At 53.3% G+C, this 57,671-nt stretch carries 52 protein-coding genes, 2 pseudogenes and 1 other annotated feature (1 of these 55 running past the window's edge); of the genes and pseudogenes, 31 read left to right on the top strand and 23 right to left on the bottom strand.

All coding sequences use genetic code 11. From position 1 onward, the window contains the following. The 4 genes and pseudogenes from BG55_RS22100 to BG55_RS17840 form a co-directional block, all read left to right on the top strand. A pseudogene (locus tag BG55_RS22100) lies at nt 1–907 on the top strand (hemagglutinin repeat-containing protein); the annotation flags it as partial. Between the two features lie 476 nt (nt 908–1,383). After that, a complete protein-coding gene (locus BG55_RS17830) occupies nt 1,384–1,578 on the top strand; it encodes a YjfB family protein (RefSeq protein WP_034940379.1) in 195 nt (64 codons plus the stop codon). Between the two features lie 288 nt (nt 1,579–1,866). Then, complete coding sequence (locus BG55_RS21535; protein WP_052018939.1) at nt 1,867–2,625, top strand: hypothetical protein; 759 nt, start codon at nt 1,867–1,869, stop codon at nt 2,623–2,625. Next, nucleotides 2,618–3,292, top strand: coding sequence for an RES family NAD+ phosphorylase (locus BG55_RS17840; protein ID WP_034940381.1), 675 nt, complete (start codon nt 2,618–2,620; stop codon nt 3,290–3,292). The genes BG55_RS21535 and BG55_RS17840 overlap by 8 nt, the downstream gene beginning before the upstream one ends. Before the next feature lie 249 nt (nt 3,293–3,541). Here the strand turns inward: BG55_RS17840 and ychF are convergent, their stop codons facing one another. After that, entirely contained in the window at nt 3,542–4,633 is a 1,092-nt protein-coding gene (ychF, locus tag BG55_RS17845; RefSeq protein ID WP_034940385.1) for a redox-regulated ATPase YchF, read from the bottom strand. 342 nt (nt 4,634–4,975) lie between these two features. On the opposite strand from ychF, the gene BG55_RS17850 reads away from it, so the two are divergent. Both BG55_RS17850 and BG55_RS17855 read left to right on the top strand, forming a co-directional pair. Continuing rightward, the gene (locus BG55_RS17850) at nt 4,976–6,457 is read left to right on the top strand and encodes a SulP family inorganic anion transporter (RefSeq protein ID WP_034940388.1); all 1,482 of its coding nucleotides are present in this window, start codon (nt 4,976–4,978) and stop codon (nt 6,455–6,457) included. Between the two features lie 143 nt (nt 6,458–6,600). Then, a complete protein-coding gene (locus BG55_RS17855; protein WP_235192795.1) occupies nt 6,601–7,251 on the top strand; it encodes an EAL domain-containing protein in 651 nt (216 codons plus the stop codon). Nucleotides 7,252–7,322: 71 nt separating this feature from the next. On the opposite strand, the gene pth is transcribed toward BG55_RS17855, so the two are convergent. Further along, the gene (gene pth / locus BG55_RS17860) at nt 7,323–7,907 is read right to left on the bottom strand and encodes an aminoacyl-tRNA hydrolase (RefSeq protein ID WP_034940390.1); all 585 of its coding nucleotides are present in this window, start codon (nt 7,905–7,907) and stop codon (nt 7,323–7,325) included. A gap of 254 nt (nt 7,908–8,161) precedes the next feature. On the opposite strand from pth, the gene ychH reads away from it, so the two are divergent. After that, nucleotides 8,162–8,434 carry a stress-induced protein YchH gene (gene ychH, locus BG55_RS17865; protein WP_034940393.1) on the top strand — a complete coding sequence of 91 codons (273 nt, stop codon included), beginning with the start codon at nt 8,162–8,164 and terminating at the stop codon, nt 8,432–8,434. A 106-nt stretch (nt 8,435–8,540) separates the two neighbouring features. Here the strand turns inward: ychH and prs are convergent, their stop codons facing one another. The 3 genes from prs to lolB form a co-directional block, all read right to left on the bottom strand. Next, nucleotides 8,541–9,488: a ribose-phosphate diphosphokinase gene (prs, locus tag BG55_RS17870; protein ID WP_124232585.1), complete on the bottom strand. Its 948-nt coding sequence runs from the start codon at nt 9,486–9,488 to the stop codon at nt 8,541–8,543. A 129-nt stretch (nt 9,489–9,617) separates the two neighbouring features. Then, entirely contained in the window at nt 9,618–10,523 is a 906-nt protein-coding gene (ispE, locus tag BG55_RS17875; protein WP_052018940.1) for a 4-(cytidine 5'-diphospho)-2-C-methyl-D-erythritol kinase, read from the bottom strand. Further along, on the bottom strand, nt 10,520–11,143 hold the full coding sequence (gene lolB, locus BG55_RS17880; RefSeq protein ID WP_034940396.1) for a lipoprotein insertase outer membrane protein LolB: 624 nt from the start codon (nt 11,141–11,143) through the stop codon (nt 10,520–10,522). Before lolB ends, ispE begins: the two co-directional genes overlap by 4 nt. A gap of 225 nt (nt 11,144–11,368) precedes the next feature. On the opposite strand from lolB, the gene hemA reads away from it, so the two are divergent. The 6 genes from hemA to BG55_RS17910 all read left to right on the top strand — a co-directional run bounded on the left by hemA (nt 11,369) and on the right by BG55_RS17910 (nt 16,963). Further along, nucleotides 11,369–12,625 carry a glutamyl-tRNA reductase gene (gene hemA / locus BG55_RS17885; protein ID WP_034940484.1) on the top strand — a complete coding sequence of 419 codons (1,257 nt, stop codon included), beginning with the start codon at nt 11,369–11,371 and terminating at the stop codon, nt 12,623–12,625. 35 nt (nt 12,626–12,660) lie between these two features. After that, nucleotides 12,661–13,743: a peptide chain release factor 1 gene (prfA, locus tag BG55_RS17890; RefSeq protein ID WP_034940397.1), complete on the top strand. Its 1,083-nt coding sequence runs from the start codon at nt 12,661–12,663 to the stop codon at nt 13,741–13,743. After that, nucleotides 13,743–14,570: a peptide chain release factor N(5)-glutamine methyltransferase gene (gene prmC / locus BG55_RS17895; RefSeq protein WP_034940400.1), complete on the top strand. Its 828-nt coding sequence runs from the start codon at nt 13,743–13,745 to the stop codon at nt 14,568–14,570. The genes prfA and prmC overlap by 1 nt, the downstream gene beginning before the upstream one ends. Nucleotides 14,571–14,817: 247 nt before the next feature. Then, the gene (gene sirB1, locus BG55_RS17900; RefSeq protein ID WP_034940401.1) at nt 14,818–15,627 is read left to right on the top strand and encodes an invasion regulator SirB1; all 810 of its coding nucleotides are present in this window, start codon (nt 14,818–14,820) and stop codon (nt 15,625–15,627) included. A 15-nt stretch (nt 15,628–15,642) separates the two neighbouring features. Then, the gene (gene kdsA, locus BG55_RS17905; RefSeq protein ID WP_034940404.1) at nt 15,643–16,497 is read left to right on the top strand and encodes a 3-deoxy-8-phosphooctulonate synthase; all 855 of its coding nucleotides are present in this window, start codon (nt 15,643–15,645) and stop codon (nt 16,495–16,497) included. A 52-nt stretch (nt 16,498–16,549) separates the two neighbouring features. Then, entirely contained in the window at nt 16,550–16,963 is a 414-nt protein-coding gene (locus BG55_RS17910) for an META domain-containing protein (protein WP_034940406.1), read from the top strand. Nucleotides 16,964–17,019: 56 nt separating this feature from the next. On the opposite strand, the gene chaA is transcribed toward BG55_RS17910, so the two are convergent. After that, nucleotides 17,020–18,117 (bottom strand): sodium-potassium/proton antiporter ChaA, encoded by a 1,098-nt coding sequence (chaA, locus tag BG55_RS17915; protein WP_034940409.1) that lies wholly within the window; start codon nt 18,115–18,117, stop codon nt 17,020–17,022. Nucleotides 18,118–18,686: 569 nt separating this feature from the next. Here chaA and BG55_RS17920 point away from each other — a divergent pair. Further along, complete coding sequence (locus tag BG55_RS17920) at nt 18,687–19,367, top strand: gamma-glutamylcyclotransferase (protein ID WP_034940412.1); 681 nt, start codon at nt 18,687–18,689, stop codon at nt 19,365–19,367. 7 nt (nt 19,368–19,374) lie between these two features. Here BG55_RS17920 and BG55_RS17925 read toward each other — a convergent pair whose 3' ends face one another. From BG55_RS17925 to BG55_RS17965, 9 genes are all read right to left on the bottom strand, one after another. Beyond that, entirely contained in the window at nt 19,375–20,799 is a 1,425-nt protein-coding gene (locus tag BG55_RS17925) for a serine/threonine protein kinase (RefSeq protein ID WP_034940413.1), read from the bottom strand. A 50-nt stretch (nt 20,800–20,849) separates the two neighbouring features. Beyond that, nucleotides 20,850–21,800: a hypothetical protein gene (locus tag BG55_RS17930; protein WP_034940417.1), complete on the bottom strand. Its 951-nt coding sequence runs from the start codon at nt 21,798–21,800 to the stop codon at nt 20,850–20,852. 14 nt (nt 21,801–21,814) lie between these two features. Continuing rightward, entirely contained in the window at nt 21,815–22,594 is a 780-nt protein-coding gene (locus BG55_RS17935; protein WP_034940418.1) for a PP2C family protein-serine/threonine phosphatase, read from the bottom strand. Next, on the bottom strand, nt 22,591–23,757 hold the full coding sequence (gene tagH / locus BG55_RS17940; protein ID WP_034940420.1) for a type VI secretion system-associated FHA domain protein TagH: 1,167 nt from the start codon (nt 23,755–23,757) through the stop codon (nt 22,591–22,593). The genes BG55_RS17935 and tagH overlap by 4 nt, the downstream gene beginning before the upstream one ends. A 39-nt stretch (nt 23,758–23,796) precedes the next feature. Then, complete coding sequence (tagF, locus tag BG55_RS17945) at nt 23,797–24,495, bottom strand: type VI secretion system-associated protein TagF (protein WP_034940423.1); 699 nt, start codon at nt 24,493–24,495, stop codon at nt 23,797–23,799. Nucleotides 24,496–24,497: 2 nt separating this feature from the next. After that, complete coding sequence (gene tssM, locus BG55_RS17950; protein WP_034940426.1) at nt 24,498–26,615, bottom strand: type VI secretion system membrane subunit TssM; 2,118 nt, start codon at nt 26,613–26,615, stop codon at nt 24,498–24,500. Continuing rightward, entirely contained in the window at nt 26,615–27,838 is a 1,224-nt protein-coding gene (gene icmH / locus BG55_RS17955) for a type IVB secretion system protein IcmH/DotU (RefSeq protein WP_268745070.1), read from the bottom strand. Before icmH ends, tssM begins: the two co-directional genes overlap by 1 nt. A gap of 86 nt (nt 27,839–27,924) precedes the next feature. Beyond that, on the bottom strand, nt 27,925–28,434 hold the full coding sequence (locus BG55_RS17960) for an SH3 domain-containing protein (protein ID WP_034940428.1): 510 nt from the start codon (nt 28,432–28,434) through the stop codon (nt 27,925–27,927). A gap of 359 nt (nt 28,435–28,793) precedes the next feature. Then, nucleotides 28,794–29,342 (bottom strand): YbhB/YbcL family Raf kinase inhibitor-like protein, encoded by a 549-nt coding sequence (locus BG55_RS17965; RefSeq protein WP_034940432.1) that lies wholly within the window; start codon nt 29,340–29,342, stop codon nt 28,794–28,796. A gap of 211 nt (nt 29,343–29,553) precedes the next feature. Between BG55_RS17965 and BG55_RS17970 the strand changes: the two genes are divergently transcribed. From BG55_RS17970 to spy, 7 genes are all read left to right on the top strand, one after another. Beyond that, entirely contained in the window at nt 29,554–30,987 is a 1,434-nt protein-coding gene (locus BG55_RS17970) for a YchO/YchP family invasin (RefSeq protein WP_034940435.1), read from the top strand. A 468-nt stretch (nt 30,988–31,455) separates the two neighbouring features. Further along, nucleotides 31,456–32,676, top strand: a complete 1,221-nt coding sequence (locus BG55_RS17975; RefSeq protein WP_034940436.1) for a bifunctional succinylornithine transaminase/acetylornithine transaminase — start codon at nt 31,456–31,458, stop codon at nt 32,674–32,676. Then, nucleotides 32,673–33,710 (top strand): arginine N-succinyltransferase, encoded by a 1,038-nt coding sequence (gene astA, locus BG55_RS17980; RefSeq protein ID WP_034940439.1) that lies wholly within the window; start codon nt 32,673–32,675, stop codon nt 33,708–33,710. The genes BG55_RS17975 and astA overlap by 4 nt, the downstream gene beginning before the upstream one ends. Next, nucleotides 33,707–35,176 carry a succinylglutamate-semialdehyde dehydrogenase gene (astD, locus tag BG55_RS17985; protein ID WP_034940441.1) on the top strand — a complete coding sequence of 490 codons (1,470 nt, stop codon included), beginning with the start codon at nt 33,707–33,709 and terminating at the stop codon, nt 35,174–35,176. Before astA ends, astD begins: the two co-directional genes overlap by 4 nt. Continuing rightward, entirely contained in the window at nt 35,173–36,501 is a 1,329-nt protein-coding gene (astB, locus tag BG55_RS17990; RefSeq protein WP_034940444.1) for an N-succinylarginine dihydrolase, read from the top strand. The genes astD and astB overlap by 4 nt, the downstream gene beginning before the upstream one ends. Before the next feature lie 80 nt (nt 36,502–36,581). Then, nucleotides 36,582–37,580 (top strand): succinylglutamate desuccinylase, encoded by a 999-nt coding sequence (gene astE / locus BG55_RS17995; protein ID WP_034940445.1) that lies wholly within the window; start codon nt 36,582–36,584, stop codon nt 37,578–37,580. Nucleotides 37,581–37,946: 366 nt separating this feature from the next. Continuing rightward, on the top strand, nt 37,947–38,441 hold the full coding sequence (gene spy, locus BG55_RS18000) for an ATP-independent periplasmic protein-refolding chaperone Spy (RefSeq protein ID WP_034940449.1): 495 nt from the start codon (nt 37,947–37,949) through the stop codon (nt 38,439–38,441). 88 nt (nt 38,442–38,529) lie between these two features. Here spy and cho read toward each other — a convergent pair whose 3' ends face one another. Both cho and nadE read right to left on the bottom strand, forming a co-directional pair. Next, complete coding sequence (gene cho / locus BG55_RS18005) at nt 38,530–39,393, bottom strand: excinuclease Cho (RefSeq protein ID WP_034940452.1); 864 nt, start codon at nt 39,391–39,393, stop codon at nt 38,530–38,532. 222 nt (nt 39,394–39,615) lie between these two features. Further along, nucleotides 39,616–40,446 (bottom strand): NAD(+) synthase, encoded by an 831-nt coding sequence (nadE, locus tag BG55_RS18010; RefSeq protein ID WP_034940454.1) that lies wholly within the window; start codon nt 40,444–40,446, stop codon nt 39,616–39,618. A 550-nt stretch (nt 40,447–40,996) separates the two neighbouring features. Here nadE and osmE point away from each other — a divergent pair. Continuing rightward, on the top strand, nt 40,997–41,332 hold the full coding sequence (gene osmE, locus BG55_RS18020; protein WP_034940459.1) for an osmotically-inducible lipoprotein OsmE: 336 nt from the start codon (nt 40,997–40,999) through the stop codon (nt 41,330–41,332). A 51-nt stretch (nt 41,333–41,383) separates the two neighbouring features. Here osmE and BG55_RS18025 read toward each other — a convergent pair whose 3' ends face one another. From BG55_RS18025 to hxpB, 5 genes are all read right to left on the bottom strand, one after another. Then, the gene (locus BG55_RS18025; RefSeq protein ID WP_034940461.1) at nt 41,384–41,773 is read right to left on the bottom strand and encodes a DUF6515 family protein; all 390 of its coding nucleotides are present in this window, start codon (nt 41,771–41,773) and stop codon (nt 41,384–41,386) included. A gap of 230 nt (nt 41,774–42,003) precedes the next feature. Beyond that, nucleotides 42,004–44,268: a catalase HPII gene (katE, locus tag BG55_RS18030; protein ID WP_034940462.1), complete on the bottom strand. Its 2,265-nt coding sequence runs from the start codon at nt 44,266–44,268 to the stop codon at nt 42,004–42,006. Between the two features lie 277 nt (nt 44,269–44,545). Next, complete coding sequence (locus BG55_RS18035; RefSeq protein ID WP_034940464.1) at nt 44,546–45,943, bottom strand: L-cystine transporter; 1,398 nt, start codon at nt 45,941–45,943, stop codon at nt 44,546–44,548. 159 nt (nt 45,944–46,102) lie between these two features. Beyond that, entirely contained in the window at nt 46,103–46,693 is a 591-nt protein-coding gene (locus BG55_RS18040; protein ID WP_034940465.1) for a metal-dependent hydrolase, read from the bottom strand. 146 nt (nt 46,694–46,839) lie between these two features. After that, the gene (gene hxpB, locus BG55_RS18045; protein WP_034940467.1) at nt 46,840–47,511 is read right to left on the bottom strand and encodes a hexitol phosphatase HxpB; all 672 of its coding nucleotides are present in this window, start codon (nt 47,509–47,511) and stop codon (nt 46,840–46,842) included. Between the two features lie 171 nt (nt 47,512–47,682). On the opposite strand from hxpB, the gene BG55_RS18050 reads away from it, so the two are divergent. Further along, entirely contained in the window at nt 47,683–48,222 is a 540-nt protein-coding gene (locus BG55_RS18050) for a YniB family protein (protein ID WP_034940469.1), read from the top strand. A gap of 19 nt (nt 48,223–48,241) precedes the next feature. On the opposite strand, the gene BG55_RS18055 is transcribed toward BG55_RS18050, so the two are convergent. Beyond that, nucleotides 48,242–49,135, bottom strand: coding sequence for a fructosamine kinase family protein (locus BG55_RS18055; RefSeq protein WP_034940470.1), 894 nt, complete (start codon nt 49,133–49,135; stop codon nt 48,242–48,244). A 342-nt stretch (nt 49,136–49,477) separates the two neighbouring features. On the opposite strand from BG55_RS18055, the gene BG55_RS18060 reads away from it, so the two are divergent. The 8 genes and pseudogenes from BG55_RS18060 to pheT form a co-directional block, all read left to right on the top strand. Continuing rightward, a complete protein-coding gene (locus BG55_RS18060) occupies nt 49,478–50,233 on the top strand; it encodes a DUF481 domain-containing protein (RefSeq protein ID WP_034940472.1) in 756 nt (251 codons plus the stop codon). Between the two features lie 925 nt (nt 50,234–51,158). After that, nucleotides 51,159–53,087 (top strand): threonine--tRNA ligase, encoded by a 1,929-nt coding sequence (gene thrS / locus BG55_RS18065; protein ID WP_034940473.1) that lies wholly within the window; start codon nt 51,159–51,161, stop codon nt 53,085–53,087. Nucleotides 53,088–53,090: 3 nt separating this feature from the next. Continuing rightward, on the top strand, nt 53,091–53,642 hold the full coding sequence (gene infC / locus BG55_RS22105) for a translation initiation factor IF-3 (protein WP_071995056.1): 552 nt from the start codon (nt 53,091–53,093) through the stop codon (nt 53,640–53,642). A 98-nt stretch (nt 53,643–53,740) separates the two neighbouring features. Further along, the gene (rpmI, locus tag BG55_RS18075) at nt 53,741–53,938 is read left to right on the top strand and encodes a 50S ribosomal protein L35 (protein WP_004157374.1); all 198 of its coding nucleotides are present in this window, start codon (nt 53,741–53,743) and stop codon (nt 53,936–53,938) included. A 39-nt stretch (nt 53,939–53,977) separates the two neighbouring features. Continuing rightward, nucleotides 53,978–54,334 (top strand): 50S ribosomal protein L20, encoded by a 357-nt coding sequence (gene rplT / locus BG55_RS18080; protein ID WP_034940476.1) that lies wholly within the window; start codon nt 53,978–53,980, stop codon nt 54,332–54,334. A gap of 120 nt (nt 54,335–54,454) precedes the next feature. Beyond that, nucleotides 54,455–54,578: a sequence feature (Phe leader region), on the top strand. Beyond that, a pseudogene (locus BG55_RS23070) lies at nt 54,464–54,505 on the top strand (hypothetical protein). (Overlaps the previous feature by 42 nt.) A gap of 77 nt (nt 54,579–54,655) precedes the next feature. Then, nucleotides 54,656–55,639, top strand: coding sequence for a phenylalanine--tRNA ligase subunit alpha (gene pheS / locus BG55_RS18085; protein ID WP_034940487.1), 984 nt, complete (start codon nt 54,656–54,658; stop codon nt 55,637–55,639). Nucleotides 55,640–55,654: 15 nt separating this feature from the next. Next, nucleotides 55,655–57,671: the 5' portion of a phenylalanine--tRNA ligase subunit beta gene (gene pheT, locus BG55_RS18090; protein ID WP_034940477.1), read on the top strand. It continues 371 nt past the right edge of the window; only the first 2,017 of its 2,388 coding nucleotides appear in the window; its start codon is at nt 55,655–55,657; the stop codon falls past the right edge of the window.

The following is a 57,671-nucleotide window of genomic DNA, read 5'->3' on the forward strand; positions in this document are numbered from 1 at the left end:
TCAATGCCGGACTGCTTAATGCCGGTGGCGACCTGCAACTGAGTGCGCTGAATAACATCAACAACGTCAGCGCCGCCATCAGCGGGGCAAAACCGGTAACGCGCAGAACAGTGCGCAGGGCAACAAAGAGAGCCATGCAGGTGGGCTGGACCGGACCTCGGTCAGCAGCGGCGGCAACCTGACGCTGGCCGCCGGACAGGATATCAGCAGCCAGGCGGCGGCCCTGGCCGCAGGCGGCGACGTCGGACTGAGCGCGGGGCGGGATATCAGGCTGGAGGCCGCCGCCACCGGCTCCGGCTACAGCGAAAAGGGCAGTAAAAAAACCGTCATCAGCGAAACCGTGCGTCAGCAGGGCACGGAGATGGCCAGCGGCGGCAACACCACCCTCGTTGCGGGACGCGATATCACCGCACATGCCGCCGACGTCACGGCGAAGCAGGATATTGCGTTGCAGGCCGGACGCGACGTCAACCTGAACACGGCGACGGAAAGCGATTACCTTTACCGGGAAGAAACGAAAACTAAAAAAGGGCTGCTGAGCAAAAAGACCACCCACACCATTCAGGAAGACAGCGCCACGCAGGAGAAAGGCACGCTGCTGAGCGGCGATAACGTGTCGGTCAGGGCGGGCAGTGACCTGCTGGTCAGCGGCTCACAGGTGGTGGGCGACGGGCAGGTGGCGCTTGCCGCCGGGAATAACCTGGCGATTGCGGCGGCAACCAGCACCGATTCCAGCTGGCGTTTTTCGGAAACGCGGAAGAGCGGGCTGATGGGCACCGGCGGTATCGGCATCAGCATCGGCAGCAGTAAATCGCTGTCGGAAATGCGCGACAAAGGCAGCACGCAGAGCCAGAGCGCCAGCACGGTGGGCAGCACCGGCGGCAACCTGTCGATCAGCGCCGGCCGCCTGCACAGCTCTCCTTCGCCGTGTCCTGCGGCTTGTATCGCATAAAATACGCATTATGTTCTTGCGCCCCCGCGTTTAGCGCCGGGAGTGGCCGCCATCCCTGCGGCAACCTGTCGATCAGCGCCAGCAAGCAGCTACAGGTGAGCGCAGCCGACCCGGTGGCGGGGGCTGACAAGAATAAACCCGACAAAAAGTTTTCTGATAATGCACCGGTCCTGAACGTGAACTAGACTGGCGTATTCAGTCTGTGAATTTCAGGATGCAGTGATAACTGATAGTGTGATTATCCTGCATGCTCTGTTAACTCAGACATCCGGTCATTAAGGGACGGGTATATCAGTCCCGAATCTTTACTCTGTCCGGTGTCAAAAGAGTTAACCTGAACTTTGCAGCAATGACGTCGATTCGTTCGACGAAATCCATCACCGGTATCATGTCACGGCCTTGTGAGGCCTGAACAAAGAGAGGGTTTATCTATGGATACACAGCAGATAACGGCACTGTCATCAGCGATGAGTCAGTGGCAGGTACGTAATGAGGTTAACAATACTATGTTGCGTAAGACGCTTGATCAGCAGGCTGACAATGTCAGCTCACTGATGCAATCAGTCTCTGCCACATCGCTGCCAGCTAATCCGGCAATTGGTCGTAATATTAATACCACTGCGTAACAGTCAGGGTGGTATCCGGGCAGTATGGAAGTGCTGCCCGTCTTTCCCTTCCCAGGTCGATATTCCTGAAATCACAAAATAAAAGATAAGCCTTCTGAAGCGTCTTTCGACATGACGAGCATTTTAGTCTGGTGACGATTATCTGTAGCTGATTGATTGTGCAAAGATTCTGAGCACCCATGCGAACGCATGACCTGAAATTCATCCCTGATAATGGTTTTTTAATGCTTATTTGGTTAAAGTGTGAACATCACCGTTATCACCAATATCACCAGGTCTGGAGGGGCTGTGTCAAAAGATAAAACCACTGACTTACTCGCGAAAAAAAAGCCTCAGCCACGAGCAAGGCGGCAACTCGCTGCTGCGGCCTCCACGCGGGGAGAGCGAACATCAGCCAAAGAACCGGTGAGAGAATTTCAGTCGGTTAATCACATTCTGGCAAGGCGGGGCGGCCAGAATGGGCTGCGCTGGCAGACATTACCTGCTCTCAACAGAGGAAAGCATTATCTTACGATTGAAGTTGAAGAGGAATTCAGTGAGCAGGATCTGTTATTAGCCGTTGAAACCGCGCTTAATACTTTGTCTGCGAGGCGTGGTGGCAGCGATATTGACGCAGCAGGGGAAAAATCTGTTATCCCACGTAATCGCAGTCGGGAAGCAGGCAACCAACAGATTAAATCCTCAGTACTGGAAAACAGTCACTGGTTGAAGTCCGAACAATTGGCCGACATTGTTGGATCAACGGCGAAGAACCGGAATGCGCTACCTAACCGCTGGAAAAAAGCCGGTAAAATCTTTGCGGTGAGTCACGAGGGCCATGATCTCTATCCTGAATATGCTGTCGATCATACAGGGACCTTACTGCCGGTGATCCAGCAGGTTCTGGACATTTTCGGTAGCAAAAAAACCGCCTGGGCAACAGCGGTATGGTTCGATGAGCGTAACAGCTGGCTGGATAATCATGCTCCACGAGAACTGGTAGCCACTAAACCTGAAAATATCATTCTGGCGGCAAGGAAGGAGTCGGAAGGAGCGACACATGGCTGACCGGGATGGGAATCCCTTTTTTAACAATCCTGATAATGAGCCGTTGACGTTCAGTGACGCTACTGTCAGAACATGGCCGAGGGGGAAGGCTGTCTACCGTGTTCATCAGAGCAGGTTTGGTTCTAATCAGTTCAATCCACTGGGAGGCGATTCCCGTTTCAGTCCCTGCCATGATAAAAATGGTGATGTCGTCCCTGCATTGTATGGCGCAATTAATACTGCTGTAGCGATGATGGAAACTATTTTTCATGATATTCCCAGCCCATCAAAAGGTATCCGTTTTGACCTGAGTAAAATTGATACGCAGGTGCACAGTATTCTCAACCCAGCTCGCGATCTGAAATTACTGTTTCTTTCTGAACCGATGCTTAAAGCAAAAGGGATTAAACGTGAAGATCTGCTGTTATGCACAGCGGCGCATTATTGTTTTACTCAGCAACTTTCTGGCTGGTTTTATCAGGATAACCCGAATATTGATGGACTGATGTGGTCTTCAAAACAGCATTCGGAGCAGGCCATAATGCTTTTTGGCACCAGAGTTTCAGAGGCTGATATTCCTTCTGTGCATGCCGCGCAATCATTACTCGCTACGGACAGCCTTTTCAGACAGGTGGAAAACCTTGCCGATGAAATGGGGCTGCGGTTATTTGATGGACGGACTTTATAATCGTCTGCCATTAAAGAGCTGACAGGCTTATCATTATTGAAAAAAGTGCAATGGATGAATAATTAAGATAAGAAAGTGATGTGTGTGCTCTTATTGTGGATATGCAGAGCTGATATTTAAGCTAATGTGCCATTTTAATGAATATCGATTGCAGTAAAACTCTGTTTTAAAATCAGAGATAATAAAAAACCCACGCAATTGCGTAGGTTTTTTGCGGGTTGCTCTGGTCTGTTTAAGAAAGCAAAATTATCAGACGTTAAAAAGAAAGTTCATCACATCGCCATCTTTCACGACATAATCTTTCCCTTCAGAACGCATCTTACCGGCTTCTTTTGCCCCCTGTTCACCTTTGAAGGTGATGTAATCCTCATAACCGATGGTCTGGGCGCGAATGAAGCCTTTTTCAAAATCAGTATGAATCTTACCGGCAGCCTGAGGTGCGGTTGCCCCTACCGGAATCGTCCAGGCGCGGACTTCCTTCACCCCGGCGGTAAAATAGGTTTGCAGATTCAGCAGGGCATAACCTGCACGGATAACCCGGTTCAGGCCCGGCTCTTCCAGACCCAGTTCAGCCATAAATTCTTCGCGATCTTCATCTTCCAGCTCGGCGATGTCAGACTCTACCGCAGCACAGACCGGCACGACCACTGAGCCTTCTTTCTCGGCAATCGCGCGTACCTGATCAAGATAAGGGTTATTTTCAAAACCGTCTTCATTGACGTTGGCGATATACATGGTGGGTTTTAAGGTCAGAAAGCTGAGATAGCGAATCGCGGCTTTGTCTTCATCGCTTAAATTCAGTGAACGCAACATGCCGGCATTTTCCAGATGCGGCAGGCATTTTTCCAGCGCAGCCTGTTCAGCTTTTGCATCTTTATCACCGCCCTTGGCACGCTTTTGTACACGTTGCAGCGCACGTTCACAGGTCTCCAGATCCGCCAGTGCCAGCTCGGTGTTAATCACCTCAATGTCGTCAGCCGGGTCCACTTTATTGTTAACGTGGATAATATTGTCATTTTCAAAACAGCGAACCACATGGCCGATAGCGTCGGTTTCCCGGATGTTGGTCAGAAACTGATTGCCCAGACCTTCCCCTTTCGACGCGCCTTTTACCAGGCCCGCAATATCGACGAACTCCATCGTGGTAGGCAGAATACGCTGTGGCTTGACGATTTCCGCCAGCTTATCCAGACGAGGATCGGGCATGGGAACCACGCCGGTATTCGGCTCAATGGTGCAGAACGGGAAGTTAGCTGCTTCAATGCCTGCTTTAGTCAACGCATTGAACAGGGTTGATTTACCCACGTTAGGCAGGCCCACAATACCGCATTTGAATCCCATGTTTGAATCACCTTAATCGCTTGATAATCAGCCGGATACTTAGTGTGGCTGATATGATCTGAATGTTATCACTGCTCGTTTTCGGCGCATTATACACGTTATTGCTTTCTGTATGGCGCGGAATTCTGTTCGGCTCGCCGGATTGAGGTTGAGATCTGGTTCACATTCCCGGATACTGTCGCTCCCTGACAACTGACGGAGTTCCCGCAGATGCATCGCCTGTTGCTTACGCCACCCTGAGTTTTTCCTCTCTGCTTATCCTGTCTTTCTGTCCGGTCTGACTACGCCCATTTACTGGCGCAGCAGAAGCCCTCTGTATGATGATAAATAGTGGAATTAAGTATGTTCAATCTGAGCAACCTCAGTGCTGCCCGCGTCAAAAATGACGTGCTGGCCGGCGCGGTCGTCTCCGTGGCGCTGATCCCTGAAGCCACCGCCTTTTCTTTGCTGGCCGGTTTGTCACCGACCATTGGTCTGCACACCGCCTTTATTCTGGGTGTGGTGACGGCACTGTTTGGCGGCAAGCCGGGCATGATTTCTGGTGCGGCCGGTTCCATTGTGGTGGTGCTGGTCAGCCTGATTCAGACCCACGGTTATCAGTATGTGCTACTGGCGACTATCTTTGCCGGATTGATCCAGCTGGCAATTGGCCTGTTTCGATTGGGTAAGTTTATTCGTCTGGTGCCTCAACCAGCCATTTATGGTTTTGTTAACGGGCTGGCTATCGTCATTGCGCTGGCACAGATTCCGATGATCAAGCATCAGGGACCGGTGATGTATGCCCTGGTCGCGTTGGCGATGTTGATTGTCTGGCTGTTTCCAAAATTTACCAAAGTGATTCCCGGCTCGCTCGCCGCTCTGATAGCCATCAGCGCCATCGCCATTGGCTTTGGCCTGGATACCAAACGGGTAGGGGATCTTGCCGATATCTCTGGCTCGCTTCCCGTTTTTCACCTGCCGGATGCGCCACTAAGCTGGCAGACGCTGAAAATCGTACTGCCGTATTCACTGATTATTGCACTGGTGGGATTAATCGAGTCTTTGCTGACGCTGGCGGTGCTGGATGAAATGGGCAGCGCGAAAGGCAACGGTAATAAAGAGTGTGTGGCGCAGGGGATCGGCAATACGCTGTGCGGTTTTTTTGGCAGCTTTGCCGGCTGCGCGATGATTGGTCAGTCGATTATCAATTTTACGTCGGGCGGACGGGGGCGTATATCCAACCTGGTGGGCGCGATTTTGCTGATCCTTTTTGTGGTCAGCCTGTCAAAATATATCGCCCTGCTACCGGTCGCGGCGCTGGCCGGGATCATGTTTGTGGTCTGTATTAACACCTTCGAGTGGAGCTCTCTGCGCCGTCTGAAACGTATGCCAAAACCCGATGCCGTGATCATGATTGCCGTCACTGTGGTGACCATCTACACCGATCTGGCAATGGCGGTGATTTTCGGGGTGATTATCTCGGCGCTGGTCTTCGCCTGGCAACATGCGCGTATCACCATTATTGCTGAAGAAGAGAGCGCAGGGGAGAAGACATGTCGACTCGAAGGACCGCTGTTTTTTGGTTCTGTTGCCAGTTTTCACGAGCTGTTTCATCCGGAAAATGATCCGCAAAACATGGTAATTGATTTTGCCCGTACCCGAGTCATGGACTCCAGCGGCGTGGAAGCGATTGATAAACTGACTGCACGCTATGTGGCGGCCGGAAAAAACGTACGTTTGCGCCATCTCAGCCGGGACTGCGTCAGCCTTTTAAAACAGGCGGGGCCGTTCTGTAGCTTTGACCTGGACGATCCCGATTATAAAGTTGCCGCTGATAAGGGTTAATGCTTAAAGCCGTGCACCGCTCTGCCGATATATAAAATAAAAAATCGTCGTACTGATGGGTATGTTACAGAATGAACGGCTGAAGTTTATCTGTACGACGATTTTTAACACTGGCAGGAAGCTATGAACACTGGCTCTGTAGCATGATGAAAAATACGATTTGCGTACCAATCCATAACCTGACGGGCGAGTTGATTGCTCTCGATTTTAGTCAGATGATTTTTCCTCCCGGGCAAAGCCTGTCGGGGAGCAGGCAGATTGCCGAAAGCCAGCTACTGCATCAGTTGCTGACCATTGAGCACTATGCGGACTATTTCCGGCTGCATAATCTGTTGTGCTGTGTGACGATTAATTTTCAGCTGGCGAAGGCAGTGATTGAGTCGGTTTTCATTCAGCGGATTCTTCGCCATCTGCCGTTTGTGCGACTCAAATTGTCAGAGGATTTTCCCAATCTGCACGACGGGCCCAAAAACCCCATCCTGCGTACGCTGGTGGAGCAGTTAAATATTCTGTGGCTGGACGATCTTGGGGCCGGTGCGGCGAATCTGAATGCGCTTCAGTCAAACATGTTTGAAGCCGTGAAGCTGGACCGGCAGTTTTACCTGAACAACGTCGGAAAGCCTTTTTTTAATGTGCTGATTGCCCATATTCGTCAGTATACCAACCGGGTGATTGTCGAAGGCGTTGATAACCCCCCGGTGCTGAATAAGCTGGCTGACAGCAAAATCTGGGGCGTACAGGGCTATTATTTGCCGGTGATGCCGCTTTCCGATTTGCATGACAATCCGCAATAACCCCTGTCGGCAGGCTGTCACTGACGGAGACTTTCCGTTGATGTCAGCCTGTGAGAGGGCAAAACCGCCCGCTACGCCTTAAAACTGTGCAGGCGGTTCATCGCCTTAAGACGGTCTTCCTTCAGCCACAGCTCTGTGCAGCGCACGGCTTCGTCGATGGCTTCGTCAATCAGCTTTTGTTCGCTGGCCGGAGGTTTTCCCAGCACAAAGCCGACAACTTTATTTCTGTCGCCGGGATGACCGATACCGATGCGCATACGGTGAAAATTCTGGTTATTGCCCAGCTTGCTGATGATGTCCTTCAGGCCGTTGTGGCCCCCGTGGCCGCCGCCCTGCTTGAGTTTCGCCACCCCCGGCGGCAGATCCAGTTCATCGTGGGCCACCAGAATCTCTTCCGGCGTTATGCGATAGAAGGTAGCCATTGCCGCCACCGCTTTGCCACTCAGATTCATAAAGGTGGTGGGTACCAGCAGCCGGACATCTTCACCGCCGATATTCAGCCGGGCAGTGTAGCCATAAAATTTGCTTTCTTCTTTCAAGGACTGATTGTGACGTTCAGCCAGTAAATCAATGTACCAGGCACCCGCATTGTGACGGGTGGCTGCATATTCGGCGCCAGGATTGGCAAGGCCGACAATCAGTTTGATGCTGCTCACTTATCTCTGTTCCTGAGGAGTGCGGAAATGGTCGCACAGTTTACTAAGAGTAAGGCGAGAACTCAAAACTGCGCGTCAGCAGGTAATAGTTAACGCCGGTGATAATGCAGTTTCTATAAATAAACCTGCGCAGTTTATGTAAATTTTTGTCAAATTTAACGCAGTAAATGTGATCTGTCGCGCAACGAATTTGCTAACTGTTGCATACACTTATTTCCAGTAAGCCGTTTTTACACGCAGTATGGAGGTAAGCGATGAAACGTAAACATATCTGTTTAACCGGTAACTCTCTGATGGTACTGGGACTGGCGGTGATGGTGGTTGGCGTGGGATATGCGGTACTGAACCAGTTGCCGCAGTTACAGTTACCCGAATTTATGGTTCACGGCGCAATATTCAGCATTTTTGTTGGCGCGCTGATGTGGCTGGTTGGGGCGCGTATCAGCGGGCGGGAAAAAATTACCGATCGCTATTACTGGGTACGCCATTACGGCGATAAACGCTGCCGCAGAACGCCACACCATTAGCAACCCGTGAGATAACAGACCGGGTTGCCGGGACGCAAAAATGAATGCAATAAAAAAGGGACAGTTGAAACCGTCCCTTTCTCATTCAATCCGGCAACGTCACTGATTAATGCTCGAACATGGCCGAAATGGATTCTTCATTGCTGATACGGCGGATGGCTTCAGCCAGCATCCCGGAAAGCGTTAACGTACGGACGTTAGGCAGGGCTTTAATCTCTTCCGGCAGTGGGATAGTGTCGCACACCACCACTTCATCAATCACCGAATGACGCAGGTTTTCTACGGCGTTGCCAGAGAAAATCGGGTGTGTGGCGTAGGCAAATACCCGCTTGGCACCGCGCTCTTTCAATGCTTCTGCTGCTTTGCACAGCGTACCGCCAGTATCGATCATGTCATCAACCAGCACACAGTCACGACCGGCAACATCACCAATAATGTGCATCACCTGTGAAACGTTGGCACGGGGACGACGCTTGTCGATAATCGCCATATCGGTATCATTCAGCAGCTTGGCGATGGCTCTGGCGCGAACCACGCCACCAATGTCCGGGGACACCACGATTGGGTTTTCCAGACCAATCTGCAACATATCTTCCAGCAGAATAGGACTGCCGAAAACGTTATCAACCGGGACGTCGAAGAATCCCTGGATCTGCTCAGCATGCAGGTCAACGGTCAGGACGCGGTCAACGCCGACGCTGGAGAGGAAATCTGCAACCACTTTAGCGGTAATCGGAACGCGGGCAGAACGCACACGACGGTCCTGACGGGCGTAACCAAAGTAAGGAATAACCGCAGTGATACGGCCTGCCGAGGCGCGGCGCAGGGCATCCACCATGACCACCAGTTCCATCAGGTTGTCATTGGTCGGCGCACAGGTTGACTGGATGATGAAAATATCACCACCACGAACATTTTCGTTGATTTGTACGCTTACTTCACCATCGCTGAAACGGCCAACGGCGGCATCGCCCAGGCTGGTATAGAGGCGGTTGGCAATACGTTGTGCTAGTTCCGGGGTGGCGTTACCAGCAAAAAGCTTCATATCAGGCACGAGAAGAACCTCAGGCTTTGCGTCCAGAGAATGAACATCATGGTCAGCAGCACTGGGCGGTATACCGCTGACTGGTTCATACGGATGTGTCTGTGAGTGCTGTGCAACCTCAGGATCAGGTTGAGAATGTCACAGCAGCTCTTTATTGCATTGGACCGAAAGGCACTGGTGGAGCGGCGAAACGTTAACGCCTCGCGCAACAAATCCCTGCCACTTTTTCGGTACAAGCTCAGACACCTGACGGGCAGCAGACTCGGTGTCAAATTCGGCAAACACACAAGCGCCAGTTCCTGTCAGGCGTGACGGCGCGTATTCTAGCAGCCAGGAAACAAGCTGTTCAACCTCGCGAAAACGTTTTCTTACCACTGACTGGCAATCGTTGCGGTAATCCGCCAGTAACAGTTCATTAATTCCGCGTGGCGGGGTATCGCGCGTCAGGTCCGGATCGCTGAAGATCAACGGCGTAGGGATCTGCACGCCAGGATGTACCACCAGAAACCATTTCTCCGCCGGTTGTACCGGCGTCAGCTTTTCACCCACGCCTTCCGCTACCGCAGCAAAGCCATGGACAAATACCGGCACATCGGCACCCAGTTTGAGGCCCAGCGCGGCCAGTTCGTCAAGGGTAAAACCGGCTTGCCAGTAATGATTCAGTGCCAGCAGCACCGTGGCGGCATCGGATGAACCGCCGCCCAGCCCGCCACCCATCGGCAGCTTCTTGCTGATGGCAAGGGTGGCTCCCGCCTGTGCGGGCAGGGTGCCTTGCAGCGCCGCCTGCTGTCGCAGCAACTTCGCTGCACGCACCATCAGATTGTGCTCATCGGCAACGCCCTCGACAGGGGTAGTGAGCTTTATTTCGCCGCTCTGGTCCGGAATAATGGTCAGTTCATCACCAAAATCCAGAAACTGAAACAGGGTTTGCAGGTTATGGTATCCGTCGGGCCGCCTGCCTGTGACATAAAGAAACAGATTCAGCTTGGCCGGAGCCGGCCAGCGAACGACCGGCGTTTCCTCGCGCAACACGTCCTTTCTCATTTAACGGTCCAGCCGTCCATTTTCAGTTTGATGCGCTGATTGCCTTCGCGCAGCTCCAGGCTGGCTGGCAGAGTGGGATCCTGTTTGCTGTCATAGCCCAGATAGTTCACCGTCCACTGTTGACCGTCGCGGCTGTAACGTGCTTCACGCAGGCGATACTGGTCATCCAGAGCGTAATCGGTGGCATCACCCGGCAGGCCCATCATCCACTGGCGCAGGTTGTTAAGGGGAATAGCCATCCCGGTCAGTTGGGTAATCATTTTTTCTGCGTCATTGCTGACGTAACGTTTACCTTTGTTGTCGACAATCTGCACCACGCTGCCCTGAGCATCCAGTTGCAGTTCGGTGCTGCCCAGCGGGTTGGTCAGCAGTAAACGGTAGCGATCCGGCGCGGTTTGCTGCCAGTTAAATCGCGCATAAACTTTCTGGCTATCAGAAAGATAGGCAAAAGCTCCACGGGTCTGATATGCGGTGATTTTTTGCACGGCCTGCTGATGTTGCTGCCACTGGGGCGCATTAATACTTTGCCCCGGCCCCTGGGGTTTATTGATGCTACAGGCGGCAAGTAACAGGCTGGCAAGGGGTAGAAGCCGCATCAGACGGCGTTTCTGCATTAACATAGGGGGTCAGCTCCTCAGACTCCGGGCGGGCAACAATACCCAAATCAACCGTTCACGCTAGCGACCCGGCAACCCGACGTCAATGCTCAATTTGTCCTGTTTGATGTCGAAGGTAGATATCTTGTTAACAGCAACGGCAAGGACGACTTTTATTGATCCTGCTCATCTTGTAGAATGCGGCTCACAAAACCCTATCAACAGTGGGATAACCCTAATCAATTCCTTATGACGTTGCTGGCTCTCGGAATTAATCACAAAACGGCGCCTGTTGCTCTGCGTGAACGTGTGGCGTTCTCGCCGGAGTCTCTGGACCAGGCGCTTGACAGCCTCCTCTCCCAGCCGCTGGTGCAGGGCGGGGTGGTGCTGTCTACGTGTAACCGCACCGAATTGTACCTGAGCGTCGGGCAGCAGGAAAATTTGCAGCAGCAGCTGGTGCAATGGTTGTGTGATTATCACCAGTTGAACGTTGATGAGGTGAAAAACAGTCTCTACTGGCATCACGGTAATGAAGCGGTAAGCCATCTTATGCGCGTCGCCAGCGGACTGGACTCGCTGGTTCTGGGAGAACCACAAATTCTGGGGCAGGTTAAAAAAGCCTATGCCGATTCGCATCGTGGTCTTCCGCTGGCCAGCGAACTGGAGAGAATGTTTCAGAAGTCATTTTCGGTGGCGAAACGCGTACGTACGGAAACCGAGATCGGTGCCAGTGCGGTATCAGTGGCGTTTGCAGCCTGTTCACTGGCCAGAAAAATCTTTGAATCTCTTTCTGCCGTCAACGTGTTGCTGGTGGGTGCCGGTGAAACCATTGAGCTGGTTGCCCGTCATCTGCGCGAACACCATGTTCAGAAGTTGTTGATCGCCAACCGTACCCGTAGCCGTGCTCAACTGCTGGCCGATGAGGTGGGCGCGGAAGTGATTGAATTTGCAGATATTGACCAGCGTCTGGCGGAAGCGGACATCATCATCAGTTCAACCGCCAGTCCGCTACCCATTATCGGCAAAGGTATGGTTGAGCGGGCGTTAAAAAAGCGTCGCAATCAGCCAATGTTGTTGGTGGATATTGCCGTGCCGCGTGATGTGGAACCGGAAGTGAGTAAATTGCCCAACGCGTATCTCTACAGCGTGGATGATTTGCAGGCGATTATTGAAAGTAACATGGCGCAGCGGCAGGCCGCTGCCGTGCAGGCAGAAAGCATCGTTGAGCAGGAAAGCGGCGAGTTTATGTCATGGCTGCGCGCTCAGAGCGCGGTTGAAACTATTCGCGATTACCGCTCGCAGGCCGATCAGGTACGTGCGGAGCTTGAAGCCCGTGCGCTTACCGCGCTGCAACAGGGGGAGGATCCCCAGGCGGTGCTGCGTGACATGGCCCACCGCCTGACTAACCGCTTAATACACGCCCCAACAAAATCTCTTCAGCAGGCTGCCCGCGACGGCGATACTGAACGCCTGCAAATTTTACGCAACGGTCTTGGACTGGATTAGCGTTTTCTCTTAAGAATAAAGGTAAAAAACCACTAATGAAGCCTTCTATTGTTGCCAAACTGGAAGCCTTGCAGGAACGCCATGAAGAAGTCGAGGCGATGCTGGGCGATGCCGGTGTGATTGCCGATCAGGAGCGTTTTCGCGCGCTGTCGCGTGAATATGCGCAACTGACCGATGTCAGCCAGTGTTTCCAGCGATGGCAGCAGACTCAGGATGATATTGCCACGGCGGAAGAGATGCTGGCTGACAGTGAAATGCGTGACATGGCGCAGGAAGAACTGAAAGATGCCCGTGAAGCCAGTGAGAAGCTGGAGCAGGAGCTTCAGATCCTGCTGCTGCCGAAAGATCCCGACGATGAGCGCAACTGCTTTCTCGAAGTCCGTGCCGGGACCGGCGGCGATGAGGCAGCCATTTTCGCTGGCGATCTGTTTCGCATGTACAGCCGCTATGCAGAATCACGTCGCTGGAAAGTTGAGGTGATGAGCGCTAACGAGGGCGAACACGGTGGCTACAAAGAGGTGATCGCCAAAGTGGTGGGAGAGGGAGCCTATGGTCGCCTCAAGTTTGAATCGGGTGGGCATCGCGTTCAGCGCGTGCCGGAAACCGAATCACAGGGACGTATTCACACCTCTGCCTGCACGGTGGCGGTGATGCCTGAAGTGCCGGAAGCTGAGCTGCCGGACATCAATCCGGGCGACCTTAAAATTGATACCTTCCGCTCGTCCGGCGCAGGTGGACAGCACGTTAACACCACCGACTCGGCAATTCGTATTACCCATCTGCCCACCGGCATCGTGGTGGAGTGTCAGGACGAGCGTTCACAGCATAAAAACAAAGCGAAAGCCCTCTCCGTGCTGGGTTCGCGCATCCGCGCCGTCGAGATGTCGCCTCGTCAGCAGGAAGAGGCCTCCACGCGTCGTAATCTGTTGGGCAGTGGCGATCGTTCTGACCGCAATCGCACCTACAACTATCCTCAGGGGCGTATTACCGATCACCGCATTAATCTGACGGTCTATCGTCTGGAAGAGGTGATGCAGGGCAAGCTGGATATGTTGATTGAGCCGGTGGTTCAGGAACACCAGGCGGATCAACTGGCAGCGCTGTCTGGTCAGGAGTAATGCAGATACGTCAGTGGCTGCGGGCCGCGATCCTGCAACTGGCCGACAGTGACAGCCCGAAGCGCGATGCTGAAATTTTGTTGGGTTTTGTCACCGGCAAATCCCGCAGTTGGTTAATGGCCTTTGACGACAGTCTCGTCGGTGACGAACATCTGGCAAGGCTGGCAACACTGCTGGCACGTCGTGCCGGGGGCGAACCCATTGCTTATCTCACCGGGGAGCGCGAGTTCTGGTCACTCTCTCTGGCCGTTTCGCCTGATACTTTGATCCCCCGTCCTGATACGGAACTGCTGGTGGAGCAGGCGCTGCAACACCTGCCTGTTGCCGCCAGGGTGCTTGATCTCGGCACCGGCACCGGGGCCGTCGCCCTGGCGCTGGCCAGTGAGCGTCCGGACTGTCAGGTTACGGGTGTGGACCGTATTGCCGGTGCCGTGGCCCTCGCCCGGCAAAATGCTCACCGTCTCGCGATAACCAATGCAGACTTTCGTCTGAGCAACTGGTTCAGCGCACTGGCGGGTGAGCAGTACCATATCATCGTCAGCAATCCCCCTTACATCGATGCTGCTGATGGGCATCTTTGTCAGGGCGATGTACGTTTTGAACCCAAAAGTGCGTTAATTTCAGCTGACAATGGCCTGGCGGATATCCGGCAGATTGCCGCAACGGCCGGTGAATTTTTGCTGCCGGGCGGATGGCTGTTGCTGGAGCATGGCTGGCAGCAGGCGCGAGAAGTGCGCACAATTTTGAGCGAGAACAGGTTTTCTGCTGTCGCAACCTGCCAGGATTATGGCGGTAATGAGCGGGTAACGTATGCTCAAAAACCTTAACCAGGATGACGCAATACGTTGACTGGTACAGCCTGGCTGAGCGATTTACTCTTGCTTTATCCCTTCCCGCCGAAAGACCTGGCTGACTGAAAAACCGTTTGGCGTTATTATCTGTGTCGCTCTGAGGTCTGGTGCCTCAGCGTGCTGGTCAGTGAACTGAAAAGCGGGATGCTTTTCCACCAGTGCCTGTCGGAAGGGCGCTTTATTTTCATCTGGCCATCACGAAATTGCCATTGTTGGGGAATGTATGACGTCGAGAATAACTACAGATTTCACAGAGACATCGCTGTGCGAGGCCGTGATGGCAGCCACGCAGGCTATCCGCACGGATTTTTCTGCTGAAGAAGTAAGTGGGCAACTGGCCGCACTGGTCTCTGAAGCCCGTGCCGTCATCCCGCCGCAGCTGGATCAGGATTTGCAGCTGGAAAAGCTTATTGAGCTGTTCTGGAAGAAGTGGGGGTTTGGCGGTGCCAGCGGCGTATACCGTCTTTCTGACACACTCTGGCTGGACAAAGTCCTTGACTCACGGCAGGGTACTGCCGTCTCCCTCGGGGTGATTTTCCTGCACATTGCTGAACAGCTTTCACTGCCGCTGATGCCGGTTATTTTTCCGACACAGCTGATCTTACGTGCCGACTGGTTGGATGAGGAGATGTGGCTTATTAATCCTTTCAACGGCGACACGCTGGATGAGCACACGCTGGAAGTGTGGCTGAAAGGCAATATAGGTCCGGTGGCGGAGCTGTATGAGGATGATTTGCAGGAGGCTGCGCCAGGCAAGGTCCTGAACAAAATGCTCGATACGTTGAAAGCGGCGCTGATGGATGAAAATCAGATGGAGCTGGCGCTTCAGGTCAGCCAGCTGCTGGTCACCATGGACCCGGAAGATCCCTATGAAATTCGTGACCGTGGGCTGATTTTTGCCCAGCTCGATTGTGAGCATGTGGCGCTCAGCGATTTGACCTATTTCGTTGAGCACTGCCCGGAAGATCCAATCAGTGAAATGATTAAAATCCAGATCCATTCTATTGAACAAAAGCTGATTACGCTGCACTGAATATAAGGCGATGACATGAAACAAAAAGTGGTAAACATTGGTGAGATCAGAGTGGCAAACGATCTGCCGTTCGTGCTGTTCGGTGGGATGAACGTGCTGGAATCACGCGATTTGGCGATGCGTATCTGTGAACACTATGTCACCGTTACCGGCAAACTCGGCATTCCTTACGTGTTTAAGGCCTCATTTGATAAGGCTAATCGCTCCTCGATTCATTCTTATCGCGGTCCAGGCCTGGAAGAAGGAATGAAAATTTTTCAGGAGCTGAAGCAAACCTTCGGCGTGAAAGTGATCACCGATGTGCATGAGGCCAGCCAGGCGCAGCCCGTTTCTGAGGTGGTGGATGTTATTCAGCTACCGGCGTTTCTGGCCCGACAAACCGATTTGGTTGATGCGATGGCGAAAACCGGCGCGGTGATCAATGTAAAAAAACCGCAGTTTGTCAGCCCCGGTCAGATGGGTAACATCGTTGATAAATTTGCTGAAGGTGGCAATGACAAAGTGATCCTCTGCGATCGTGGCGCTAACTTTGGTTACGACAACCTGGTCGTTGATATGCTTGGCTTTAATGTGATGAAGCAGGTTTCCAACGGCAGTCCGGTCATTTTTGACGTGACGCATGCCTTGCAGTGTCGCGATCCCTTTGGCGCTGCGTCCGGTGGCCGCCGTGCCCAAGTGACTGAACTGGCCCGTGCCGGTATGGCCGTTGGTCTGGCCGGTCTGTTTATCGAAGCGCATCCGGACCCGGCCCACGCCATGTGTGACGGCCCGTCAGCGTTGCCGCTGGATAAACTTGAGCCTTTCCTTGCCCAGATGAAAGCCATTGATGAACTGGTGAAAAACTTCCCGGAGCTCGACACCAGTAACTGATAACGCTTAAGGCTGGCCCGTGATGCCAGCCTTTTTTTTACAAGGAGGCGACATGAAAATAAAAATTGCCCTGCTGGTGGCAACCCTGCTGCTGTCAGGTTGTGGTGCCGGGCCGGATAAAACAGCGCATTCCTCCCTGAGCGGTCATAATTTTATTCTGACCCGTGTTGATGGTCAGCCAGTGACACCCCCTGCGGGGATGAAACCGGGCATCAGTTTTGCGCAGGATATGCACATCAGCGGCGTAATGTGTAATCGTTTCTTTGGTCAGGGTAAGCTGGAGCACGGTGTGCTCACCGTGGCACAACTGGCCTCGACGAGGATGATGTGTAGCGATACCGTGCTGAATCAGTGGGAAGCCACCATCAGCAAAATGCTGACTGAGGGGGCCAGATTGCAGCTCAACCAGCAGACCCTGACGTTGCAGGGTTCAGGCCACACCCTGGTGTATGTCAGCGAGAATTAAGTCTGGCGTAACGGTATCAATAACCCGCTGCAATAAAGTCAGCGGGTTTTTTTTGACTACAGCATGATGGTGATCAGATAGCCGGCAAACAGCGCCAGATGCGCCGCGCCGTTAAGAACGTTGGTGCGGCCGGTAGAAAAAGAAACCTGGCACAGCAGCAGGGCGGCAAGCATCAGCACCATATGGGGTGGTTCCAGTCCAAAAATTAACTGTTGTCCGGTGAGGGTGGCGATCAGCGTTACCGCCGGTACCGTCAGTGAGATGGTGGCAAGCACTGAGCCAAAAAACAGATTCATGGCGCGCTGTACCTGATTAGCCAGCACGGCTTTAATCGCGCCAAGCCCCTCAGGCGAAAGAATCAGTAGCGCCACCAGGAAACCGACAAATCCCTCCGGCGCATTCAGTCGGTCAAGCAGCGCTTCCAGTGGGGTGGCGTCGGTTTTTGTTACCGCAATTACCGCGATCAGATGCACCACCAGCCACAGACTGTGCCAGAGGCTGGAATGCGCAGAGGGCTTGCCGTGATGCGGATCACCATCGTCCCCCTCATCTTCATGCTCATAGACAAACAGGCTCTGGTGTGTTCTGGTCTGGATCAGCAGAAATACGCCATACATTGCGGCAGAAATGGCGGAAATGAGTAACGCCTGAGTGACGGTAAAATTGCCGCCTGGCAGCGCATTCGGAAACACCAGTACCAGAATACCCAGTGGAAACAGTGCAATAAGGTACTGTTTTACGCCCGCGAGATTGACAAACTGCGTGGCGAATTTACGGCCACCCAGCAACAGGGCAAATCCCACCAGACCACAGGTTACTATCATCACGATGGAATAGAGCGTATCGCGCATCAGCGCCGGGGCCGCGTCACCGGTGGCCATCAGTGCCGAAATCAGGCTGACCTCCAGGATCACCACCGATAAGCTGAGGATAAGTGAGCCATAGGGTTCACCGAGACGATGTGCCAGCACGTCGGCATGACGCACCACACTGAACGCGCTGCTGAGGATAGCTACCAGCGCCAGCAGATTGATGGTGACGATCACCGGCATGGACGGGCTGTGTCCCCAGAAACCTAAAATGATCAGTGCGGCAATCGGCAGCAGCAGCGACGTCTCTTTATGGCGGGTTTTAATACTCTCTTGTGCAGTCACGGATAAATTCCTCCTTACTTCGTTCGGTTGCCGCCTGATGCCGCCTGTAAAGGGTTCAGCCAGCAGAGAGGGTTAAAGCGGTACAAACAGGCACGATTACAGGCGGCTGTAGTGTAATAACTGATTAATCAGACAACCGGATGTTTTACGTTTATTTACCTCGGGGTGAGGTTTTTATTTTTTCTGGTCTTTAAAACCAATATTTACATTTATTGTTATGATTTATAAAAATAAATTATAGTTATTTTCTATGCATATCAGATAAATTAAAGCATATATCCGGCAACAGGTTGGGTAAAAATATGCATTTTGCCGCCACAGGTTGTTCAGCAGCACAAAAGCGCGATGACGATGGCGGCGATGTTTTTTTCTCCCCCCGTTAAGTTTCATGCCCCGGTGCCGATAATCAACATATAAGAGATTTTTTTCTTTTGTGACGTGCTTCAAACTTGATTGCCCGGCCAGAAATGACTTATCGTCTGACAGGAAAAATAAGTTTCTTAATCATCACGATCCAGGGACTATCGGGCAGGTTGTGGCAGGAAGCGTGCAGTGGCAGAGGAGGTTTTATGTTAACCAGAGATTTCCTGAAAAAAGCTGATTGCAGCACCGCGTTTGGTGCTGTTGAGGAATCCCTGTTATGGACCTGTGAGCAGCGAGCGGCTTCCCTGGCCGCCACGCTGGCCTGTCGACCTGACCGCAGCCCGGTATGGATATTCGGTTACGGCTCACTGATGTGGAACCCGGTTTTTGAATCTGACGATGTGGCCGAAGGAACCCTGGAGGGATGGCACCGGGCTTTTTGCCTGCGGCTCACTTCCGGCAGAGGTAGCGCAACGCAACCGGGCAGAATGCTGGCGCTGAAAGAAGGAGGCTGCACCACCGGCCTGGCGTTCAGACTGCCTGAAGCACATTTGCAGGAAGAGCTGGAACTGCTGTGGAAGCGTGAGATGCTTACCGGGTGCTATCTTCCCAGCTGGTGTGAGCTGGCTCTGGCCGACGGGCGTCGTGTTACCGCCATCGCCTTCATTATGGACCCGCGCCACGCGCTCTATGAAACCGACTCCTGCCCTCAGACCATTGCGCCGCTGATTGCTCAGGCCAGCGGGCCACTGGGGACCAACGCGCAGTACCTCTTTTCGCTGGAGCAGGAACTGCAAAAACGCGGCCTGTACGATGACTGCCTGACCGATCTTGTTGAGCGCGTCCGGGCGCTACAGCAGTGTGACAATCAGAGCATTGCGGGTTGAGCACTGCTTAGTGCGGATCGATCAACCAGGTTCCAACGTGGTTGATCTCCAGCTGCTGATTACGCAACGTCGTGCCATTCTGCACCGAAATTTTATAGCGCCCGGCGGGGAGATTCAGTGAGGCATATCCGCTGGTATCTGGCTTCACGTCGACAGGTTTATCATCCAGCATCAGCCGATCGGTGTTACTCAGTTTCAGATAGACTTTAGCCATTGGTGCCGTAGCGGTGGATGCGGATGGGTTTGTCCCGGAAGAGGGCGTCAGTGGCTGAGAAGTGTCTGTCGTCGCAGTGGTGGTTGCGGTGTCATCATAATTCAGCACCACCACCAGTGCCACTAATGCCACCAGCACAGCGCCAGACAGTATCGCCAGCGGTGTTGAGATCCTGCGCCCTGCCTTTATCGCCACGGGTTCCGCCGCGCCCGCCGCAGCATTGACCGCTATCACTACCGGTTCCGGCACGCTCTCCGGGTCAGGTATTGCACGACTTTCCCTGATGACGGTAACGGCGGCGACCAGTTCCTCAACGGTGCTGACCGGCAGCTCGATCAGCGCCGCCAGTTCATCGATTGACTGTGGACGGTCCTGAGGTTTCATCGCCAGTGAACAGTCAATGGCGTTCAGCAGCGGTAATGAATAGCCTGGGGGCCGCAAGGCGGTCAGCGGCTTATAGTGATCTTCAATGCAGCGCACCACGCTGACAGGCGGTGGGGAACCGGTCACCAGCGTGTGGAGTACCGCGCCAAGCGCATAGATGTCCGTCCACGGTCCCTGGTCGGCGTCACTCTCTTCACTGTACTGCTCAATGGGAGCATAGCCCGGTTTGAGCATGATCTCAGTTTCATCGGACAGGTTGCCTATTTCTCGGCGCGCAGAGCCAAAATCAAGCAGCACCGGCAGGTGATTGTCCTGGATCTGGATATTGTCGAGCGAGATATCACGGTGCAGATAACCTGCCTGGTGAATGGTATCGATTGCCCCGAACAGCGGCGGCAGCAGCTGGCGGATCCAGGCATCGTTCAGCATGTCTGCTTTGCTCTGTTGCCACTCTTTCAGAGTGATACCGCTGTAATAGAGGGTTCCCATGTAGGCGGTGCCGTTCTCTTCCCAGAAACGCAGCACATGCAGCAGGCCGGGATGATTAAAACGCGCCAGCAGTCGCGCTTCCTGAATAAAGCTGTGCAGTCCGGCATTAAACAGTCGCTGGTAGCGTTCTCCGCGCAGGACAATATTCAGATGCTCATCGCGCGTTGCCAGCGAGACAGGCAGATATTCTTTGATGGCGATGTGACGTTCGAGAAGGTGGTCCCAGGCGCGATAAACAATGCCAAAGCCGCCCCCGCCAATCACTTCTTTTATCTCAAATTCATTAAAGCGGTGGCCTGCCGGAAGGGCGTTGGCGACATCTTTTGTTTTATCGTTTGCCGACATAATTAACACTCTCTAAGAGCTGAATCCTGGATTACCCGGTGATTACCGGATTAGTTAACGGTGCGCCAGGCACCAATAGCCGGATCGGCCAGATCGGCATGCAGTTCATCAACCAACAGCACATTAATTTTGATTTGATTTCCGATTACGGTCGCCCAGCTCTGACGTAACGATGCGATCCGCTCTTTCAGTAAGGCAGAATCGGCCGCCTGTGCCTTGTTCATTTTCACCAGTAACGATCCCTCAAATGACCAGACATGCAGCGACGGATCGAACATCAGTAATAACCAGCTGTCCGGTGCCGACTTTTTGCTGACCACCAGACGCTGATTATTGGCCGAGACAATGTTCAGCTCTCCGCTGGCAGGATGGACATGGCGCAAGGGGAATCCCTGATAGAACTGCACCGCCACCGGCTGATTGTTGCCGCTGTCGGAGAGCGTCAGCACGCTTTGTCCTTCCAGCCAGCCTCCGGAAGGACAGGAGAGGTTTTTGTCATCGGGGATAAACAGCGCATGTTGGGTCTCTCCCCACCAGGTACGAAAATGGCAGCCGCCGGGCAGAGCGAAGCGAGGTAACGGAATGGTGTTAGCAGGCTGCGACAAATCAAGAGGTTCGGCATTGCTGTTGGTCGCCGCCTCTGTGGCATCGGCAATCACTATGGGGCGCCAGTTTTGCTCTTTAGCCGCCGTGCCGGTGGCAAGCACAGAACCGTTATCACTGGTCATCTGCCAGGGCAATTCTTCGAGCTTACCGCACTGATTTTGCAGTAACGTACCCACGCGCGGCAGAAAACTGTTCAGCACGCTGGATTCCTTACTTTTGCCCGAAACAATGCGTAAATGAATATCTTCCTGGCACCAGTCGCGAGGAGTATTACTCTGAACGTTATCAATAAAGACCTCCAGCGCCAGGCTGGGGGAGTAAACCACGCGATAATCCTCCGCTTGTGCGGCAGTCGCTATCAACAGTACGGCAGTGACAGGCAACCAAAATTTCATAGTGTTCCTTGGTGTTATTTCCGCGTCGGCAGAAAGCGGGCAGAATCTGACATCTGCTGTAAAAGCGTGGTTTCCTGAGGCGAGCCAATCCAGACTGCCACCGCGCTTAAGTTGTCTTCTTTTTTTTCACTACGGTTGATTGCGGTATGCATCAGCGCCAGCCACTCATCCGGAGAGTTGACCATGCGCAACGCCTGCTCCATTTCCTGTGGGGCAAGGCTGGACCAGAAGCCATCGGTACAAACCAGAAACGCATCGCCATCTTCCAGCGGCATCACGTCGCTACAGGTGGCTGACAGCGGGCCATCCGCACCGAGCGCATTATAAAGTAAATTACTGTTTATGCCGGTATTATCAACACCCGCATCTTTCAGCTGCTGAGCCAGGCTGTGATCGCGGGTAACAGCATCAATAAAGCCCCGGCGGAAATGATAAATTCGGCTGTCGCCTGCATGTGCCCACCAGCACTGTTGTGCATCGCGATCGATGAACAGGGCGGCCAGCGTGGTGCTCATCTGACTGAAATTGAGCATCTGGCGTTGTGCCTGCCTTATTGCCCGATCAACGTTTTCCAGCCAACGCGCTGTATCAGCGGAATCGATTGATGCGTCGTTTGCCAGTTGAGAGAGTAAAACGTCTCTGGCGATGCGAGCGGCAATCTGCCCGCCTGCGGTGCCAGCCACGCCGTCACAGACCAGAAAACAGGCGCAGTGCTCGCCAACGACTGCGCCTGTTTCGTCCTGATTACTTTCGCGCACGCCCTGTTGTGACGTTGCAGCATAATTAATGTTCATTCTTCTTCCGGTCGTATCTGAGAGTCTTTGTACTGATTGACTTCCATATCGTAGGCTTGCAAAAACGCGTTACCAAAAAGAGTGTGAAAGTCGTCTTCGATTTCACCTGACATGTTTTGATAATGGCGCAGAAAATAGTCCCAGAGTGCGGCTTTTTTAACCATGCCCGGAGCAATACGCGGCAGATTGCCATCGCGGCGGGCATTGTCATCCAGGCGCTGGGGATTAAACGACTGCAACATGGCTGCAATGATGGCGCGGATCCCGGCAATCATGCCCAACTGATGCGCCTGTAAATCCACCAGAGCATCGCGAACCGCCTGCTCTGGCGGCATAAAACCAGGCATCTCACTCTGATAAATCTGCATCAGTACCGTTTTACCGGAAGGCAGAATCTTAAAGGGATTATTAGCCTCGTTAAGGATCATGGTCATCTCAGCCTTAACGCCACGTTTAAGGATTGAACGCGAAGAGAGCAGGGCGACGGTTCCCTGGGAAAACAGGCTCAGCATCCGGCCAGTGGTGTACATCTGTTCTTCAGTGAGTTGCGGTTTTTCGGCATGATAATCCAGCCCCATCCCTTCCATCAGCGCGGCCAGAAGGCGTTGTTCATTTCCTGAACTGGCTGGCCGTTCCGGGGCGCTCGCCGCGTGATTAACCGGGTCGATACCCAGCCGGGCACCCGTCTGGCGGGCATTTCTGGCTGAGAGCGGTTCTGAACTGTGCAGCGCCGCGCCCGGCACCAGTACAGGCTCCTGCTGGTGCAAAATGCCCAGCGGGTCTGGCGTTGCGGGGTCATAATTTTCAAAAAACGTCAGCGGATCCATCTCCCCGGAAGCCTGTCCTTCCTGGCGCGCCGGGTCACTGACTTTAATCTGATAATGACCAATTCCCAATACGTCGGCATGTTGCAGCAGAACCTGAGCGCCACGCGCCAGCGGTTGGTGATTATGCACCACGGCGGTAACGCTGCCGTGAGTGGTCAGACGACAGTCACCATTGGCGGCCACATGCACCACCGCCTGTAAACGTGAAATGGCGCGATCTTCATCCGGCAGCACCAGATCGTTATCAATGCTGCGCCCGATGGTTCCGCCGGGCGGCAGAAATTCACAGCTGGTGACGGGTGTAGCGGTGTTGCTTTCAACAATGGTAAATCGCATGCGTTTTTCCTGAGGCCAGGGCCAGAAGGCAAAAAAACTCTATTCAAACATGGGGGGATAGAGTCCATGTCGGCCCGGCTGTGCCACAGCGGCCGGATTGAATAATTGTGAAAACAGCTGAGCAGTAAGGTTACCGCTATGTTTGTGACTGGCAAGCGGATAGCCATCGCTCTGGTTGGTCCACCAGTAACTGGTATACCGCATTGGATCAAAATGCATGGCGACTTCCCGCCAGGCAAGGGTACAAGGCATATCCTGATAGCCCAGAACATCCATGATAGCCGAACGGCCGGTGTCGGGTGGTGACAGCGGCGGCAGGTCATTCAGCAAGGCTTCAAGCTGAACAACAGCAAAAGGAACCGTAACGGCCTGGTGGAGGGTGGTTCCTAACTGCCGGAACCAGTCACCACATACGCTAAGTTGGGCCGGATGCCAGTGGGTAAGTGGCACGGTCTGAAGGGCCAGTAAGGGCCATGCCCGCCCCACGCGATCGCGGGAGGGGACCAGACAGCCGATTTGAACCTGCTGTGAGCCCAGGGTGGCAGGCAGGGCAAAATTCCACACCGGAGCACGGCAGAACTCTGCGCTGACGCCATTGCTGTGCTGGTGCCAGTGTGACAGCCCCTGTTGAAACCAGTTAGTCCAGTTAGCAACGATGGTTTCAGGCAAATGACGCTGTAAAAAGTCGCCTGCGCCGGGTAGTTTGCCGTACCATCCCAACGGTTTTTTTGCTGCCATGGTTATTCCTCTCCGGACGGGTAATCGTCAGATGCGGCCGGAACCGGGGCAGGCGTGTCCAGCGGTTGTGGCACAGCATTATCCAGATTATTCACCATTTTGCGCATCAGCACGTTGTCCCGGGCATAAGGCGAGGTCTGGATCTGCCGGTCAAGTAATTGACTGAGGTGCCAGTCCAGCTGCTGAAGCTGCCGGGTCGTGACGCTGCCTGGCAGTGTGCGTTGCAGATTCTGCATCACCCAGCCCCGCAAAAATTCCCCGTCATAGCTGCGCGGCTGATACAACATTTGATAAGCCCGCAGAGCATTTCGGCTGAACTCACTGTCATCCCCTTTATCATTGCGCAGGATTAGGGTGATTGCCTGAGCGACACGGGGCAACAGCAGGCTTTTCAGCGCGTTCTGATACAATCCCCAGCTGGCGTTACTTACCTGTACACCCCGATACAACCCTCCCCGCATACTCAGGGGCGGGGAAGTGAGTGAAAAATGCTGACTTTGCGGCAGTGCCACCAGACTGTTTAAGAAAGGTAGCAGATCCAGAATCTCTCCGCGATTGCTGGCCTGTAATCGAGTGGCCTGTTGCTGGATGGGAGCCAGACGTGCTGCTACCTGATGCAGATAGCGCTGGTTGTTGGCATAACTGGTGGCCCATAAAAATGTTGTCATGCTCAGTGCCAGCAGCAAAAAAGCATACCCGGCCCGGTGTAACTGATGGTTGCGACGTTCCCAAAGGCGATCGCTACCGGCGAGGTTGCTTTCTCTGAAGACCAGATCGCTGAGCAGAGAGCGAATAAAATAGCTCTGGCCTTTACTGGCCGGAATAGGCGCGTTGCGATTGACGCTGTCCCAGTTGGCAATGGAGTGGTCAGATGCCTCAGGTAGCTGAAGCTTGCGCGTCAGTTCCCCCATGATACGGTCAAAGGGCAAACCTTCCTGCGTTCCGCTGGTGAAAAACAACCCACGCGGTGCCCAGGGCATCCTGCCATTTTCTGCCGCGAAAACGATGTCAAGATAGTCCGCCAGCAGTGGACGCAGTGAAGCAAACTCCTGTGGAAAAAGAAAGCAGTCCGAGCGGTGAAGCAGATCTTTTTCCCTTGCCATGTTGCGGGCAAGATCGTTTTCCAGTCGGCGGGTGAGCAGACGGAACTGGCGGTCAAACATCTCCAGGTGAGTGGAATCATCTGACTGGTCGGTTTTCCATGGAAAGGTAAAGCCCCAGATGGCATCACGCTGCGTCTTATCCAGCCCGCCATAATAGCTCATGAACCCTTTCAGCAGGTCTGTTTTGGTTACCATCACATAGACCGGGAAGTGAATACCCGTTTGTTGATGCAGTTCTGCCATGCGTTGCCGTAGGGCGCTGGCCTGACGGGTACGGGCTTCTGCCGTATCACTCAGCAGATCTGCCACGCTGATGGTCATAATCACACCGTTGACAGGTTGCCGGGTGCGGTAACGTTTCAACAGGGTGATAAACGTCTGCCATTCACTGGCATCTCTTACGCGCTGGCTCTCCTGCAAGGTATACCGTCCTGCGGTATCCAGTAAAACGGCCTGCTGGGTAAACCACCAGTCGCAGTGCCGCGTGCCACCCACGCCGCGTAAAGCCGTTTTACCCAGGCTGTCACTGAGTGGGAATTCCAGCCCGGAATTAATCAACGCGGTAGTCTTACCTGCGCCCGGCGCGCCGACGATCATGTACCAGGGCAACTGGTAAAGATACTGGGCGTTAAAACGTTGCAGCCAGCCGTACGTTTTTTTTTGCTGATGAGCAGAGAACTGGATTTTTTTTAACAACATAGCCGCTTCACTGAAGCGGGTGTTAAGCAGCTCACCGGTTGCCGCCTGTTCGGCATGGTCTGTGTTCTGCTCCTGCAAGTTGCGCAGCAGTTTGCTGTTGAACCACGCGCGATAAAGTTGCGGAATCAACTGCAATAAAATCCACAGGAAATAGCACAGACCGATGGCAATTTGTCTGTTGAGGCTGGTTTCCAGCCAGTGGTTGTCACCAAAAGGAATCTGTGGACCGGTTATCCAGATTAAAGCAGACAGCGCGGTGATGCCGAGAAAACTCCACAGCAGGCGATTGAAAATCAGAGAAGTCAACATTGACGACATCAGGATTTCTCCTTCTGACTGTCAGGTGTATCAGGGGCAGGGAAGAGAATAATTTCCACCCGACGGTTTTGCGCGCGATTTTCGTCACTGTCATTAGGTAACAGCGGGTTGCTGTCGCCACGGCCCTCACTGCGAATGACGTGACCGGGTTTTTGTATCTGCAACATCAGTTTGCTGATGCTGCGGGCCTGAGCCAGCGAATAATCATAATTCGAGGAAAAATGCGAACCGTGCACAGGCCGGTCGTCAGTAAACACCCTCACCATTATCATGCCCTGAATGGTGTCCATGGCCGCTGATACGCGGGTGATGATTGCCCGGCCATGTGGCGTCAGGTCAGTGCCTGATTCGTTGAACAGCTTATCGGCGGCAATAATAATTTTACTGCCACTGTTGCCATCGGTAACGTCCAGCTGACGCGAGGTAATCAAATCGTCAAGTCTCTGACGAATATCCAGCAGCGTCTGAGAAGAATGGCTGAGTTTACCAGGCTCCGTTTTGGGAAGGGGAGTTTGCCAGATGGCGCGAAGTAAAGGCGCCGTGGTGCTACTCAGCCGCCAGTTCAGTCCGGAGTAAATCAGACTGGCGATAAAGGCGGTCAGGGTGATGCAAACCCAGAGCGGGACGGGGGGACGCCACAGTTTGTCCTGACTGACGATAACCAGCGGCTGCGGGGCTGGCTCGCCTTCCGGAATGGCACGGGTATCGCTGATTAACTGTGCCAGTCGACCGCGCATCGCATCAAGCTGAGCACGACCCTGTTCCATCGCCCGATAACGCCCTTCATAACCCAGCAGCAGGCAGTAATGGATAACCTCCAGCAGCCAGAGATGTTGCGTCGGGGTTTGCGAGATACGCGACAGCAGCTGGAAGACTTTTTCTCCTCCCCAGCTTTCATTGTGGAAAGTGAACAGCAGGCCATTGCCTGACCATACGCCGCGGTTTCCCCAGGGGGTTTGCGCTGCGGCCTCATCCAGAGTACTGCACAGGCAGTAACGTGCACCGATAATCATATCGAAAGGTAAACCCGCCTGCTTACTGTGAATTTCAAACTGGCGGATCTCATCCACCAGCTGCTGACGCAACGTGGCAGGATCGTCATGGGTAGCCGCCATGCGGATCTGCACGATGGCATTCAGTAACGGGGAAGCCGCGGTCAGTAGCAGATTTTCCTGACTGACGGCAGCCGTAATGTCAGCGGTGTTTTCCTGGCTCATCAACATGACTGTCTCTGCGGTGAGGCACCTGCCTGGCAGGTGCTTTTAGTCTGTTCAGACGGTGAATCCTGGCCTTCCGTGGCACAGTGAGCCTACTCCAGAATCCAGGTTGCGTTGTCGCTGTCGCGGCAGGCTTTGCTTTTACCGCCAACATCCACGCAGACTTTCTTGTTGTTTTTACGCACACGCGGACGATCGTTCTTTAGCGTAGCGTCATAAAGATCGCTTTTCACTCCAGCTTTAAATGGCACATAGCCGATAAGCTGTTGCTGATCCTCGTCCGCAATAGCCAGCCAGTGGTTTTCCACCTCACCCAGCACGCGGAAGGGTTTGCCATTTTCCAGATAGCGAATAATTTTGCCGCCGTAGTCCGGGCGGTTCATCACCGTCGCGTTGTACAGTGCCCGATACGTTTCATCGATCGGTGTGAAAGATTGCGGTGCCTCTTCGGCACGGCGGTGGGTCAGTTGCACGCCATCAACGACCGTGTTAACAAGCGTGTCATCAGTAATCTGAGGCGCTGTTTTACAGCCCGTCAGGGTGATGACGGCCAGCAAGGTGAGTACGATGCTAATTTTCACATTATTCCTGGTGAATACCATCAGTGAGCCTTATATTCCATAAGCTAAACCCCACACGCGTGTAGCCGGTACGGAAGATGCTAAGTACGGCTGCACATTAAAAACATGCTGATTTACAGAAAGATAAATTTCCTGCCAGTTTACCTTACGCTTTTAGGAATGGGAACCATTGAGGCATACCACCCTACATGTTAATGGCAGCTCAACGTACGGCAGAAATTTGCGGCCATTTAAATTAAGAGTGAATGGTTAAAGTTTCTGATGAAATTCCGGGATCGGACTGTTGCTGTGGCCGGGTAATCAATCAGGTTGAGGGAGATTGTCGGCACAGCCGGTGATGTGATCTCACAACACCGGACTGATGCATCCGAAGCAGCCTGTCAGTCATTACCAAAACGACCAATCAAACCGCTGGCACCCAGCGCATGTCCTTTCAACTGGCCCAGTAGCTGCTCACGACTCAGTCCCGGCTGCAAGGTATCCACTGCCAGGTCAGTAGCGATAAGCGTAAAGTTGTAATGATGCAGACCGCTGCCAGCCGGAGGACAGGGACCGTGATAGCGGCCCGTACCGGACGCATTTTTGCCACCGGTATAATCTTTCCCATCAGTCAGCTCGCCCGCGGCGAAGTGGTTACGTTGAGGCGGTATGTTATAAGCCACCAGATGATCCACGCCAAGCCCCTTTGCCCCAACCGGATCGGTAATAAGCAGCGCAAAGCTCTGTGTTCCGGCTGGCGGATTTTGCCAGCTCAACGCGGGAGACAGATTTTGTCCCGTGCAGGCAGGATTGCCTTTTGTTGCGCCAGCAAATTTTTTTGCCAGCATGCCATTGTCGTTAAAGTCAGGTGAACTGAGGGTAAACACCGGGGCAGCGAAAGCACTGGCTGCGCTCAACAGCAGTGCAGAGCACAACAGGTTTTTTTTCATCAGATTATTCCTCTTTCAGAAAGGGGCAGCGGGCAGTCTGGCGGATAATCAGGCGATTTACCAGTGGGTTATCTTTGCGGCATGGCTCTGAAAAAGCCCAGGCCTGTGCCAGTCTTCGCACAAAAGTGTTAAGCTGATCATGTTTTAAGGCCATGAGGCAGCGATGTGTTCAGCGCTGCCCGGGCCTGTCAGCTGGCAATAAATTGAGGTTATGAAAAGAGTAAACGACCTGCCATCCTTACATCTCAGTCAGCTTTTGCTGGCTTTTGCGGCATCGGTCCCGCCTGTCGCGCATGCCATTAATGTGGACACCCGCGTTGCCGCCGCTCCCTTCTCCGATCCCAGGCGCTTCAGCCAGCAGCTTCCCGATCTTGGCAGTCAATCTTCCTCCGATGCTGCGCTGGAAAAACGGCTGGCCCAGGCGATGAAAAGCATCGGGGAAGCCAGCATGAACAGCGATGATGATCAATCCCTGGGTAGCTCTGCGGGGCAGTGGGCTTTTGATCATTTTCGTGATGAAGCCGCCCGTCGGGCAGAGAATGAGGGTAAAGCGCTGCTCTCACCCTATGGGCGGGCCACTCTTTCGCTGGAAGTTGACAGCCACGGCAATTTTGATGGCACCTCAGCACAACTGGTTACCCCGTGGCAGGATAATTATCAGTATCTGACGTTCAGTCAGATAGGCGTACAGCAAACCCGCTATGGTCTGGTGGGCAATGCCGGTCTGGGACAGCGATGGCTGGCAGGAAGCTGGCGGCTGGGTTATAACGCCTTTGTTGACAGTCTGCTGGAGTCAGATCAGCAGCGTGGCTCGCTGGGTGCCGAGGCATGGAGTCATTTTCTGCGCTTCTCGGCCAACTATTATCAGCCCCTTTCCGGCTGGCGTGACAGCACCGATACCAGCGCGATGCGCATGGCACGCGGTTATGACATCAGTACTCAAGGTTACCTGCCGTTTTATCAGCAGCTTGGCGTTTCACTCAGCTATGAGCAGTATCTCGGTGACAAGGTTGATCTGTTCAACAGCGGCACCTGTGGCAGTAATCCCGCCGCTATCGAATTAGGCGTCAGCTACACGCCTGTGCCGTTATTCACGCTGACCGCTTCACGTAAAACGGCAGATACTGGCGAAACACAGGACCAGTTTGGCCTGAAGATGAATTATCAGATTGGTGTGGCGCTCAGTAAGCAGTTGTCTGCCGATAACGTTGCGGCCTCACGCTCCCTCAGCGGCAGTCGTTATGATGCTGTCAGTCGTAACAATACGCCGGTGATGGCGTTCCGCCAGCGCAAAACGCTGTCGGTATTCCTTGCCACGCCACCCTGGCAGGTGCAGCCGGGTGAGGTGTTGCCACTGAAATTGCAGATTCGCCACACCGCCGCGATAAAAGCGATTAGCTGGCAGGGGGATACCCAGGCACTGAGTCTGACATCGCCTGCTGACAGTACCAGTCCACAGGGCTGGAGCATCATTATTCCGCAGTGGGATAATTCAGCGGATGCCACTAATGAGTATCATCTTTCCGTGACGCTGGAAGACAGCCGACAGCAGCGTGTCACGTCCAACTGGATCACCCTGAAGCTGGCACAACCGGTGACGTTGCAAAACAGCACTGATAATGCCTTTGATCTGATGGTTCCCTGACGGAGCCAGTTGCCATCCGGCAGGGAACAGCAAGCCCCTGCCAGCACAAAGTCCCCGGGACATTTCCATGCCGTTGCCCGTTTGTCGCCAGTATCGTGGTCAGGCGACGTGACCAACGCGCTGCGCCGTATTGGTGCGTGTTGCACTCTCATGAAGCGTGAAACGGCCACTTCTGAAAGCAAATCTCCCCGACGATCACAAAAGCGATATTTTATTTTTTCATTGCATAACTCTTCTGTTTTTTATGCCGCGAGTCAGCCCGCAGCATCACAGTATGCACTTTTTATGCATTTAAAGTGAATAGGGTCCTGCCTTAACCTATTGATATTCTTTTGTCTGACCTGATTTATGCATTTTTTTACTGGCTGGCATGAACCATGCAAATTACAGTACAGCCGTTATGAATCTTTTAATTAACATTACTTAAACTAATTATTTACCTGCCCTGTGCAGGACAATGAGGCTGAGATGCAATCAGAAGTGACTCGCGACGATTTTGATCGGTGGATCGTGCCGACCTATGCCACCGCCAGCTTTGTACCTGTGCGGGCAGAAGGATCGACACTGTGGGATCAACAGGGCAACAGCTATATCGATTTTGCGGGTGGTATTGCGGTTAATGCCCTCGGGCATGCCCATCCTGCGCTTTGCCAGGCATTGCAGCAACAGGCGGCGAAGCTCTGGCACACGGGTAACGGTTATACCAATGAGCCAATCCTCCGGCTCGCCAGACAGCTGATTGATGCCACTTTCGCTGAACGGGTATTTTTCTGTAACTCCGGAGCGGAAGCGAATGAAGCCGCGCTGAAACTGGCCCGTAAAGTGGCACATGACAGCGGCGGTGAACAGAAAAGCGGGATTGTGGCGTTTAAAAATGCTTTTCACGGTCGCACGCTTTTTACCGTTTCGGCGGGTGGGCAACCCGCCTATGCAAAAGACTTCGCCCCTCTGCCGGCTGGCATCAGCCACGCCATCTTTAATGATTTAACCTCGGCGGCGGCGCTGATTAATGACCAGACCTGTGCGGTCATTGTTGAACCCATACAGGGCGAGGGCGGCGTGATCCCGGCCGATCCTGATTTTCTGCGCGGCCTGCGGCAGCTGTGCGACCAGCACCAGGCGCTGCTGATTTTTGATGAGGTGCAGAGCGGCGTCGGGCGCACCGGCTCACTGTATGCTTACATGCACTATGGCGTCACGCCGGATGTGCTTACTACGGCCAAGGCGCTGGGTGGCGGTTTCCCCATTGGCGCGATGCTGACCACGGAAAAAAATGCTCGCGCGTTGGGGGTTGGTACGCATGGCACCACCTATGGCGGCAATCCACTGGCGGGTGCGGTCGGTGGCGAGGTGATGGCATTAGTCAATCGGCCGGAGGTGCTGGACGGGGTGAAATTACGCCATCAATGGTTTGTTGAGGGGCTGACGGCTGTCAATCAACGTTTGCACCTGTTCAGCGACATTCGCGGGCTGGGCCTGCTGTTAGGTTGTGTACTGAACGAAGACTACAGCGGTAAGGCAAAATTATTCAGCCAGGCCGCGGTGAAAGAAGGCCTGATGGTGCTGATTGCCGGTGCTGACGTGGTGCGTTTTGCCCCCTCGCTGATCATTACTGAGCAGGAAGTCAGAGAGGGGCTGGCCCGCTTTGAAAGGGCCTGCCGCACGGTGATTGCCGGAGCCGCGCTATGATGGTGATCCGCCCCGTTGAGCGTGACGATCTGGCAAAGCTGCTCAGGCTTGCCGGAAAAACCGGCGGTGGGCTGACGTCGCTTCCTGCCGACAGCGCGACGCTGGCGGCACGCATTGAACGCTCCATCCTGACCTGGCAGGATGCGTTGCCCAGGGCAGAGCAGGGCTACGTGTTTGTTCTCGAAGAGAGTGAGACGCAACAGGCGGTGGGCATCTGCGCCATTGAGGTCGCGGTCGGGTTGCAGGAACCCTGGTATAACTTTCGGGTGGGCACGCAGGTTCATGCCTCGAAGGAGCTGAATGTCTACAACGCCCTGCCCACGCTCTCATTGAGCAACGATCACACCGGCAGCAGTGAGCTGTGTACGCTGTTTCTCGACCCGGATTATCGCAACGGCAGGAACGGTTACCTTTTATCGAAATCCCGTTTTCTGTTTATGGCTGCGTTTCGCCAGCGCTTTATGCAAAAAGTGGTGGCCGAAATGCGAGGCGTCAGCGATGAGCACGGCCATTCGCCGTTCTGGGAAAGCGTCGGCAGCCGCTTTTTCTCGATGTCGTTCAGCGCGGCTGACTATCTCAGCGGTACTGGTCAGAAGTCGTTTATCGCCGAACTGATGCCTAAACATCCTCTGTATATCAATTATCTTTCGCCGGAAGCGCAGGCGGTGATCGGTCAGACGCATCCTGATACCGCACCGGCCCGTGCGGTGCTGGAAGCGGAGGGATTCCGCTATCTCAACTATATCGACATCTTTGACGGTGGCCCGACGCTGGAATGCGACATTGACCGCATCCGTGCCGTTCGTAAAAGCCGCCTGCTGTCGGCGAGGCTGGTTACCCGCCTCGCCGACAACCAACAGCCTGTTTGCCTGGTTGGCAACGAACGCTATCACGATTTTCGTGTGATGTTACTGCAAGCCGATCCTCACGGGGGTGACGTTGCCCTGACTGCGGAACAGGCTGACATTTTACGCTGCGAGCCGGGCGATCCCCTGCGCGTGGTGACCTTATCAGGCCCGGAGAAAAAAGCATGACACACTGCATTAATGGACAATGGCTGATCGGCGGCGGGGAACATTTCACCAAATCCGAGCCGGTGCGGGGTACCGTGTTGTGGCAGGGGAGAAGTGCCAGCCAGGGCCAGGTCTCCGCCGCCTGCGAAGCCGCTCGCGCTGCCTTTCCCGGGTGGGCCAGGCGGCCTTTTAACGAACGTCAGGCGATTGTGGAAAAGTTTGCCGTCCTGCTGGAAAAAAACCGTGAAGCGCTGACCGCCATTATTGCGGAAGAGACCGGCAAACCGCGCTGGGAGGCGACGACCGAAGTTCAGGCGATGATTAATAAAGTTGCCATCTCGGTAAAAGCCTGGCATGAACGCACCGGGGAAACGCAAAGCGCAGACGGCTCACTGCGCCACCGACCGCATGGCGTGATGGCGGTGTTTGGTCCCTACAATTTTCCTGGCCATCTGCCCAACGGCCATATTGTCCCGGCGCTGCTGGCGGGTAATACGGTGGTGTTCAAGCCCAGTGAGCAGACCCCTGCCAGCGCCGAAAAAGTGGTCCGGCTGTGGCTGAATGCCGGGTTGCCGGGTGGTGTGCTGAATATGGTGCAGGGAGGGCGCGATACCGGTCAGGCCCTGGCGCAGGAACCTGACATTGACGGGCTGTTATTCACCGGCAGTGCCGCCACTGGCTATCAGCTACACCGGCAGTTCGCCGGACGTCCGGATAAAATGCTGGCGCTGGAAATGGGGGGCAACAATGCCCTGATTGTTGAGGACATCCCCGATGCGGATGCCGCGGTGAATATCGCTATCCAGTCTGCTTTTATCAGTGCAGGTCAGCGTTGTACCTGCGCGCGTCGCATGTTGGTGAAAAGAGGCGCAGCAGGAGATGCATTTCTTGCCCGGCTGGTGGCGGTGGCGGGGAGAATTCGTACCGGCAGCTGGGACGATGACCCTCAGCCGTTTATGGGCAGCGTCATTTCCCGGCAGGCCGCTGAGCATGTCTTCAGCGAATGGCAGGCGCGGGTTGATGCCGGTGGAAAAGTACTGTTGCCAATGCGCTGGCCTGCGCGTGAGAGTGCGATTCTGACACCGGGCATTATCGATGTCACCACGCTGAAAAATCTGCCGGACGAAGAGGTGTTCGGGCCTTTGCTGTCGGTCATCCGCTACGATGATTTTGACCAGGCACTCCGGCTGGCAAATGCCACGCGCTATGGCCTTTCTCTGGGACTTATCTCTGCACAGCGCGCGCTGTTTGACCGGCTGTTGATTGAAGGGCGGGCCGGTATCGTTAACTGGAACAAACCGCTGACCGGTGCCGCGAGCAGCGCACCCTTTGGTGGTATTGGTGCTTCCGGTAATCACCGGGCCAGCGCGTTTTATGCCGCTGATTATTGTGCATGGCCGATGGCATCGCTGGAATCTGCGGATTTAACACTACCTGTGACGTTGTCACCTGGGCTCGATTTCAGCCCGCAGGAGGAGAATAAATGAGCGTGCGTGAAGCCAACTTCGATGGCCTGCCGGGCCTGACCCACCATTACGCCGGACTCTCATTCGGCAATGAGGCTTCCACCCGCCATCAGCATCAGGTATCGAATCCCAGGCTGGCAGCGCAGCAGGGGCTGCTGAAAATGAAAGCGCTGGCAGACGCGGGGTTTCTTCAGGGGGTGATCCCGCCTCATGAACGCCCGAATGTGGCTGCCCTGCGCCAGCTCGGTTTCAGCGGTACGGATGCACAGGTGGTGGAAAAAGCGTTTCGCCAGGCTCCTCAGCTGTTGTCGGCAGCCAGTTCAGCATCTGCAATGTGGGTGGCGAATGCGGCCACCGTGTCTCCGTCTGCTGACAGCGCTGATGGTCGGGTCCATCTGACCGTGGCAAACCTCAACAACAAATTTCACCGGGCTATTGAGGCACCCACCACCGCCGCATTACTGCGCGCCATTTTTCATAACGATGACCACTTCTGCGTGCATGATGCTTTGCCACAGGTTGCCCTGTTTGGCGACGAGGGGGCGGCTAATCATAACCGTTTCAGCCATCAGTATGGCGATTCGGGCGTACAACTGTTTGTCTATGGCCGGGAAGAGGGGAATGGCGAGGTTTCTCCCCGGCGTTATCCGGCCAGGCAGACCCGGGAAGCGAGTGAAGCGGTGGCGCGTCTGCATCAGCTTGATGCCGGGAGAACGGTATTTGCTCAGCAGAATCCTGACGTTATCGATCAGGGGGTGTTCCATAACGATGTGATTGCCGTCAGCAACCAGCAACTGCTGTTCTGTCATCAGCGGGCGTTTCTGCATCAGCCTGCGTTGCTGGCGACACTGCGGGAAAAAATGCCCGGCTTTACGGCGGTAGAAGTGCCTGAGGAGCGTGTCAGCGTGTCAGATGCTGTTTCGACTTATCTGTTCAACAGCCAGCTGTTGAGCAAGCCTGATGGCAGGATGTTACTGGTGTTGCCGGAAGAGGCCCGACAGCATGTCGGCGTCTGGCGTTACCTCTGCGAACTGGCTGAAAGCGGTGGGTTAATTGATGAGCTGAAAGTATTCGATCTGCGTGAAAGCATGTGTAATGGCGGTGGCCCGGCCTGCCTGCGTCTGCGTGTGGTGCTTAATGAAGCCCAGCAGGCGGCAGTCAATCCTGCGGTGATGATGAACGACCGGCTGTTCGTTGCGCTTAATCGCTGGGTGGAAAAATATTATCGCGACCACCTGCGTCATGAGGATCTGGCTGACCCACAATTGTTGATTGAGGGCAGGGAAGCGCTGGACGAACTCACCCGGCTGCTAAACTTAGGTAATGTTTACCGCTTTCAGCAGTAAATACGGGACTACAGCGCGTCAGATCGTTGCCGACGCGCTTTTTTTTAAGGAGCATCCGACACTGATAATAAGGAACAGGTATGCAGGATTTTCTGAAACAAACTCTGGCTGGCAGGCCGCCCGCGTCGTTATCTGGTCGCAATCAGCACGTAAAATGGCAGTGGCTTGATGAAGGGATACTCGAAGTGACGCCAGAGCATCCCTCGCCAATGGCGTTGGTTATTTCCGCCGGGATCCACGGTAACGAGACGGCACCGGTAGAAATACTTAATTCGCTGGTCAGCGAGCTGCTGGCCGGAACCCGCGTCCTGTTGCCCCGGCTGCTGGTGATCCTTGGCAATCCCCCTGCTCTGCGTGAAAATCGGCGCTACCTGCGAACGGATATCAACCGCCTGTTTGGCGGTCGCTGGCAGCATTATGAAGATATGCCGGAGGTTCGTCGGGCATGGCGGCTGGAGCAGGCGATGGAAACCTTCTGGCAGGCCGGACGTGGCGATGAACGTCGCTGGCATCTGGATCTGCATACGGCTATACGGGGGTCATGGCACAGTCGCTTTGGCGTACTGCCTCAGCGTGAAACGCCCTGGCCAGAGGATTTTCTGCACTGGCTGTCGGCGGCCGGACTGGAAGCGCTGGTCTTTCATCGTGCACCCGGTGGGACCTTCACCCACTACAGCTGTCAGCATTTTGCGGCGCTCAGTTGTACGCTGGAACTGGGCAAAGCACTGCCGTTTGGCAGTAACGATCTGGCGCAGTTTGCCGCGGCGCAGGCGGCGCTGGCAGCGGTATTATCCGCCGAGCCACTTGCTGTTTCTGCAACCGTGCCGCGCCGCTACCGTGTTTCACAACAAATTACCCGTCATTCTCCGGCATTCCACCTGCATATGAGCCCGCAGACGCTCAATTTCACCGCTTTTCCTCAGGGCACGCTGCTGGCAGAAGATGGCGAACAGCGTTTTTATGTTCAGCAGGCGCGGGAATATGTCATCTTTCCTAATCCGGACGTGGCGCAGGGGCAGCGCGCAGGACTGATGCTGGTAGAGGAAGGGCCCCACAATCAGGCTACAGGTGTGACTTAACCGATTTTTCACCGGCGGCACTGGCAATCCGTGCTGCCGGGTCTGAGCTGATAACCACGGCGCTTTTATGCTGTTTTAAGCCCCTGTGTCGCTGCCGCTGCGCGCCTTTTTAAATTTACTTTATCCTTTCCCTATCCTTGCAGCTGTATTACACTTCGCCATTATTTCTGCATAAAGCGCTTTAAATTCATATCCTTTTGCAATTCCTCACGATAATCTTCGCAATCTCTCCATGATCGCCGCCTTTTTGTCTTTTATGCTTTCAGGGTTTTACTCAGTTGGTGAGTACTTGACATTAAGAACACTAAACTGATTTCCGACAACCCGACACCTTGTCGGCTCAGACCCAAAAGTAAGGAAAATGGTATGCGTAAATTAACCTCTCTGGTTGTAGCTATGACTCTGGCGATGGGTGCTGCCAATATCGTTCATGCGGCGGCAGATAATATGACTCCTCCTCCTGCCGGTGCAGACAAACCTATGATGCACAAGCCGCCGCGTCATGGTGGTCCGCATGAGATGTTTATGTTCAAAGATCTGAAACTGACCGATGCGCAGAAACAACAGATGCATGCGATTATGAAAGACGCGCACAAAGAGATGAAACGGCCTTCCATTGAAGAACGCCGTGCAATGCACAGCATCATTGCTTCTGATACGTTCGACCAGGCTAAAGCCGATGCGCAGGCAACTCAGATGGCAGCCAACGGTAAGGAACGTGCGGTGAAAATGCTGGAAGTGCAGAACAAAATGTACAATGTTCTGACCCCAGAGCAGAAAAAACAGTTCAATGACAACTTTGAGAAACGTCTGACGGAAAAACCTCAGCACGAAGATAAAATGCCTCCGGCAGAGGATTAATACGCCACTGCAAGACTGAATGGAGACCGCCGCCGTTGTTCACCTGCTTCAGGGCCGTGGACAACGTCGGCGGTTTTGTTTTCAGCTTTCAGCACAGCGGAATAATCGGGTATTTGCCACTGAATACCGGTTTACAAAGAATTTTATAGCCATCACTGTCATAGCCCTGCGGCGTGGAGGTCAGCTCGCCGGCTGCGGCGATATCCTCTACCGATCCCAGATAATACCAGTTGTTAATCACATGAATTTGCCTGTGCGCGACGCCTTCTTCCACCACGCCCACTGCTCCCTGCCAGGGCCAGCACTGTACGCGAACCCTCTCCAGCGCTGACAGCAGGCGCTGATGGTGCTCAGCCATCGACTCCTGACCACAACAGGCTCCGGCACAACGGCCCAGACTGGCGCGGAAGCAGGCCCGCTGTGAACGAAGATTTTCCAGTCCCAATATTCCGGTACACAGGCGTTGCTCATCAGCAATGTTATGTAGTGTCTCCAGTGCCGCCCGGCGGCTGGCATACAGACCAAACAGATTTGGCGTATGGGAAAAATCCACCTCCCGGGCATACACCACGGTGGGTTGAGTTCCACTGATATGCAGTGAGCAAAGCTGGCGATTTTTACGCAGTCGTTTGTTGAATAAGGGCTGCTGGATTTTGATCATTTGCGCTTCCAGTAGCAATGCACCCAGCTCTCCGGCGGTGGTGATAAAAGTAATGTGCCGTGCCTGACGCAGCATCCGCGCTTCATCAGTATTACGCAGATGGGACATTACCCGGCTGCGGATGTTGACGCTCTTACCGATGTAGAGCGGCAGGGTATCGCTTTCTCCGTGAAAAACATACACGCCGGGCAGGGAGGGAAGGTCGGCCAGCGAAGAACGCAAATGCTCAGGATACTGATAGAACGCGGCGGGTTCACTCTCCAGCCGGGGGCTTACTGCACGTCTCACCACATTACACTCCATTTACTGGTTACATGTACAGTGTAGCAGACGTGCAATGCAGAAAAAAGCGTCACAGGGAATGGCGATACACCATGCACCTGACTCTTTGTGCGGCACGGATATCGCCTTTCGCGCCGGTGAAAACCCTGCCTGTGATTGTACAGACCGACAGCCACCTTGCCCTGACTTCTGGCTGAACCCAGGGTAAGTCAGCCCGACGGCACCTGCTTTTTACTTTTTCTTCCAGAACTCATCGAATACGGTGATGGGCGGACGGCGTTTGTGTTCAGTTTTCAGATACCAGCCCTCGACGATCCTGCTGGCGTCCTGACCGATATCCTTACCTTCCAGATACTGGTCGATCTGCTGATAAGTGATACCCAGCGCGACTTCATCCTGAAGCCCCGGACGATCATCTTCCAGATCTGCCGTCGGATGCTTGAGATAGAGATGTTCCGGACACCCCAGCGCTTTCAACAGTTGTTTTCCCTGGCCTTTGTGCAGGCGAAATATTGGGTTAATGTCGGTGCCGCCATCGCCGTATTTGGTGAAAAATCCGGTAACCGCTTCGGCAGCGTGATCCGTACCTACCACCACACCGGCAGTCATTCCGGCAATACTGTACTGTGCCTTCATACGTTCACGCGCTTTTTCATTTCCGCGAATATAGTCAGACAGCGTGATACCTGCGTCACGCAGCGCTTTTTCACTGGTCAGCACCGCTTCTTTAATATTTACCGTCAGCACGCGGTCGGGCTGGATAAAATTGATGGCATCCTGACAATCCTGTTCGTCAGCCTGCACGCCATAGGGCAGGCGGACAGCAATAAATTGCAGGCTCTGGTCGCCCGTTTCGTCGCGCAGTTCGCTGATGGCGGTCTGGCTGAGCTTGCCGGTTAAGGTTGAATCCTGTCCGCCACTCAGGCCGAGAACCAGCGTTTTAATAAACGGATTGGCTTTCAGGTACGATTTCAGAAAATCCACGCTGGTGCGAATTTCCTGCTCCACGTCGATGGTGGGTTTGACACCCAACGCTTCAATAATTTCCTGTTGCAGAGCCATTCACCTCTCCTCAAATTCAGTACATGCCGGTCTGGCGGTTGCGATAAGGTCTGTTGTAAAACTAACCTGCCTGCGACGAAACAACAAGATTCAATCCTGTTAACGGCCGATCTTTTGCTGATAAATCAGTCATTTTAGTGATTTATTCATGCAGATAATATCGTAAGCGTTTTCTGTCGCCTGCCGGCAATGGTCGAAGTGCATCAAATCCTGTCGGCGCTGTTTTTACCTGCCTCGGGGCCAGGCTACGGCCGATGGACGGGGCACTGTTTCAGCGCAGGCTTCAGCCTGACAATTGCAGTGATCCCAGGTCACCGCCAGTGAAGATGTGCGCTATGGGGTGGTGTACAGTGCCAGCGGGTGAAAAAAACCAGGGTGAAGGGCGCTTTTTTTGCTTTTCAGGCGGAAAGCCCGTGCTCATCGTCGAAAACCCCTGCGGACGCATCCAGGTCACTCTTTTCCCGGTTTTTTTCTTTATCACCAAGTTGATTAAACAGGCTTTATGTTCCAGGCTTATGCGGGTATGGATAATCTCAGAGGAATAAAAAACATGAATAAGGTTACAGGATTAATTGGTGCTGCTGTGGCTCTGGCTGTTTTATCTGGCTGTACAGCCTATGACCGTGCGGAAAGCTATGTTACCAAACCGGTAGTGCAGGATGTGAAAAAGGGTATGACCCGTCAGCAGGTGCGTGATATTGCAGGTCCACCTTCTACTGAAATTACCATGGTTCATGCCCGTGGCACCTGCCAGACTTATGTTCTCGGCCAGCGTGATGGTAAATTGCAGACCTACTTTGTCAGCTACAGCGATAATGGTCGCGTGATGAATTACGGTTTCCAGAGCTGTAAAGACTACGATACTGACCCACAAACCGGGCAGTAATTTGCCGCAGTAAAAAAAACGGTCACCCAGGGGTGACCGTTTTTTTTACTGTTACAGACCCGGCGGGCGGGGCACTTCCAGGTAGCGGCCATCAATATCACGACGATAGTAGTGTCCGTCCTGCACGTAGAAACGCTCACCGTTATAATCAACGGCATTCATGCTACCGCTCAGGCGTTCTGCTGGTGGCTGAACCACGACGTAAGTGTTGTCGTTCTGACGCTGATAATACATGCCATTCAGGGCATAGTAAGTCAGTCCACCAATAATGACCGCAGCGGCGGCATCGGGCAGAATTGACAGCCGTCCGGGACCATGCCCCCAGCCGCGTCCCCATCCCGGACCGGGGCCAGGTCCTGGCCCCCAGCCACCCGGGTGAGCGGAAACCAGCGCGGGCGATAATAACGTTAAGGCAAGAAGAGTACTTATCACCTTTTTCATACAGTTTCTCCTGCTTCAGACTGAGGCTAACATTACTCCGGGCCAGCCAAAACACAAGAAGGAAAGCCCCGCTGTTGTCCGTTTCTTACACTGCTTAACGTATTCTTAACCCTTACTGCATGATCCCTCTTACTTTGCCTTTGAGGGCTTGCCGCGCAGTCAGCGCTGCCGGTTTTCTGCATCAGTCACGGTGGGTGCCAGAACCCTTCTGGCACCAGACGGATGCAGGCTTAAGCCGGTACGCTGAGTGCTTTCTGGCTTCGTGACCAGACGCGATGCGCGGCCATTGCGGCCAGAAATTCACTCATCAATACACCTTCGGCCTTATTTTCCACAATCATCCCTTCCTCCTGCTCATCATCGTTAAGACCAAACTGCGACATAAAGCGCCGGGCCGCACCGCTTAATGCAATGACTTTAAGATGTTTATAGGCTTCCAGCAGAAAATAGCGGGCATCACCACTGAGGAGCAGTGCATCAATATTACCGTCAGGGACAATCACAGCGTCAAAGGTCAGTGATGGCAATCCGCTGAAGGTGGCATCAACGGGCAGGTGCGAACCATCATCGGCGCGCACCTGTCCCATATGACGGGCGAGCAGCTTACTGTGTATACCCTGAGCCTTAAGCTCCTGAAGGATAGCCAGTACGTCGGCGGCGATGACGCCATCGCTGAGCAACAGCGCCACCTGGCGGCCTTTAACTGAGCCGCTCGGCACGGCATAAAGGCTCAGGCTGGCATCCTTCTTCAGGCCGTTAACATCTTTTGGCGGCGCGGTATGCATTTTTTCGTCGGAAAGGGCGATACCCAGATTTTCCGCGACGCTGTTTGCCAGTGACACATCAATATGCACCAGATGATCCACCACCCGTTCACGGATCCAGCTTCTGGCGACTTTACTCAGTTCAAATGAGAACGCATCGATAATGTGCTGTTGCTCTACCGGTGTCTGACTGTTCCAGAACAGTCGCGGCTGCGAATAATATTCCCCGAATGACGGGCTGCGTTCCCGGACTTTGTGCCCCTCAATACGCTCCTGATAACTTTCAAAGCCGCCGCGTTGCGGGGAGGGAGGTGTTTCGCGTGGCCAGTTGTCATTGATGGAGTTGGGCTGGTAGTTCGCGGGATTGGTATCTATATCCATCCGGTGCATTCCCTGCCGTTGAAAGTTGTGATAAGGGCAGGTAGGACGGTTAATTGGGATTTCATGGAAGTTTGGTCCACCGAGTCGGCTGATCTGCGTGTCGGTGTAGGAGAACAGACGGCCCTGCAACAGGGGATCATTGGTAAAGTCCAGGCCGGGCACGATATGGCCTGGGTGAAAGGCCACCTGTTCGGTTTCTGCAAAAAAGTTATCCGGGTTGCGGTTAAGCACCATTTTGCCAATCAACTCGACCGGCACCAGCTCTTCGGGGATCAGCTTGGTGGCATCGAGCAGGTCAAAGTCAAATTTAAACTCGTCCTCTTCGGCGATCAGTTGCACACCCAGTTCATATTCAGGATAGTCTCCGGCTTCAATGGCTTCCCACAGATCGCGGCGATGGAAATCTGGATCGCGTCCGGTCAGTTTCTGTGATTCATCCCACAGCAAAGAAGCCTTGCCCGCGACGGGTTTCCAGTGAAAACGCACGAAAGTCGCTTTACCTTCAGCATTAATAAATCGAAAGGTGTGGATGCCAAAACCTTCCATCGTGCGGTAGCTACGAGGAATACCGCGATCGGACATCGCCCAGATGACGTTGTGCAGCGTTTCCGGTTGCAGAGAGACATAATCCCAGAAGGTGTCATGTGCACTCTGACCCTGTGGGATTTCGTTATGTGGCTCAGGTTTTACTGCATGAACAAAATCCGGAAATTTATGCGCATCCTGAATAAAGAAAACCGGGGTGTTATTACCAACCAGGTCAAAAACTCCCTCTTCAGTGTAAAACTTGGTGGCCCAGCCACGGATATCGCGCACGGTGTCGGCGGAGCCTGCGCCACCCTGAACGGTGGAGAAACGCACAAAAACTGGCGTCAGGCGGTCCGGATCGCGCAGGAAGTCAGCTTTGGTGACGTCACTCATATTGCGGTAAGGCTGGAAATAACCGTGAGCCGCCGAGCCTCGGGCATGTACGATCCGCTCCGGAATACGTTCGTGGTCAAAATGGGTGATTTTTTCCCGCAGGATAAAATCTTCCAGTAGCGTGGGGCCGCGCGTGCCCGCCCGCAGGGAGTTCTGATCGTCGGCAATGCGCGTTCCCTGGTTGGTGGTCAGGGGGAAATTTTCGCTGCCCTTACGAAAGGTTTCCAGCGCGTCGATTTTTGCATTGCGGGTATCAGGGGCTTTCAGGCTGCCCGGCGCGGTAGGCTGTTTGCCGGGGGGCGTCGGTTCTGCCAGCGGTTTATAAGAACGCCCTTCGGGTGCCAGAGAATCCATGCCGGGTCTGGCTGAATCAGGCCCGGTTGCAGGGGCATTGTGGCTTATTTCCTTATTATCAGTTTCTTTCGACATGTGCTTTGCTCCGGTAGTGGTCACTTCAGACTTCAGTAACTATAGAACAGTGGTACAGGTACGCCTGTTAAGCGCAGGGTTAAGCCGCCCGGCAGAATGCTTACCGGTGGGAAAATGGCAGGAGTGGGGCAGATTAGCGTGATGACGGTGGCATCTCACCTCTGCCCCGGAGGATTTCGTTATGGCGAACAAGGTCGGGGCGGAGGTCATTCATCGCGATAAATGAAAGAGGCCGGATAACCAGCCTCAGCTGAGAAATATTAAAGCGTTCAGAGGGTTAGCGCTGGGCTAATGCCGCATCGTTTTCGGCATCACTGTTCATCCGTGATTTATCTGTCTGCTTCAGCCACTGGCTGGTCAGCGTCCCGGCGGTTACCGAGCCGTTAACATTCAGGGCAGTTCGGCCCATATCAATCAGCGGTTCAATGGAGATCAGTAATGCCACCAGCGTCACCGGCAGGCCAAGCGTTGGCAGTACGATCAGCGCGGCGAATGTTGCGCCACCCCCGACGCCTGCCACACCGGCAGAGCTGAGCGTCACAACACCGACCAGCGTGGCGATCCACATCGGGTCGAAGGGGTTAATACCCACCGTGGGCGCGACCATTACTGCCAGCATGGTGGGATAAAGCCCGGCACAGCCGTTCTGCCCAATGGTGGCGCCAAATGAGGCTGCAAAGCTGGCAATGGATTCAGGAATGCCCAGACGGCGGGTTTGTGCTTCAACGCTCAGTGGAATAGTGGCGGCACTGGAACGGCTGGTGAAGGCAAACGTCAGCACCGGCCACATTTTCCGGAAAAAACGTCCGGGGTTAACGCCGTTAACTGACAGTAACAGCGCATGGACCGCAAACATAATCGCCAGTCCCAGATAAGAAGCCAGCACGAATCCACCCAGTTTGATGATGTCATTCACGTTTGAGCTGGCCACGACTTTAGTCATCAGCGCCATCACACCGTAGGGGGTCAGTTTCATAATCAGCCTGACCAGCTTCATCACCCAGGCCTGTAAGACGTCAATGGCTGCCAGCACACGTTCGCCCTTCGGTTTATCATCTCTTAACAGGTGCAGAGCGGCGACGCCGAGGAACGCAGCAAAGATGACCACGCTGATAATGGATGTCGGATTCGCGCCGGTCAGATCGGCAAACGGATTTTTCGGGATGAAGGAAAGCAGCAGTTGAGGCGGCGACAGATCGGCGACTTTACCAACGTAATTAGATTGCAGGGCAGCAAGGCGCGCCGTTTCCTGCGCGCCCTGGACCAGACCACTGGCGTTCAGGCCAAACAGCCAGGTGACGAATACGCCCACCAGTGCGGAAATCGCAGTCGTAAACAGCAGGACGCCGATAGTCAGCGTGCTGATTTTGCCCAGAGAAGAGGCGTTGTGCAGACGTGCCACCGCGCTGAGGATCGAAGCAAAAACCAGCGGCATCACAATCATTTGCAGCAGCTGAACATAGCCGTTGCCTGCGAGATTAAACCACGTGATTGAAGTTTTCAGCGTCGGGTTATCTGCGCCATAAATAGTTTGTAATGACAGCCCAAACAGTACGCCAATCACCAGGCCCGTCAGCACCCGTCTGGACAGGCTCCAGCTACTGTTGCCGCATCTGGCCAGAATGACCAGCAGAATGATAAATGCCGCCAGGTTAGCCAGTAATGGAAAGTTCATCCCCGTATCTCCAATGGTTTCGGGGTTGTCTTCGCCCCGTCAATAACTGTTATTTTTTGTTGCGCAACAGGTGCGTCTTTGCGCGCATGTTAACAGTGAGGGCAGAAACAGCAATATATCCAAAAGGCATGTCTTATAGCTAACGGGCATTAAAAACCGCTACCAGGCTGGTTGCTGTTTAATTAAGCGGCCGATGCTGTTCTGAACGGCATTAATGATTTGCGCCGGCCAGCCGTTTGCGCCTGAGGGCGGCATACCCGGAGGAAACCACATGGCGTACCCCACCAGCGCCAGACACAAGGCTCTCTCCAGTTGATTGCCTTTCTGGCTGTTCAGTAATGGCAGACGAAAACGCCAGCGGCACGGCCACAGCAGTGGCACCCCGGCAGGGGTAAGCATGTCGGCGGCGATATGACTCAGATAGCCCAGTACCAGGCCCTGAAAGGCATCGGCGGGAATAATTCCCTGTGAAGGAATTTTCAGTTGTAACAACGCCACCGCAGCAATCACCGCCAGCAGGGAGTGGGTAAACCCCCGGTGACCGAAAAGCCGGGCGACCGGATGAGAGATCCATTTCAGGCGCTGACCCAGAAACGATTTAGGATGGTCAATATCCGGTAGCAGGCAGGTCAGCAGTGCGGCGGGAATGATGTGCCACCAGTCACCGCTTGCCAGTTCTGGTGTCAGCTCAGCCCGTTTGGCAAATATGGCGCTGGCGATAGCAAAAATTAGATGGCCTTCGGCCGTCATGATTATACCCGGTTATATTACTGTTATTTCATCCAGTATAGGGGATATATACAGTGTAATAAACAGGTTACGTTGTAACGAAAGATAAATAATTTTCCTGCCTGACTGTCAGAGTATCCCCAGCCAGACCAATGCCGGTCCGGGGATCAATTTCCCAGCAGTGCTTTTTTAGTCAGTTGAGTGAGCGAGCTGAGCTGCACATCCGCCAGCGTCCATCGGGCATCACTGGCGAACTGAGGTGCAGGGACCACCACAGAACGCATTCGTGCCGCTTTTGTCGCAATCATACCGTTGAAGGAGTCTTCCAGCGTCACGCAGCAAAGAGGGTCAACATCAAGCGCTGCGGCGGCATCAAGATAAACCTGCGGATGCGGTTTGCTGTAAGGAAGCGATTCCGCAGAGGCCAGCACGCTGAAGTTATCGCGCAGCTCAAACATGTCCAGAACCCGCTCCAGCATAGTTAAAGGCGAAGCGGAAGCCAGACCGATTTTCAGTCCCTCAGCCTGACATAGCTGTAATGCCTGCTTAACGCCGGGTAACAGTGGACGGCTTTCTTCAATCAACTCCAGGGTACGGGCTATGATACGGCGGGTGATCGCCTGCTGATCGGGGCCTCTCCAGGGCTGTGCCTCGAACCACATTCTCACCACCTGATCGATACGCAGACCCACGGTGTCAGGCATTTCGCTGCGTCTGGTGAGATCAACGCCTAACTGAGCGAATATTTCCAGCTCAGCTCTCTCCCACAGGGGTTCAGAATCGATTATCAGTCCATCCATATCAAAGATTGCTGCCACAACCGGGTGGGAACGGGACATATTCAGCCTCCATCAGAAATTTACAGATACCTTAGCAGAACGACCATGCTGCAACATCTTTCCATCCATCACGCTTTCTGACCCACAGGAGGTGAGAACCACTTTTTACAGGCAGATTTTATTTTCAAAGGGTAAACTTAGAGCCACATTTCAGGATGACAGGAAGAAAGCATGACTTATCAACAGGCTGGCCGGATCGCAATACTCAAACGAAGTGCTGGCTGGGTTATTTTTATTCCGGCGTTAATCTCAACATTGATCTCACTGATGGGATTTCTTGAGAAAAGCCGGGAAAAACGGGAAGGCATTAATGCGGTCATGCAGGACTTCTCCCACGTCATGATCGATATGATCCGCTTCAATACCGGCTTTCTGAACAGCTTCTGGAATAATTCGCCGGTGCCGGATTTCAATCAAGGTAGCAATATTACTTTCTGGATTATCTACGTGATGATTTTCATCGGCCTGGCTTTACAGGCATCGGGTGCCAGAATGTGGCGGCAGTCGCGTCGTCTGAAAGAAGGGGTTGAGGATCAGTTAATCCTGGAAAATGCCAGAGGGACGGAAGGGCGAAGCCGCCAGCAGTTGGAAGAGAAAATTGTGGTGCCCGGACATAGCATTTTTCTGCAATTTTTCCCGCTGTATATTCTGCCAGTGGCCGTCGCCGTCGCGGGCTATTTTATCCTGAAGTTGTTGGGTTTTATCGGCTGAATCCCCGGGCTTCTCACTATCAATCCGGTTTGACGTGCTGCACTTTTGGCCCATCCGGGTCCAGCAGCGCCCCCACCGCCCGCTGAGCCTCTGTTATCCAGTCGCCGCCAAACACGTTAGCCCGGTTGAGCAGATAATAGAGCCGATAGACGGGCTGACGCGACAGGTAGTCAGTCGGCAATGGCCATACTGACTGATAACCGTGCAGAAGGTGTTGTGGCAACGCTGGGAAGTCTGGCAGCAACGCCAGATCGCACTCTCTGTCTCCCCAGTAACAGGCGGGGTCAAAGATCCACGGCCCGCTGTGGCTGTTGCCGTAGTTTGCAGGCCACAGGTCGCCGTGCAGCAGGGAAGGCTGGGGATGGTGCGAGGCCAGTAATCTCTCAGCGCAATCGATGATCAATTCGCTGTTGCCATATTGAATGCCTTTTTCCGCCGCCAGCAGCAACTGCCAGCCAATGCGTTGCTCGGAAAAAAAATGTGACCAGCGGCGCAACCAGTTGTTGGGCTGAGGAGAGGTGGTGAAATTGTTATCAAAATCCAGCCCAAATTGCGGTTGCTCACTCCATTGATGCAGCCGCGCCAGCTGTTCACCCAGTTGTCTGGCACTTTCACCGTCCATCGGCCGCAGTGGGATATACTCCAGCAGAAGAAAGCTGACATCACGATCGCTACCCACCCCATAGACTGTCGGCACTTTCACCGTTCCCGTGCGTGCCAGCAACTCCAGTTGTTCTGCTTCCCTGATAAACAGGTCGAGCATGTCGCGTGAATTGCATTTTACAAAGACATCATGCTCACCATAGCGGGCTCTCCACGTCGAGTGTATTTCTCCATCAGATAACCGGATACGCTGGGTAATTTCAGCAATTGCAAACTGCTCACTTAACAGACGACCAATGGCTGACCACATGGGGTACTCCTTTTTACGCTGTTCACTGTGGGAGGATGATTATTTCCGTCAGAAAACACCTCACGCACCTGGCAATTTAATATTCAATATGTTGAGACGAGCGGTTGCACGCTGTGGTCTCTGTCAGATGTTTCCTGTTTACAATGTGGTGAAAAATTTGCAACTAACCGTTATAATTTGCCATGTTAATGAGATGATTCTCATTTGGCGGGCTTTGCGGGCCTGTTAGCTGAAAAAAATATATATTTAATAAAATGTTACGATTCTTACCGTAAATTACATTGATCGTCCTCTGAAACTCTTCAGACTCACCCTTTTAACCTGTCGTACGGATCACATTAAATGAAAGCGCTTAACAAGCTGTCTGCACTACTTTTACTCTCCGGGGCCTCGATATGCCATCAGGCACTGGCGGATAACAACGTTTTTACCGTCATGGATGATCCTTCAACGGCAAAAAAAACCTTCGAAGGTAATGCTGCCGCCGGCTATCTTGCTCAGACGGGAAACACCACCAGTTCATCACTGACGGCTAACACCAATATGACCTGGTATCAGCCCTCAACGGCATACAGCTTGTGGGGTAACGCCAGTAATACTTCATCTAATGACGTACGTGCTTCTGAAACTTACCAGATCGGTGGACGTACCCGTTACAACCTGAACTCGGCTGATTACCTCTTTGGTCAGGCCAGCTGGTTAAGCGATCGTTTTAACGGTTATGATGGACGCTCTATCCTTGCTGCCGGTTACGGTCGCCAGATACTGAATGGTCCGGTGCATTCGTTACGCGTGGAAGCCGGTCCTGGCGTGCGTTACGATGACTACCACGACGGTGGGCATGAAACCCAGGCACTGGCCTATGGGGCATTGAGCTACCAGTGGCAACTGACCGACACCACGAAGTTTATTCAGGGTGTATCCGTACTGGGAAGCGATGATACCACCGTAAACTCAGAAACCGGTCTTCAGGTAGCGATTAACAGCCATTTTGCTCTCAAGCTGGCTTACAATGTGACATGGAACCAGAATCCGCCGTCTTCAGCACCGGATAAAACGGATACCAAAACCACGATTCAGCTTTCATACGCTATGTAAACACCCGGGTCCGGAAGCAAGCTTAATACTTTCTGTAAAGCAGGATTATGCTTCCGGATCTGAACTCCCCTGAACTGATTTTTATCCACACCTGGTGGCGAACAGAGAGCGATATTATTCAAATATCATTCTGTGTATCAGATATATTTCTCAAATCACGGCCTCTGCACCTTACTCTTTTACATAAAAAAATTTCCATCCGGTAATTTATTTTCATGTTTTTATATTTTTAATGCCAGCATCATTGATGGCGATAATCATAAGGTGTGAATTCAGGTAACGGTTGCCTTATGATGTTGCAATGAGGTTGGCGCACTATTTTGAGCAATTCATTACTGGTGGCATAAAACATAAGGCCATGCCAGGTTCTGTATGCAGTGACTCATCTTATTTAATCCGCTGCGCAAATCGGGTGGTGAAAATTATACAAATTATCCGGATGTTGTTTCTGTTGAAATAAAAAAGGCGGATGGAATAACCGGCGTGGAAAATGACGCTCTCCTGATGGCATTGTCTGTTGCAGCGCACCTGTTATACACCCGACTGGTTGAGCAACCAGGCAGCCAGTCGGGAATGCCAACAGTAAGGTGAGTTTTTGGGTTGGACGAAAACGATACCAGACTGAATTATCCCTTTTACGGTTACGGCAGGTTACAGCCGCGATGGTATGCCGGAAAACTCTGTGGAGAAAAGCTTATAGCAGGCTTCCTCTTTGCTCATGCCGTGCATTTAGCGCCTGTGGCGTGTAAGATAACCCCCCTTCGAAGGTTTCTTCACGTCGATGCCTTTGACTCTGTGTGTCAGGACATTGCCTCAAATCGACAAATGTGAGTTGATTTTAAGATGTAATGCCATGATATATATACAAAATTAAACTTTGTATGTAGCCTTGCGTACGGGTTACCACTGCATTTAAGGATGTTACATGCCTGTAATTACTCTTCCTGATGGAAGTCAGCGTAAGTTTGATCATGCTGTCAGCGTGATGGATATTGCTCAGGATATTGGTCCGGGGCTGGCAAAAGCCTGTATCGCTGGTCGGGTAAATGGTGAGCTGGTCGATGCGGTTGATCCAATCAGCACCGACGCAAATGTCGCCATTATCACGGCTAAAGATGAAGCCGGGCTGGAGATTATTCGTCACTCCTGCGCTCACCTTTTAGGGCACGCTATCAAACAGCTGTGGCCGGATACCAGAATGGCTATCGGTCCGGTTATTGATAACGGCTTCTATTATGACGTTGACATTGATCGCACGTTGACCCAGGAAGACATTGAGCTGCTGGAAAAGCGTATGCACCAGCTGGCTGAAACGAATTACGATGTCATTAAGAAAAAGGTCAGCTGGCAGGAAGCGCGTGACGCCTTCGCCGCGCGTGGCGAAACTTATAAGATGACGATTCTTGATGAAAACATCAGCCATGACGACAGTCCGGGCCTCTATCATCATCAGGAATATGTTGATATGTGCCGTGGACCGCATGTGCCTAATATGCGTTTCTGCCACCATTTTAAATTACAAAAAATTTCAGGTGCCTACTGGCGGGGCGACAGCAACAATAAAATGTTGCAGCGAATTTACGGTACGGCCTGGGCTGATAAAAAGCAGTTGGCCGCTTATTTGTTGCGTCTGGAAGAAGCCGCTAAGCGCGATCACCGTAAAATTGGTAAGCAGCTCGATCTGTACCACATGCAGGAAGAAGCGCCGGGAATGGTATTCTGGCACAACGACGGCTGGACCATTTTCCGTGAGCTGGAGATTTTCGTTCGCAGTAAGCTGACGGAGTATGACTACCAGGAAGTTAAAGGTCCGCTGATGATGGATCGGGTGCTGTGGGAGAAAACCGGGCACTGGGAAAACTATAAAGAAGCGATGTTTACCACCTCTTCGGAGAATCGTGAATATTGTATTAAACCGATGAACTGTCCCGGACATGTCCAAATCTTCAATCAGGGACTGAAATCGTACCGCGATCTGCCGCTGCGCATGGCTGAATTCGGCAGCTGCCATCGTAACGAACCTTCCGGGGCCCTTCATGGGCTGATGCGGGTGCGTGGCTTTACCCAGGATGATGCTCATATCTTCTGTACCGAAGAGCAGGTGCGTGCTGAAGTAAACAGCTGTATCCGCATGGTCTATGACATGTACGGCACTTTCGGCTTCGAAAAAATCGCCGTCAAACTTTCCACCCGTCCGGCGAAGCGCATTGGTTCTGATGAAATGTGGGATCGCGCTGAAGCGGACCTTGCTGCGGCGCTTGACGAGAATCAAATCCCGTTTGAGTACCAGCCGGGTGAGGGGGCGTTCTACGGCCCCAAAATTGAATTTACCCTGCATGACTGCCTGGATCGCGCATGGCAATGTGGCACCGTGCAGCTTGACTTCTCGCTGCCAGGACGTCTTGGTGCGTCATATGTCGGTGAAAATAACGATCGCCAGGTGCCGGTAATGATCCACCGCGCCATCCTGGGGTCTGTGGAGCGCTTTATCGGTATTCTGACCGAAGAGTATGCCGGATTTTTCCCAAGCTGGCTCGCTCCGGTACAGGTGGTGGTGATGAATATCACCGATGGTCAGTCCGAATATGTTGCAGAATTGACCCGAAAACTTCAGAATGCGGGCATTCGTGTAAAAGCGGACTTGAGAAACGAGAAGATTGGCTTTAAAATCCGCGAGCACACTTTACGTCGTGTCCCTTATATGCTGGTTTGTGGTGATAAAGAGGTGGAAGCAGGCAAAGTTGCCGTTCGCACCCGCCGTGGTAAAGACCTGGGCAGCATGGACGTAAATGAAGCGATCGCGAAACTGTTGGAAGAAATCCGCAGTCGCAATCTTCATCAACTGGAGGAATAAGGTATTAAAGGCGGAAAACGAGTTCAACCGGCGCGTCCTAATCGCATTAACAGAGAAATTCGCGCCAATGAGGTTCGTCTGACAGGCGTCGATGGCGAGCAGATTGGTATTGTCAGTCTGAATGAAGCTTTAGAAAAAGCTGAAGAAGCAGGCGTTGATTTAGTTGAAATCAGCCCTAACGCCGAGCCGCCGGTTTGCCGTATTATGGATTACGGCAAGTTCCTCTACGAAAAAAGCAAATCTTCTAAAGAACAGAAGAAAAAGCAAAAAGTTATCCAGGTTAAGGAAATTAAATTCCGTCCTGGTACCGATGATGGCGACTATCAGGTAAAACTACGCAACCTGGTTCGCTTTCTGGAAGAGGGTGACAAAGCCAAAATCACGCTGCGTTTTCGTGGTCGTGAAATGGCGCACCAGCAGATCGGCATGGAAGTGCTTAACCGCGTCCGTAAAGATCTGTGTGACGATATGGATCTGGCGATTGTCGAATCCTTCCCTTCGAAGATTGAAGGTCGTCAGATGATTATGGTGCTCGCTCCGAAGAAGAAGCAGTAGGCCATTAAAGCAATATCAAGCACTGTGGCTTCGGTCACAGTGTCTTTTTATTCGCCTCTCTGGTTCATTTTATTAACAATGCGAAGTGGATGTTTTAAATGCCAAAGATTAAAACTGTACGTGGCGCGGCTAAGCGCTTTAAAAAGACCGCCTCTGGCGGCTTTAAGCGTAAACACGCAAACCTGCGTCATATTCTGACGAAGAAATCAACTAAGCGTAAACGTCACCTGCGTCCAAAAGGCATGGTGTCAAAAGGCGATCTGGGCCTGGTTATTGCCTGCCTGCCATACGCATAAGTCATTTTTTTCAAACAGAATATTAAACAGGAGAGCTAAATGGCTCGTGTAAAACGTGGTGTAGTTGCTCGCGCACGTCACAAAAAAATCTTAAAACAAGCTAAAGGCTACTACGGTGCACGTTCGCGTGTTTATCGCGTTGCCTTCCAGGCTGTCATTAAAGCTGGTCAGTATGCTTACCGTGACCGCCGTCAGCGTAAGCGTCAGTTCCGTCAGCTGTGGATCGCGCGTATCAACGCTGCGGCACGCACTAACGGAATGTCTTACAGCCGTTTCATCAATGGCCTGAAAAAGGCATCTATTGAGATCGATCGTAAGATCCTGGCTGATATCGCTGTTTTCGACAAAGTGGCCTTTACTGCCCTCGTTGAAAAAGCAAAATCAGCACTGGCGTAAGTCAGATGAAAGAGGGAGCTTGCTCCCTCTTTTATTTTTTACTGTTGAAAAAATTGACTTTTTTATCTGTGCCCTTTTCAATAGAGCAGTCGTTTTCAGAATTCACTTTAACAACAAGGTAATGCCTGCATGAATGCGAGTTTTCGTTTCTTTTTTTACTTTAGCACCTGAATTCAGGAGGCTTGCGCTAAGAGAAGAAACGAAAAATCGCGCTGAAAGCCTCCCTCGTGGAGGCTTTTTTTGTTTCTGGCGTGGCAAATCCAGGGCGAACTCGTCCACATAAAAACAGACCGGCCACGGCGGCTGGAAGAAGAGGAAAGCATGTCACATCTCGCTGAACTGGTGGCGAACGCGAAAGCAGCCATTGTCGATGCACACGATGTTGCCGCGTTAGATACGGTACGTGTCGAATATCTCGGGAAAAAAGGCCATCTGACTTTGCAGATGACCACACTTCGTGAACTGCCTGCCGAAGAGCGTCCGGCAGCCGGGGCGGTGATCAACGAAGCAAAGCAGCTGGTACAGGATGCACTGAATGCCCGCAAAAATGATCTTGAATCAGCAGCACTGAATGCGCGTCTGGCGGCGGAAACCATCGATGTATCTCTTCCCGGGCGTCGCACAGAGAATGGCGGGCTGCACCCCATCACCCGAACGATTGACCGTATTGAGACGTTTTTTGGTGAACTGGGTTTTGCTGTGGAAACCGGTCCTGAGATTGAAGATGATTATCACAACTTCGATGCCCTGAATATTCCGGGACATCACCCGGCTCGTGCCGATCACGATACGTTCTGGTTTGATGCCACTCGTCTGTTACGCACCCAGACTTCTGGGGTACAGATCCGCACGATGATGAATCAGAAGCCGCCGATACGTATTATCGCACCGGGGCGTGTTTATCGTAACGACTACGACCAGACCCATACCCCGATGTTCCATCAGATGGAAGGTCTGATTATTGATAAAGATATCAGCTTCACCAATCTGAAGGGGACGTTGCACGATTTCCTGAATAACTTCTTTGAACAGGATTTACAGGTGCGTTTTCGTCCCTCTTATTTTCCGTTTACTGAACCGTCCGCCGAAGTGGATGTGATGGGTAAAAACGGTAAGTGGCTGGAAGTTCTGGGATGCGGCATGGTGCATCCGAATGTGCTGCGCAATGTCGGTATTGATCCGGAAATTTATTCCGGTTTTGCCTTTGGTATGGGCATGGAGCGCCTGACCATGTTGCGCTATGGCGTTACTGATTTGCGCGCCTTCTTCGAGAATGATTTACGTTTCCTCAAACAGTTTAAATAAGGGCGGTTAACAGCAATGAAATTCAGCGAACTCTGGCTACGCGAATGGGTTAATCCGGCCATCGATAGCGCCGCCCTGTCCGAACAGATAACCATGGCCGGTCTGGAAGTTGACGGCGTCGATGCGGTTGCGGGTGCATTTCACGGTGTCGTCGTGGGTGAGGTCACCGAGTGTGGTCAGCATCCGAATGCGGATAAACTGCGGGTTACCAAAATCAATATTGGCGGCGAACGCCTGTTAGATATCGTTTGTGGCGCACCAAACTGTCGTCAGGGGTTGAAAGTCGCCGTGGCAACCGTGGGTGCAGTACTTCCCGGTGATTTCAAAATCAAGGCCGCTAAACTTCGCGGCGAACCTTCAGAAGGAATGCTGTGCTCATTTTCTGAACTGGGGATTGCCGACGATCACAGTGGCATTATTGAACTGCCGCAGGATGCGCCAGTCGGAAGCGATATCCGTCAGTATCTTCAACTGGATGATAACACCATCGAAATCAGCGTTACGCCGAACCGCGCTGACTGTCTGGGGATCATCGGTATTGCCCGTGACGTGGCGATGTTAAACAAAATGGCGCTGACTGAGCCTGTGGTGACCCCCGTTACCGCAACTGTTGCCGATACCTTGCCCATCCGGGTGGATGCGGTTGAAGCGTGTCCGCGATATCTGGGACGGGTGATAAAAAACATCAACGTTAAGGCTGCCACGCCGCTGTGGATGAGAGAGAAACTGCGCCGTTGTGGTATTCGCTCCATCGATCCGGTGGTGGATATCACCAACTTCGTACTGCTGGAACTGGGACAGCCGATGCATGCTTTCGATCTTGATCGGATCGACGGAGGCATTGTGGTGCGTATGGCAGAAGAAGGGGAATCCCTGACGCTGCTCGATGGTAGCGATGCAAAACTGAAGAACGATACCCTGGTCATTGCTGACCATCATAAACCCCTGGCAATGGCCGGAATTTTCGGTGGCGAACATTCAGGTGTCAATGAATCTACGCGTAGCGTGCTGTTAGAGAGTGCGTTCTTCAGTCCGCTGTCAATCACCGGTCGCGCGCGTCGTCATGGCCTGCATACCGATGCTTCGCATCGTTATGAACGTGGTGTTGACCCGCAATTACAGTACAAAGCGATGGAGCGTGCCACCGGTCTGCTGCTGGAAATTTGTGGCGGCGAAGCCGGTTTGGTTATTGATGTTACCGACAGGGCATCGCTGCCAGAGCGTGCCACCATCACGCTGCGTCGTGAAAAACTGGACCGACTGATCGGCCATGTTATTTCAGACGATGAAGTGAGCGACATTCTACGTCGTCTGGGCTGTGACGTGACAGAAGGCAATGGGTACTGGCAGGCAACAGCGCCAGGCTGGCGCTTTGATATCGCGATTGAAGAAGACCTGGTCGAGGAAGTCGCCCGCGTTTACGGTTACAACAATATCCCTGATGTCCCGGTGCGGGCCGGTCTGATAATGACTTCCCACCGTGAAGCTGAACTTTCTCTGAAGCGTGCGAAAGCGATGCTGGTAGATAAAGGCTACCAGGAAGCCATCACCTACAGCTTTGTTGATCCTAAATTGCAGGCGCTGTTGCATCCGGGTATTGAACCACTGGTATTACCTGCTCCCATTTCAGTCGAGATGTCCGCGATGCGTCTTTCGCTGTGGACCGGGCTGCTGACCGCGGTGGTTTACAATCAAAACCGTCAGCAAAGCAGGGTGCGACTGTTCGAAAGTGGACTGCGGTTTATACCGGATGCGCAGGCAGACCTGGGCATCCGTCAGGATGTTATGCTGGCAGGTGTTATCAGCGGTGCACGCTCCGAAGAGCACTGGGATCTGGCGCGCCAGACCGTTGACTTCTATGATTTGAAAGGTGATTTGGAGTCCGTGCTCGATCTTACCGGTAAATCATCTGACATCACCTTCCGTGCTGAAGCTAATCCTGCACTCCATCCCGGGCAGAGTGCGGCAATTTATTTGCAGGATGCCCGCATTGGTTTTATTGGTGTGGTGCACCCGGAACTTGAGCGTAAAC

This window comes from Erwinia mallotivora (assembly GCF_000590885.1).
Taxonomy (GTDB): domain Bacteria; phylum Pseudomonadota; class Gammaproteobacteria; order Enterobacterales; family Enterobacteriaceae; genus Erwinia; species Erwinia mallotivora.

Bases quoted from the DNA above. Each gene is read 5' to 3' on its own strand.
- BG55_RS17830 (WP_034940379.1), top strand. From the start codon at position 1,384: ATGGATACACAGCAGATAACGGCACTGTCATCAGCGATGAGTCAGTGG.
- BG55_RS17840 (WP_034940381.1), top strand. From the start codon at position 2,618: ATGGCTGACCGGGATGGGAATCCCTTTTTTAACAATCCTGATAATGAG.
- ychF (WP_034940385.1), bottom strand. From the start codon at position 4,633: ATGGGATTCAAATGCGGTATTGTGGGCCTGCCTAACGTGGGTAAATCA.
- BG55_RS17850 (WP_034940388.1), top strand. From the start codon at position 4,976: ATGTTCAATCTGAGCAACCTCAGTGCTGCCCGCGTCAAAAATGACGTG.
- BG55_RS17855 (WP_235192795.1), top strand. From the start codon at position 6,601: ATGATGAAAAATACGATTTGCGTACCAATCCATAACCTGACGGGCGAG.
- ychH (WP_034940393.1), top strand. From the start codon at position 8,162: ATGAAACGTAAACATATCTGTTTAACCGGTAACTCTCTGATGGTACTG.
- ispE (WP_052018940.1), bottom strand. From the start codon at position 10,523: ATGAGAAAGGACGTGTTGCGCGAGGAAACGCCGGTCGTTCGCTGGCCG.
- lolB (WP_034940396.1), bottom strand. From the start codon at position 11,143: ATGTTAATGCAGAAACGCCGTCTGATGCGGCTTCTACCCCTTGCCAGC.
- hemA (WP_034940484.1), top strand. From the start codon at position 11,369: ATGACGTTGCTGGCTCTCGGAATTAATCACAAAACGGCGCCTGTTGCT.
- prfA (WP_034940397.1), top strand. From the start codon at position 12,661: ATGAAGCCTTCTATTGTTGCCAAACTGGAAGCCTTGCAGGAACGCCAT.
- prmC (WP_034940400.1), top strand. From the start codon at position 13,743: ATGCAGATACGTCAGTGGCTGCGGGCCGCGATCCTGCAACTGGCCGAC.
- sirB1 (WP_034940401.1), top strand. From the start codon at position 14,818: ATGACGTCGAGAATAACTACAGATTTCACAGAGACATCGCTGTGCGAG.
- kdsA (WP_034940404.1), top strand. From the start codon at position 15,643: ATGAAACAAAAAGTGGTAAACATTGGTGAGATCAGAGTGGCAAACGAT.
- BG55_RS17910 (WP_034940406.1), top strand. From the start codon at position 16,550: ATGAAAATAAAAATTGCCCTGCTGGTGGCAACCCTGCTGCTGTCAGGT.
- BG55_RS17920 (WP_034940412.1), top strand. From the start codon at position 18,687: ATGTTAACCAGAGATTTCCTGAAAAAAGCTGATTGCAGCACCGCGTTT.
- BG55_RS17925 (WP_034940413.1), bottom strand. From the start codon at position 20,799: ATGTCGGCAAACGATAAAACAAAAGATGTCGCCAACGCCCTTCCGGCA.
- BG55_RS17930 (WP_034940417.1), bottom strand. From the start codon at position 21,800: ATGAAATTTTGGTTGCCTGTCACTGCCGTACTGTTGATAGCGACTGCC.
- BG55_RS17935 (WP_034940418.1), bottom strand. From the start codon at position 22,594: ATGAACATTAATTATGCTGCAACGTCACAACAGGGCGTGCGCGAAAGT.
- tagH (WP_034940420.1), bottom strand. From the start codon at position 23,757: ATGCGATTTACCATTGTTGAAAGCAACACCGCTACACCCGTCACCAGC.
- tagF (WP_034940423.1), bottom strand. From the start codon at position 24,495: ATGGCAGCAAAAAAACCGTTGGGATGGTACGGCAAACTACCCGGCGCA.
- tssM (WP_034940426.1), bottom strand. From the start codon at position 26,615: ATGTCGTCAATGTTGACTTCTCTGATTTTCAATCGCCTGCTGTGGAGT.
- icmH (WP_268745070.1), bottom strand. From the start codon at position 27,838: ATGTTGATGAGCCAGGAAAACACCGCTGACATTACGGCTGCCGTCAGT.
- BG55_RS17960 (WP_034940428.1), bottom strand. From the start codon at position 28,434: ATGGTATTCACCAGGAATAATGTGAAAATTAGCATCGTACTCACCTTG.
- BG55_RS17965 (WP_034940432.1), bottom strand. From the start codon at position 29,342: ATGAAAAAAAACCTGTTGTGCTCTGCACTGCTGTTGAGCGCAGCCAGT.
- BG55_RS17970 (WP_034940435.1), top strand. From the start codon at position 29,554: ATGAAAAGAGTAAACGACCTGCCATCCTTACATCTCAGTCAGCTTTTG.
- BG55_RS17975 (WP_034940436.1), top strand. From the start codon at position 31,456: ATGCAATCAGAAGTGACTCGCGACGATTTTGATCGGTGGATCGTGCCG.
- astA (WP_034940439.1), top strand. From the start codon at position 32,673: ATGATGGTGATCCGCCCCGTTGAGCGTGACGATCTGGCAAAGCTGCTC.
- astD (WP_034940441.1), top strand. From the start codon at position 33,707: ATGACACACTGCATTAATGGACAATGGCTGATCGGCGGCGGGGAACAT.
- astB (WP_034940444.1), top strand. From the start codon at position 35,173: ATGAGCGTGCGTGAAGCCAACTTCGATGGCCTGCCGGGCCTGACCCAC.
- astE (WP_034940445.1), top strand. From the start codon at position 36,582: ATGCAGGATTTTCTGAAACAAACTCTGGCTGGCAGGCCGCCCGCGTCG.
- spy (WP_034940449.1), top strand. From the start codon at position 37,947: ATGCGTAAATTAACCTCTCTGGTTGTAGCTATGACTCTGGCGATGGGT.
- nadE (WP_034940454.1), bottom strand. From the start codon at position 40,446: ATGGCTCTGCAACAGGAAATTATTGAAGCGTTGGGTGTCAAACCCACC.
- osmE (WP_034940459.1), top strand. From the start codon at position 40,997: ATGAATAAGGTTACAGGATTAATTGGTGCTGCTGTGGCTCTGGCTGTT.
- BG55_RS18025 (WP_034940461.1), bottom strand. From the start codon at position 41,773: ATGAAAAAGGTGATAAGTACTCTTCTTGCCTTAACGTTATTATCGCCC.
- katE (WP_034940462.1), bottom strand. From the start codon at position 44,268: ATGTCGAAAGAAACTGATAATAAGGAAATAAGCCACAATGCCCCTGCA.
- BG55_RS18035 (WP_034940464.1), bottom strand. From the start codon at position 45,943: ATGAACTTTCCATTACTGGCTAACCTGGCGGCATTTATCATTCTGCTG.
- BG55_RS18040 (WP_034940465.1), bottom strand. From the start codon at position 46,693: ATGACGGCCGAAGGCCATCTAATTTTTGCTATCGCCAGCGCCATATTT.
- hxpB (WP_034940467.1), bottom strand. From the start codon at position 47,511: ATGTCCCGTTCCCACCCGGTTGTGGCAGCAATCTTTGATATGGATGGA.
- BG55_RS18050 (WP_034940469.1), top strand. From the start codon at position 47,683: ATGACTTATCAACAGGCTGGCCGGATCGCAATACTCAAACGAAGTGCT.
- BG55_RS18055 (WP_034940470.1), bottom strand. From the start codon at position 49,135: ATGTGGTCAGCCATTGGTCGTCTGTTAAGTGAGCAGTTTGCAATTGCT.
- BG55_RS18060 (WP_034940472.1), top strand. From the start codon at position 49,478: ATGAAAGCGCTTAACAAGCTGTCTGCACTACTTTTACTCTCCGGGGCC.
- thrS (WP_034940473.1), top strand. From the start codon at position 51,159: ATGCCTGTAATTACTCTTCCTGATGGAAGTCAGCGTAAGTTTGATCAT.
- rpmI (WP_004157374.1), top strand. From the start codon at position 53,741: ATGCCAAAGATTAAAACTGTACGTGGCGCGGCTAAGCGCTTTAAAAAG.
- rplT (WP_034940476.1), top strand. From the start codon at position 53,978: ATGGCTCGTGTAAAACGTGGTGTAGTTGCTCGCGCACGTCACAAAAAA.
- pheS (WP_034940487.1), top strand. From the start codon at position 54,656: ATGTCACATCTCGCTGAACTGGTGGCGAACGCGAAAGCAGCCATTGTC.